At 57.5% G+C, this 56,453-nt stretch carries 56 protein-coding genes and 1 riboswitch (1 of these 57 running past the window's edge); of the genes, 21 read left to right on the top strand and 35 right to left on the bottom strand.

Translation table 11 applies throughout. The features are described from left to right. The 6 genes in view from ADS46_RS09180 to ADS46_RS09155 are tightly spaced (at most 32 nt apart) and all read left to right on the top strand, a layout consistent with a single transcriptional unit that may run on beyond the window. A protein-coding gene (locus tag ADS46_RS09180) for a LacI family DNA-binding transcriptional regulator (RefSeq protein WP_066319175.1) crosses the window boundary here: on the top strand, positions 1–365 show its end. The gene continues 637 nt to the left of window position 1, outside the view; the window shows 365 of its 1,002 coding nt (coding positions 638–1,002); its start codon lies off the left edge, out of view; its stop codon occupies positions 363–365. A 32-nt stretch (positions 366–397) separates the two neighbouring features. After that, a complete protein-coding gene (locus tag ADS46_RS09175) occupies positions 398–1,414 on the top strand; it encodes an ABC transporter substrate-binding protein (protein ID WP_066319173.1) in 1,017 nt (338 codons plus the stop codon). Positions 1,415–1,416: 2 nt separating this feature from the next. Continuing rightward, entirely contained in the window at positions 1,417–2,313 is an 897-nt protein-coding gene (locus ADS46_RS09170) for an ABC transporter permease (RefSeq protein ID WP_066319171.1), read from the top strand. Beyond that, positions 2,310–3,098: an ABC transporter permease gene (locus tag ADS46_RS09165; RefSeq protein WP_066319170.1), complete on the top strand. Its 789-nt coding sequence runs from the start codon at positions 2,310–2,312 to the stop codon at positions 3,096–3,098. Before ADS46_RS09170 ends, ADS46_RS09165 begins: the two co-directional genes overlap by 4 nt. A gap of 23 nt (positions 3,099–3,121) precedes the next feature. Beyond that, positions 3,122–4,204, top strand: a complete 1,083-nt coding sequence (locus tag ADS46_RS09160; RefSeq protein WP_066319168.1) for an ABC transporter ATP-binding protein — start codon at positions 3,122–3,124, stop codon at positions 4,202–4,204. Beyond that, positions 4,197–5,051 carry a phosphodiesterase gene (locus tag ADS46_RS09155; RefSeq protein ID WP_066319165.1) on the top strand — a complete coding sequence of 285 codons (855 nt, stop codon included), beginning with the start codon at positions 4,197–4,199 and terminating at the stop codon, positions 5,049–5,051. Before ADS46_RS09160 ends, ADS46_RS09155 begins: the two co-directional genes overlap by 8 nt. On the opposite strand, the gene ADS46_RS09150 is transcribed toward ADS46_RS09155, so the two are convergent. After that, a complete protein-coding gene (locus ADS46_RS09150) occupies positions 5,048–5,905 on the bottom strand; it encodes a bifunctional transcriptional activator/DNA repair enzyme AdaA (RefSeq protein ID WP_066319163.1) in 858 nt (285 codons plus the stop codon). The two genes, ADS46_RS09155 and ADS46_RS09150, sit on opposite strands and share 4 nt — an antisense overlap. A 156-nt stretch (positions 5,906–6,061) precedes the next feature. Here ADS46_RS09150 and ADS46_RS09145 point away from each other — a divergent pair, with 156 nt between their 5' ends. Next, positions 6,062–6,982, top strand: coding sequence for a glutaminase (locus tag ADS46_RS09145; protein WP_066319161.1), 921 nt, complete (start codon positions 6,062–6,064; stop codon positions 6,980–6,982). Between the two features lie 10 nt (positions 6,983–6,992). On the opposite strand, the gene ADS46_RS09140 is transcribed toward ADS46_RS09145, so the two are convergent. Further along, the gene (locus ADS46_RS09140; protein WP_066319158.1) at positions 6,993–7,697 is read right to left on the bottom strand and encodes an aspartate/glutamate racemase family protein; all 705 of its coding nucleotides are present in this window, start codon (positions 7,695–7,697) and stop codon (positions 6,993–6,995) included. Between the two features lie 144 nt (positions 7,698–7,841). Here ADS46_RS09140 and ADS46_RS09135 point away from each other — a divergent pair, with 144 nt between their 5' ends. Next, positions 7,842–8,450 carry a LysE family translocator gene (locus ADS46_RS09135; RefSeq protein WP_420706118.1) on the top strand — a complete coding sequence of 203 codons (609 nt, stop codon included), beginning with the start codon at positions 7,842–7,844 and terminating at the stop codon, positions 8,448–8,450. Here the strand turns inward: ADS46_RS09135 and ADS46_RS09130 are convergent. Then, positions 8,436–9,269, bottom strand: a complete 834-nt coding sequence (locus ADS46_RS09130) for an AraC family transcriptional regulator (RefSeq protein WP_066319152.1) — start codon at positions 9,267–9,269, stop codon at positions 8,436–8,438. The genes ADS46_RS09135 and ADS46_RS09130 overlap by 15 nt on opposite strands. Before the next feature lie 180 nt (positions 9,270–9,449). On the opposite strand from ADS46_RS09130, the gene ADS46_RS09125 reads away from it, so the two are divergent. Continuing rightward, positions 9,450–10,274 carry a DUF1206 domain-containing protein gene (locus ADS46_RS09125; RefSeq protein WP_066319150.1) on the top strand — a complete coding sequence of 275 codons (825 nt, stop codon included), beginning with the start codon at positions 9,450–9,452 and terminating at the stop codon, positions 10,272–10,274. A gap of 15 nt (positions 10,275–10,289) precedes the next feature. Here ADS46_RS09125 and ADS46_RS09120 read toward each other — a convergent pair whose 3' ends face one another. The 6 genes from ADS46_RS09120 to ADS46_RS09095 all read right to left on the bottom strand — a co-directional run bounded on the left by ADS46_RS09120 (position 10,290) and on the right by ADS46_RS09095 (position 15,360). Next, positions 10,290–11,078 carry a slipin family protein gene (locus ADS46_RS09120; protein WP_066319148.1) on the bottom strand — a complete coding sequence of 263 codons (789 nt, stop codon included), beginning with the start codon at positions 11,076–11,078 and terminating at the stop codon, positions 10,290–10,292. Positions 11,079–11,127: 49 nt separating this feature from the next. Further along, positions 11,128–12,525, bottom strand: a complete 1,398-nt coding sequence (locus tag ADS46_RS09115) for an NfeD family protein (RefSeq protein ID WP_066319146.1) — start codon at positions 12,523–12,525, stop codon at positions 11,128–11,130. 315 nt (positions 12,526–12,840) lie between these two features. Next, a complete protein-coding gene (locus ADS46_RS09110; RefSeq protein ID WP_066319143.1) occupies positions 12,841–13,257 on the bottom strand; it encodes a DUF4019 domain-containing protein in 417 nt (138 codons plus the stop codon). Between the two features lie 152 nt (positions 13,258–13,409). Continuing rightward, positions 13,410–14,339, bottom strand: coding sequence for an alpha/beta hydrolase (locus tag ADS46_RS09105; RefSeq protein WP_082926039.1), 930 nt, complete (start codon positions 14,337–14,339; stop codon positions 13,410–13,412). Between the two features lie 102 nt (positions 14,340–14,441). Beyond that, positions 14,442–14,927, bottom strand: coding sequence for a DUF1456 family protein (locus ADS46_RS09100; RefSeq protein WP_066319141.1), 486 nt, complete (start codon positions 14,925–14,927; stop codon positions 14,442–14,444). Further along, entirely contained in the window at positions 14,920–15,360 is a 441-nt protein-coding gene (locus tag ADS46_RS09095) for a Replicative DNA helicase (protein ID WP_066319137.1), read from the bottom strand. Before ADS46_RS09095 ends, ADS46_RS09100 begins: the two co-directional genes overlap by 8 nt. A gap of 117 nt (positions 15,361–15,477) precedes the next feature. Between ADS46_RS09095 and ADS46_RS09090 the strand changes: the two genes are divergently transcribed. Both ADS46_RS09090 and ADS46_RS09085 read left to right on the top strand, forming a co-directional pair. Further along, complete coding sequence (locus ADS46_RS09090) at positions 15,478–16,305, top strand: PAAR domain-containing protein (RefSeq protein ID WP_082926038.1); 828 nt, start codon at positions 15,478–15,480, stop codon at positions 16,303–16,305. A 1-nt stretch (position 16,306) separates the two neighbouring features. Beyond that, positions 16,307–16,921: a hypothetical protein gene (locus tag ADS46_RS09085; protein WP_066319127.1), complete on the top strand. Its 615-nt coding sequence runs from the start codon at positions 16,307–16,309 to the stop codon at positions 16,919–16,921. Positions 16,922–17,022: 101 nt separating this feature from the next. On the opposite strand, the gene ADS46_RS09080 is transcribed toward ADS46_RS09085, so the two are convergent. Then, complete coding sequence (locus ADS46_RS09080) at positions 17,023–17,418, bottom strand: GFA family protein (RefSeq protein ID WP_066319122.1); 396 nt, start codon at positions 17,416–17,418, stop codon at positions 17,023–17,025. Positions 17,419–17,517: 99 nt separating this feature from the next. Between ADS46_RS09080 and ADS46_RS09075 the strand changes: the two genes are divergently transcribed. After that, the gene (locus tag ADS46_RS09075; RefSeq protein WP_066319120.1) at positions 17,518–17,754 is read left to right on the top strand and encodes an addiction module protein; all 237 of its coding nucleotides are present in this window, start codon (positions 17,518–17,520) and stop codon (positions 17,752–17,754) included. Positions 17,755–17,756: 2 nt separating this feature from the next. After that, complete coding sequence (locus ADS46_RS18515; protein WP_082926037.1) at positions 17,757–18,071, top strand: hypothetical protein; 315 nt, start codon at positions 17,757–17,759, stop codon at positions 18,069–18,071. A gap of 220 nt (positions 18,072–18,291) precedes the next feature. Here the strand turns inward: ADS46_RS18515 and ADS46_RS09070 are convergent, their stop codons facing one another. Beyond that, positions 18,292–18,717, bottom strand: coding sequence for a VOC family protein (locus ADS46_RS09070; RefSeq protein WP_066319117.1), 426 nt, complete (start codon positions 18,715–18,717; stop codon positions 18,292–18,294). 103 nt (positions 18,718–18,820) lie between these two features. Here ADS46_RS09070 and soxR point away from each other — a divergent pair, with 103 nt between their 5' ends. Both soxR and ADS46_RS09060 read left to right on the top strand, forming a co-directional pair. Further along, complete coding sequence (soxR, locus tag ADS46_RS09065) at positions 18,821–19,285, top strand: redox-sensitive transcriptional activator SoxR (protein WP_066319114.1); 465 nt, start codon at positions 18,821–18,823, stop codon at positions 19,283–19,285. A 206-nt stretch (positions 19,286–19,491) separates the two neighbouring features. After that, positions 19,492–20,688, top strand: a complete 1,197-nt coding sequence (locus tag ADS46_RS09060; RefSeq protein ID WP_066319112.1) for a DEAD/DEAH box helicase — start codon at positions 19,492–19,494, stop codon at positions 20,686–20,688. Positions 20,689–20,740: 52 nt separating this feature from the next. Here ADS46_RS09060 and rho read toward each other — a convergent pair whose 3' ends face one another. The 8 genes from rho to ADS46_RS09020 form a co-directional block, all read right to left on the bottom strand. After that, positions 20,741–21,697, bottom strand: coding sequence for a transcription termination factor Rho (gene rho, locus ADS46_RS09055; RefSeq protein ID WP_066319110.1), 957 nt, complete (start codon positions 21,695–21,697; stop codon positions 20,741–20,743). Between the two features lie 653 nt (positions 21,698–22,350). Next, entirely contained in the window at positions 22,351–23,262 is a 912-nt protein-coding gene (locus tag ADS46_RS09050) for a DUF4435 domain-containing protein (RefSeq protein WP_066319103.1), read from the bottom strand. Beyond that, on the bottom strand, positions 23,262–24,635 hold the full coding sequence (locus ADS46_RS09045; protein ID WP_066319095.1) for an AAA family ATPase: 1,374 nt from the start codon (positions 24,633–24,635) through the stop codon (positions 23,262–23,264). Before ADS46_RS09045 ends, ADS46_RS09050 begins: the two co-directional genes overlap by 1 nt. A gap of 724 nt (positions 24,636–25,359) precedes the next feature. Further along, entirely contained in the window at positions 25,360–25,800 is a 441-nt protein-coding gene (locus ADS46_RS09040; protein WP_066319094.1) for a YtoQ family protein, read from the bottom strand. Between the two features lie 74 nt (positions 25,801–25,874). Next, positions 25,875–26,639, bottom strand: coding sequence for a precorrin-6A synthase (deacetylating) (gene cobF, locus ADS46_RS09035; RefSeq protein WP_066319092.1), 765 nt, complete (start codon positions 26,637–26,639; stop codon positions 25,875–25,877). Continuing rightward, the gene (gene cobM, locus ADS46_RS09030) at positions 26,636–27,439 is read right to left on the bottom strand and encodes a precorrin-4 C(11)-methyltransferase (protein ID WP_066319089.1); all 804 of its coding nucleotides are present in this window, start codon (positions 27,437–27,439) and stop codon (positions 26,636–26,638) included. The genes cobF and cobM overlap by 4 nt, the downstream gene beginning before the upstream one ends. After that, on the bottom strand, positions 27,436–27,816 hold the full coding sequence (locus ADS46_RS09025) for a cobalamin biosynthesis protein (RefSeq protein ID WP_066319256.1): 381 nt from the start codon (positions 27,814–27,816) through the stop codon (positions 27,436–27,438). The genes cobM and ADS46_RS09025 overlap by 4 nt, the downstream gene beginning before the upstream one ends. A gap of 152 nt (positions 27,817–27,968) precedes the next feature. Beyond that, on the bottom strand, positions 27,969–29,222 hold the full coding sequence (locus tag ADS46_RS09020) for a bifunctional cobalt-precorrin-7 (C(5))-methyltransferase/cobalt-precorrin-6B (C(15))-methyltransferase (RefSeq protein ID WP_066319086.1): 1,254 nt from the start codon (positions 29,220–29,222) through the stop codon (positions 27,969–27,971). Between ADS46_RS09020 and ADS46_RS09015 the strand changes: the two genes are divergently transcribed. After that, on the top strand, positions 29,215–29,961 hold the full coding sequence (locus tag ADS46_RS09015; RefSeq protein ID WP_066319084.1) for a cobalt-precorrin-6A reductase: 747 nt from the start codon (positions 29,215–29,217) through the stop codon (positions 29,959–29,961). The two genes, ADS46_RS09020 and ADS46_RS09015, sit on opposite strands and share 8 nt — an antisense overlap. On the opposite strand, the gene cobJ is transcribed toward ADS46_RS09015, so the two are convergent. Genes cobJ through ADS46_RS08970 form a run of 9 tightly spaced genes read right to left on the bottom strand, consistent with a single transcriptional unit; the run spans position 29,904 to position 41,787 of the window. Further along, complete coding sequence (gene cobJ, locus ADS46_RS09010) at positions 29,904–30,698, bottom strand: precorrin-3B C(17)-methyltransferase (RefSeq protein WP_066319081.1); 795 nt, start codon at positions 30,696–30,698, stop codon at positions 29,904–29,906. The two genes, ADS46_RS09015 and cobJ, sit on opposite strands and share 58 nt — an antisense overlap. Then, positions 30,695–31,420 carry a precorrin-2 C(20)-methyltransferase gene (cobI, locus tag ADS46_RS09005; RefSeq protein ID WP_066319079.1) on the bottom strand — a complete coding sequence of 242 codons (726 nt, stop codon included), beginning with the start codon at positions 31,418–31,420 and terminating at the stop codon, positions 30,695–30,697. Before cobI ends, cobJ begins: the two co-directional genes overlap by 4 nt. Continuing rightward, positions 31,417–32,046, bottom strand: a complete 630-nt coding sequence (locus tag ADS46_RS09000; protein ID WP_066319077.1) for a precorrin-8X methylmutase — start codon at positions 32,044–32,046, stop codon at positions 31,417–31,419. Before ADS46_RS09000 ends, cobI begins: the two co-directional genes overlap by 4 nt. Next, positions 32,030–33,181 (bottom strand): cobalamin biosynthesis protein CobG, encoded by a 1,152-nt coding sequence (locus tag ADS46_RS08995; RefSeq protein ID WP_066319071.1) that lies wholly within the window; start codon positions 33,179–33,181, stop codon positions 32,030–32,032. The genes ADS46_RS09000 and ADS46_RS08995 overlap by 17 nt, the downstream gene beginning before the upstream one ends. Next, the gene (gene cobN, locus ADS46_RS08990) at positions 33,171–37,022 is read right to left on the bottom strand and encodes a cobaltochelatase subunit CobN (protein ID WP_066319069.1); all 3,852 of its coding nucleotides are present in this window, start codon (positions 37,020–37,022) and stop codon (positions 33,171–33,173) included. Before cobN ends, ADS46_RS08995 begins: the two co-directional genes overlap by 11 nt. Further along, complete coding sequence (cobW, locus tag ADS46_RS08985; protein WP_066319067.1) at positions 37,022–38,119, bottom strand: cobalamin biosynthesis protein CobW; 1,098 nt, start codon at positions 38,117–38,119, stop codon at positions 37,022–37,024. The genes cobN and cobW overlap by 1 nt, the downstream gene beginning before the upstream one ends. Continuing rightward, complete coding sequence (locus tag ADS46_RS08980; protein WP_066319066.1) at positions 38,106–39,479, bottom strand: cobyrinate a,c-diamide synthase; 1,374 nt, start codon at positions 39,477–39,479, stop codon at positions 38,106–38,108. The genes cobW and ADS46_RS08980 overlap by 14 nt, the downstream gene beginning before the upstream one ends. Then, positions 39,479–40,072 carry a cob(I)yrinic acid a,c-diamide adenosyltransferase gene (gene cobO, locus ADS46_RS08975; protein ID WP_066319064.1) on the bottom strand — a complete coding sequence of 198 codons (594 nt, stop codon included), beginning with the start codon at positions 40,070–40,072 and terminating at the stop codon, positions 39,479–39,481. The genes ADS46_RS08980 and cobO overlap by 1 nt, the downstream gene beginning before the upstream one ends. Next, on the bottom strand, positions 40,069–41,787 hold the full coding sequence (locus ADS46_RS08970; protein WP_066319063.1) for an AAA family ATPase: 1,719 nt from the start codon (positions 41,785–41,787) through the stop codon (positions 40,069–40,071). The genes cobO and ADS46_RS08970 overlap by 4 nt, the downstream gene beginning before the upstream one ends. 334 nt (positions 41,788–42,121) lie before the next feature. Next, a riboswitch (cobalamin riboswitch) is annotated at positions 42,122–42,314 on the top strand. Between the two features lie 63 nt (positions 42,315–42,377). Between ADS46_RS08970 and ADS46_RS08965 the strand changes: the two genes are divergently transcribed. From ADS46_RS08965 to ADS46_RS08945, 5 genes are all read left to right on the top strand, one after another. Further along, positions 42,378–43,394, top strand: a complete 1,017-nt coding sequence (locus ADS46_RS08965) for an ABC transporter substrate-binding protein (RefSeq protein WP_066319062.1) — start codon at positions 42,378–42,380, stop codon at positions 43,392–43,394. Next, on the top strand, positions 43,391–44,455 hold the full coding sequence (locus ADS46_RS08960; RefSeq protein ID WP_066319060.1) for a FecCD family ABC transporter permease: 1,065 nt from the start codon (positions 43,391–43,393) through the stop codon (positions 44,453–44,455). Before ADS46_RS08965 ends, ADS46_RS08960 begins: the two co-directional genes overlap by 4 nt. Next, a complete protein-coding gene (locus ADS46_RS08955; RefSeq protein ID WP_066319057.1) occupies positions 44,455–45,219 on the top strand; it encodes an ABC transporter ATP-binding protein in 765 nt (254 codons plus the stop codon). Before ADS46_RS08960 ends, ADS46_RS08955 begins: the two co-directional genes overlap by 1 nt. Before the next feature lie 90 nt (positions 45,220–45,309). Next, positions 45,310–46,200 carry an NAD-dependent epimerase/dehydratase family protein gene (locus tag ADS46_RS08950; protein WP_066319054.1) on the top strand — a complete coding sequence of 297 codons (891 nt, stop codon included), beginning with the start codon at positions 45,310–45,312 and terminating at the stop codon, positions 46,198–46,200. Between the two features lie 51 nt (positions 46,201–46,251). Next, positions 46,252–46,866: a hypothetical protein gene (locus ADS46_RS08945; protein ID WP_066319052.1), complete on the top strand. Its 615-nt coding sequence runs from the start codon at positions 46,252–46,254 to the stop codon at positions 46,864–46,866. A 37-nt stretch (positions 46,867–46,903) separates the two neighbouring features. On the opposite strand, the gene ADS46_RS08940 is transcribed toward ADS46_RS08945, so the two are convergent. The 7 genes from ADS46_RS08940 to ADS46_RS08910 all read right to left on the bottom strand — a co-directional run. Continuing rightward, positions 46,904–47,329 (bottom strand): hypothetical protein, encoded by a 426-nt coding sequence (locus ADS46_RS08940; protein ID WP_066319050.1) that lies wholly within the window; start codon positions 47,327–47,329, stop codon positions 46,904–46,906. A 314-nt stretch (positions 47,330–47,643) separates the two neighbouring features. Continuing rightward, on the bottom strand, positions 47,644–47,799 hold the full coding sequence (locus tag ADS46_RS08935) for a hypothetical protein (RefSeq protein WP_156524491.1): 156 nt from the start codon (positions 47,797–47,799) through the stop codon (positions 47,644–47,646). Positions 47,800–47,956: 157 nt separating this feature from the next. Next, positions 47,957–49,117 (bottom strand): hypothetical protein, encoded by a 1,161-nt coding sequence (locus tag ADS46_RS08930; RefSeq protein WP_066319046.1) that lies wholly within the window; start codon positions 49,115–49,117, stop codon positions 47,957–47,959. 106 nt (positions 49,118–49,223) lie between these two features. Next, positions 49,224–50,432 (bottom strand): hypothetical protein, encoded by a 1,209-nt coding sequence (locus ADS46_RS08925; protein ID WP_066319044.1) that lies wholly within the window; start codon positions 50,430–50,432, stop codon positions 49,224–49,226. Further along, positions 50,429–54,028 (bottom strand): hypothetical protein, encoded by a 3,600-nt coding sequence (locus ADS46_RS08920; protein WP_066319039.1) that lies wholly within the window; start codon positions 54,026–54,028, stop codon positions 50,429–50,431. The genes ADS46_RS08925 and ADS46_RS08920 overlap by 4 nt, the downstream gene beginning before the upstream one ends. A 14-nt stretch (positions 54,029–54,042) precedes the next feature. Beyond that, positions 54,043–54,849 carry a DUF4123 domain-containing protein gene (locus ADS46_RS08915; RefSeq protein ID WP_066319036.1) on the bottom strand — a complete coding sequence of 269 codons (807 nt, stop codon included), beginning with the start codon at positions 54,847–54,849 and terminating at the stop codon, positions 54,043–54,045. Then, positions 54,849–56,453: type VI secretion system Vgr family protein (locus ADS46_RS08910; RefSeq protein WP_066319034.1), on the bottom strand; the 1,605-nt coding region annotated here is incomplete at its 5' end. The genes ADS46_RS08915 and ADS46_RS08910, both read right to left, overlap by 1 nt.

Raw genomic sequence — 56,453 nt, 5'->3', positions numbered from 1 at the left:
CGCTGGTAGAAATGGCCCACCATACCCAAGCAGATCTGACCCGCCTCACCTCAGCGTTACAAGGCGCTGATGCTCTCACGGGAGTGATCTGCACCAACGACCTGCTCGCCATCAGCCTGATGGGCGAACTTCAGCGCGCCGGATTTAGGGTACCTGATGACCTTTCCGTCATGGGCTTTGATGGGATCGCCCTGGGCAAGCACCTCTACCCGTCGCTATGCACCATTGAGCAGCCTCGCGCCGAGATCGGGCGCTGTGCTGTTCACACCCTGTTAGCCATGATTCGGGGAGAGCGCTGCGCGCCCGCCCCCCTGCCCCACGCACTGCGTAAGGGCGAAAGTGCCGGAACCCCGGCATCCCGCTAGTCCACGTTCGGTACGTTAGAGAGGAGCACAGCATGAACCTTAAGCGTCTTTATCAAGCGGTATTGGCCACGGCAGTCATCAGCACATCGGGGAGCGTTTTGGCGCAATCAAGCGACAACGCGATCTGCTACAACTGCCCGCCAGAGTGGGCAGACTGGGGCACTCAGCTGCGTTTGATTGAGCAGGAGACCGGCATTCGCGTGCCCCAAGACAACAAAAACTCCGGCCAGTCATTAGCCCAACTGGTCGCCGAAGCGGATAGCCCGGTGGCGGATGTCGTCTACTACGGGGTGACCTTCGGTATTCAGGCCATGGAAGAAGATGTGGTAACGCCCTACCAGCCTGCCCACTGGGACGAGATTCCCGACGGCTTGAAAGATCCCGAAGGCAACTGGTTTGCCATTCACTCCGGCACCCTCGGTTTTATGGTCAATGCCGATGCCTTGGATGGCGCCCCGGTGCCCACCTCCTGGGAAGACCTGCTCAAGCCCGAGTATCGCGGCATGGTGGGCTACCTTGACCCGGCCAGCGCCTTTGTCGGCTACGTCGGTGCTGTGGCAGTCAACCAAGCCATGGGCGGCGATCTAAACGATTTCACCCCGGCGATCGACTACTTCAATCAGCTGGCCGAAAACGACCCTATCGTGCCCAAGCAGACCAGCTATGCACGGGTGCTTTCCGGCGAGATCCCGATTCTGCTTGATTACGACTTCAACGCTTACCGCGCACGCCACAGCGATGGCGCCAACGTGGAGTTCGTAATTCCCGAAGAGGGCAGCGTGGTGGTGCCTTACGTCATGAGCCTGGTAAAGGATGGCCCCAACCCCGAGAACGGCAAACAGGTGCTTGATTTCGTGCTCTCGGATCAAGGCCAGGCGGTATGGGCAGATGCCTACCTGCGCCCCGTGCGCGCCAGCGCCATCTCCCCTGAAGCACGCGAAGTCTTTCTGCCCGACAGCGAGTATGCCCGCGCCGAAGCACTCGACTACAACGCCATGGCGGCTGCCCAGCGAAGCTTCTCCGAGCGGTATCTGTCGGAGGTGCGTTAATCATGACAGTGGCAACCAAGCAGCCTTCCGGGGCTGCTTCTTATCTCAGTCGACCGCCTGCGATGGCAGGGCCAGCCCAGCGTAAACGCCTGATCGTGCTGTTCGCCCTGCTGCCTGCGCTGGTGATTTTCTGCGCCTTTTGGTTACTGCCTTTTTCACGTCTGATCATGATGGGTGCCGGAGCAGACCCAAGCAGTGGCATCAGTGCTTATCTGACCATTCTCACCCATCGGCAGTACTTGATCAGTCTGGCGACCACCGTTGGTCTCTCGCTGGTAGTGTCACTGGTAGCGGTGGCCATTGCCGGTGTTGCCGGTTTTTTTCTCGCCCGGCAGCGTTTTTTTGGCAAGTCCATACTCGTGGCTATCCTCACCTTTCCGCTGGCCTTTCCTGGCGTCGTGGTGGGCTTTCTGGTCATTATGCTGGGCGGCCGCCAGGGTGCCCTGGCGCAAACCAGCCTATTGCTGTTTGGCGAGCGCTGGATGTTTGCCTACTCGCTGGCCGGGCTCTTTATTGGCTACCTCTACTTCTCCATTCCTCGTGTGATCACCACGGTAATGGCTGCCTGCGACAACCTGGATCAAAGCCTTGAAGAAGCCGCCCGCTCGTTAGGGGCTAACACCTGGCAGGTCACCAAAGACGTGATTATTCCAGGCATTGCCCCTGCACTGCTATCAACCGGTGCCATCTGCTTTGCGACCAGCATGGGCGCCTTTGGCACGGCGTTTACCCTGGGTACGCGGCTAAGCATCCTGCCACTCAATATCTACGGCGAATTCACCAACTACGCCAACTTCGCCATGGCGGCTGCGCTTTCGGTGGTGCTGGGTGCGATCACCTGGATGGCGTTAAGCCTTGCCCGTCGGTTGGCAGGCGGCAATCTGGGAGCTTCCGTATGAAATCGCGCCTACGCTTTGTTCTGCAACTCAGTTTCACCCTACTGGTGTGCTTATTCATGATCGTGCCCGTGGCCATGTCGGTGATGGCGGGGCTGACCGAGAACTACTTTGTCGGCCTTGAAAGCGGGCTGACTCTGCGCTGGGTCGATGAAGTGTGGCACCTCTACGCCGACACCATCTGGCTATCGATTAAACTGGCGCTCGCCTGCTTATTGATCACTATCCTGATTGGCGTACCCGCCGCCTATGGCCTGCTGCGCAGCCGTCGCCGCTGGGCCAATGCGCTTGAAGAACTCCTACTGCTACCAGTTGCCGTGCCTGGGCTGGCCACCGCGCTTGCCCTACTGCTTGCCTATGGCAGCTACCGTGAATTTCGTGGCAGCTGGCTATTTATTCTTGTTGGCCATGTGCTGTTTACCTTGCCCTTTATGGTGCGCGCGGTGCTCTCCGTGATGCAAACCGCCAAGCTTCCCCAACTGGAAGAAGCCGCCGCCAGCTTAGGCGCCAGTTTTCGGCAACGCTTTTTCGGGGTGGTCATCCCCAACTGTATGAGCGGTATTTTGGCGGGGGCGCTGATGGTGGTCACCCTATCGATCGGTGAATTCAACATTACCTGGATGCTGCATACCCCATTAACCAAAACGCTACCGGTCGGCTTAGCCGACAGCTATGCCTCGATGCGCCTTGAAATCGGCTCAGCCTACACGCTGATATTTCTGGTGATGGTGGTGCCCTTGCTAGTGGCGATTCAGTGGGCAGGCCGACTCACCGAGCAGCGCCGCTAAGTTTTATTATTTGAGAATCCGTTATGAGTTCATCTGTCAGCATTACGCTACACCAATGCAGCCGCACCTTCGCTGGCGGCAACACAGCGCTACAGCCGCTTGATTTACAGGTTAACGCGGGCGAAACCCTGGTACTGCTGGGCCCTTCCGGCTGCGGCAAAACCACCACCTTGCGTATTATCAGCGGCCTGGAAAGCCCCGACAAAGGTGGGCAAGTACTGTTTGGCGAGCGCGATGTCACTGCCCTGCCGATTGAGAAGCGCGATGTAGGAATGGTGTTTCAAAACTATGCGCTGTTTCCCAATATGAGCGTTGCCGACAACATTGCCTACGGGCTAAAAATACAGCGTTTGCCACGGGCAGAGATTGCCCAAAGGCTTGACGAAGTGATGCGCATGGTCGACTTGCAAGGCTTTGGTGATCGGCGTATCGACGCCCTCTCCGGCGGGCAAAAACAGCGCGTCGCCCTCGCCCGTGCGATTGCCGTGCGCCCCAAGGTACTGCTGTTTGACGAGCCATTGGCAGCCCTTGATGCCAAACTGCGCGACCGCCTGCGCATCGAAATTGGCCAGCTGCTGCGTGAATTGGGCACCACGGCAGTCTACGTCACCCACGACCAGAATGAGGCAATGGCTCTGGGTGACCGCATCGCGGTAATGCAAGCCGGACGCATTGCCCAATTAGGCACGCCCCAAGAGATTTACCACCAGCCAGCCAATGCCTTTGTGGCCGATTTTATTGGTGCAGTTAACTGCCTGGACGTGATCAGCACACGTGCCGATGGGGGATTGGCCGTCCATGGCGGTGAACTCCGAGCCTCACATTTGCAGGGAGTATCCACTGTCTACTGCCGACCAGAAGATATTCAGGTAGTGCCCCTTGACCACGCCGATATAAAAGGCACGGTAGTGCAAAGCATTTTCCTGGGTCAGAGCCAGCGCCTGATGGTCGATACCGGCAATGCCTCACCACTCCAGATTGAGGCACCTTCCCGCCAGCAGTGGCCAAACGGTAGCGCGATTGGCCTGGCACTCCCCTCCCATGTGGTTTTTCACCCGGATAAGCCCACTGCCCCGGTTGATGCCAAGGAGGCGACCAATGACTGACATTCAGAAAGACCCTCATACCCAGCCATGCCTTATCGCCCAGATTAGCGATCCGCATATCAAGGCGGGCGGGAAACTCTCTTACCGCCAGGTAGATACCGCCAATGCGCTGCGGCAAGCAATCAGCACGCTAAATCAGCTAGCGCCGCGGCCCGACCTGGTGCTAATTAGCGGCGACCTGGTTGATTTTGGCCACCCTAGCGAGTACGCCACCTTTAAGCAGATTCTGGCTGAGTTAATGCTGCCCGTGTACTTGATCCCTGGCAATCATGATGACCGCGAGCATCTACGCGCCGCCTTTCCCGAGCACCGTTATCTGTTTCAGCACCGCGACTATTTACACTGGGTCGTGGATGACTATCCGGTACGCATTGTAGGGCTCGACTCATCGGTACCGGGCAACCCCCACGGGGAGCTAAGCGATGAGAGCCTGCAGTGGCTGGATACAACGCTGGCGGAGCAGCCCGGTAAACCGACGCTGGTCATGGTGCATCACCACCCGTTCGTGAGTGGCATCGACCATATGGATCGCCAGCCGCTGAAGCGACCGTCGGCGCTCGCCGACGTCATCGCCAAACATGCCCAGGTCGAGCGCCTGCTCTGCGGGCATCTGCACCGGAGCATTCAAGCCCACTTTGCTAACACCCTGGCGATGAGCTGCCCCGGGGTCTCCCACCAGGTGAGTTTGGATCTCTCTCCAGACGGCCCCGCCCACTTCCAGCTTGAGCCTCCCGGTTACCTGCTGCACCAGTGGTCGGCAACTAACGGCATGGTGACGCACCAAGGGTTTATCGAGCACTACCCAGGCCCTTTCCCGTTTTATGATGCCAGTGGGTTAATTGATTAAGACGTGGCCATGGGAGAAAGCGATTCGTTGTTGACCGTTGCCAACTCCCAGGCTTGCACCATCTGCTTTTTCGTGGGGCCCCAGCGGTAGCCGCCTAGCGCGCCACTTTGTTGGATTACCCGGTGACAGGGAATCCATAGCGCGATGGGGTTGGCACCTACCGCATTGCCCACCGCGCGCGAGGACTTGGGCGTGCCCAGTGCCTGGGCAATGTGCGAATAGCTGGCCAGCTGGCCTTCTGGAATGGTCAGCAGCGCCCGCCATACGGCGATTTGGAAGTTGGTGCCGGTCACATGCAGCGACAAAGTGGCAGAGGCATCGCCTGACCTGTTGAAAAGCGCTTCCACCGCAAAACGCGTGGCGTCAGGATCGTGATGAAGCGTGGAAAGTGGCCACTCTTTGCCAAGCCGTGCCAGTAACTCGTCGGCACTGGTGGCATCGACAAACCCCATGCGGCAGATACCCCGAGGCGTGACCGCCACGAACAAGCTGCCCAGCAGCGTGGCATGAACGCCGTAAGCAATCTCGACGCCCTGCCCCTGGCGCTTGTGCTCTCCCGGTGTGACCGCGTCCAGCTGCACAAAGTGATCATAAAGCCGCGAACCACCGCTAAGCCCCAGCGTATGGGCGATATCCAGCAGTGAGCTAGAGGATGCCATCAACTGCTTGCCACGCTCCAGGGTCAGCGCCTGCAAAAAACGCTTGGGGCTGATCCCGACATAACGGCAGAACAAACGCTGAAAGTGAAAGGCACTCAAATGAACGTGAGCGGCCACCGCTTCCAGCTTGGGCTGCGCGGCCGCATGGGCCACCATGTAATCCATGGCTTTCTCGATACGCTCATAGTCGTTCATTGTCGTCTCTCACATCGTCGTATTAACCGTTACCTTCACAGCCTATGCGCTCACAGGCGAGTTGCCGACCCGAATCTTGCTGACTGCAATAGCAGACAGTGCCCGGATTTTTCGCTAGGGTTATTGCCCGCCTCAACTGACGGTCACGATACGCCCATGCAAGCCTTGATCGACGACATTGCCGCCACCATGGCGAGCACAGACGAACGTGGCAAAGTAGCGGACTATATCCCCGAGCTCGGCCACGTTGACCCAAAACAGTTTGCCATTTCCCTGGCCACCGTGGATGGCAAGGTGTACTCGGCGGGCTGCGCGACCACGCCCTTCTCCATCCAGAGTATCTCCAAGGTATTCACGCTGACCATAGCGCTTGGGCAAGTGGGTGATTCGCTGTGGTCGAAAGTGGGCCGCGAGCCCTCGGGCGATCCGTTCAACTCCATCGTTCAGCTGGAGCATGAAAGCGGCAAGCCGCGTAATCCGTTCATCAATGCCGGGGCCATTGCGGTAGTCGATGCGATCATGATGGGCCACGAACCCAAAGAGACCCTGGGCGAGATTCTCAGCTTTGTGCGCTATATCGCCGACGACGACAGCATCTACTTCGACCATGCGGTGGCTGCCTCAGAGATGGCCCACCGTGACCGCAACGCCTCACTGGCGCATTTCATGAAAGCCTTCGGGCATCTACGTCACGATGTCGATAAGGTGCTGGGCACCTACTTTCACCAGTGCGCCATTGCCATGAGCTGTGAACAGCTCGCTCATGCGGGGCTATTTCTGGCGTCCGATGGTATCAACAAGCCCAGCGGCATTCGGGTGGTGGCTTCCCAGCGGGCCCGACGAATCAACTCGTTGATGATGATGTGCGGCCACTACGACGCCTCCGGCGAATTTGCCTTTCGTGTCGGCTTACCGGCTAAAAGCGGCGTGGGCGGCGGCATACTGGCGATCGCGCCGGGCCACGGGGCGATCGCCGTCTGGTCACCGGGGCTCGATGCCTACGGCAATAGCCTGCTAGGCACCCAGGCGCTCGAAATGTTTGTCCAGAAAACTGGCTGGTCGGTGTTTGGCCATTAATGGCAAGCGTTCAGGCGGCCACGCCATCACCCAACGCCCAGGCCACCGCACGCTGGGCGTGGATCTCGGTAGTGTCAAAAAGCGCGACCGGCGTATCGCTCTGGTTAATCAGCAAACCAATCTCGGTGCAGCCTAGAATCACGCCTTGCGCGCCCCGCGCTGAAAGCGTCGCCACCACGTCCAGATAAGCCTCTTTCGAGGCGGGGTTGATCGTCCCCCGGCATAGCTCCTGATAGATCACGCGATGAATGACCTCACGCTGCTCGGGCTCAGGCACGATGACCTCAATCCCCCGCGCCTCCAGTCGCTGCCGATAGAAGGGTTGCTCCATGGTGAACTGGGTACCTAGCAGGCCAACGCGGTCTATCCCCTGCTGGGCCAGAATATCGGCAGTCGCCTCGGCAATATGCAAAAGCGGCAGGCCTGATGCGGCCTCCACCTCGGCAGCTACTTTATGCATGGTATTCGTGCCGATCACCAGAAAATCCGCCCCCGCTGCCGCCAGCGAGCAGGCCGCATTCGCCAGGATGTCCGCCATCGCCTCCCAGTCGCCCTGGCGCTGAAGCGTTTCGATCTCGGCAAAATCCACGCTATAGAGCACTATTTTCGCCGAGTGAAAGCCCCCCAGTTTCTCCGCGACACCTTGATTGAGCATACGGTAATAGGTCTGCGTGGATTCCCAGCTCATGCCTCCGAGCAAGCCGATGGTTTTCATACCCCTTTGCCTCCTTTCGATAAATTCAAAGCGCCCTTGCCAGCTTTAAAGATACTTAACATTAGCTAAAAAGCTATTCGCAGATCAATTTTGTGCAATCTACTTGCCACACGCCACTGCACACTCCTTGCACGACCAAGGAGGATGACAATGAACGCTTCACTACTGCCCCTGCTTCTACCCATGTCCGCATTTGCCCTTGCCGCGTCCATTTCGCCAGGGCCAGTCAATATCGTTTGCTTGAGCAGCGGCACCCACTACCCCATTAGCCAGGGCCTTGTCTTTGTAACGGGCGCCACACTAGGTTTCATCGCCCTGTTTTTGGGGATTGGCGCAGGCCTTTATTCGCTGCTGCAAGTGGTGCCGCTACTGGAAGATATTTTACGCTGGGCGGGCATCCTGTTTTTGCTTTATCTCAGCTATCAACTTTTCCAGCACGATGGACGCCTGCACGAGCAAGGCGCCGAGAAAGCGCCAGGGTTTATGTCGGGCGCGATGATGCAGTGGCTTAATCCCAAGGCATGGCTGGCGTCTGCGGCTGGTATTGGTGCCTACACCAGCGGTGACGCCCCCTACCAGCTTTGGCTGTTCGCGGGGCTCTACCTGCCTATTTGCTGGCTATCGCTTGCCAGTTGGGTATACGCAGGGGCTTTTCTCAAACGCTATGTTCACCGCCCTTCCATTCTGCTAACGGTTAACCGCTTGTTGGCGGCATGTTTGGCCGCCAGTGCTATCTACTTATTGATTGAGTAGCGGGTAGCGGTACTGGTTGGGTGTTGCTGCCACCAGCCGCTTAAAGGTTCGCTGAAAGTGGGGTTGGTCATTAAAGCCAGCGTTCAACGCCGCCTCGACAATAGGTTGCCCTTGCTTTAGTGCCTCTTGCCCCATCTGGATGCGTTGATTAATCAAGTAGGCATGGGGCGTTAGCCCGTAATGCTGTTTGAACGCGCGGATTAGATGACCCGCACTGTAACCGGACTGCTGGCATAAGCTTTCAAGCGAAATGTCGGCGGTACAATTATTACGTAAATAGACGGCAACCTGCTCTAGCGTGCTGGACGCTTCCGGCAATGCCGCAGGAGGCGCGTGGGCAAGCGCCTGCATAAAGCTAGACAGGTAGTCAGTTAGTACTGCTTGCTTATCGTCAATCGCTTGTCGCTCATCCAGCAGGCAGGACGCCATATCGCAATACGCTGCATAAAGCTCAGGTTGGGTAAGCACAGCGGTGGCAATGTCTTGCCAGTCAGGCGCATCCAGCAGCCCCAACTGATAGCGCAAGCTACTCAGCCAGGCGGTATCGACGTAGAGCATCAGGTACGCCCAGGGCTGATTCTCGATGGGGTTACAGGCATGCACCCAATGCGGGTTCATCATCACCAAGTCACCCGCGCTAATCTGATAGGTCGTATCGCGGTAACGAAAGGTACTTCTGCCTGCGGTAACGGCACCCAGCGACCAGTGCACGTGACTGTGAGGCGCATAGCAGACTTGCCGCGCATCACTGATCTTACGCAACTCTACATGGGGCATGCGCTGATCGCGCCAGAAAAGCGGAGAAGACGATGGACTCATGCGCTACTCAAACAATTCAAATAATGGAAAAAGGAAAAGACAGCCCCGCCCCGCTCAACTCGTCAGCACGGCTTGCTTCGCCTAAGCTGGACAATAGCATGGCGCAGACACAGTATAGTCCCCGCTCATTCAAGTTGCTTATGGATAATTGGCAACAGCCTTATTGGTCAGGAGGACACCATGGCAAGCTCTACGGCCGCACCCGACCACCGCGATGCCATCAGCGCATTCGCCCGGATGGGCTATGCATCCCGCGGCGTGGTTTACGTTCTGGTGGGGGGATTGGCGGCGCTCACCGCCATAGATCAGGGCGGCCAGGCGGAAGGCAGCCGTGGCGCGCTGGAAGCCGTGCTGGGGGCGCCGTTCGGCAAGGTGATGCTGGGCATTATCGCCATGGGGCTGCTTGGGTACGCCATGTGGCGCTGCATACAGGCCTTCAAGGACCCCGACCGCCACGGCACCAGCGCCAAAGGGCTGGTGATTCGCGCAGGCTTGTTTGTCAGTGCGGTTACCCATACCTTGCTGGCATTTTTTGCCGCCAGCCTTGTCTTCCGCTTTCTTTCGTCCGGTTCTTCAGGCGGCTCAAGCGGTGGCTCGGAAGGTATGGCCACTTGGCTGATGCAGCAACCCTTTGGCCGCTGGTTGGTGGCTGCCGTCGGCATCGCCATCATCGGTGCGGGTATCGCCCATGCCGTCAAAGGCTACAAGGCCAAGTTTGACAAGCACTTTACCATGCCCACGCGCACCCAAACCTGGGCCTACCCGATATGCCGCTTCGGCCTGGTGGTTCGCGGGCTCGTCTTTGTGATCGTGGGTAGTTTGTTCATGATCGCCGCTTACCAGTTCGACCCCAACGAAGCTGGCGGCACGGCGGAAGCGTTTAACACCTTGCGGCGCCAGGCCTTCGGGCAATGGCTGTTTGGGTTTGTCGCCATTGGCCTGCTGGCGTTTGGATGCTATAGCGTGCTTACCGCCATTTACCGCCACGTTGACCCTTCGTTATAGCCCTATCAGGAGCGTTTAAGCGTCGTCTTTTGGCGAACCCGATGCGGGCGGCATGTGCTTGGCTTTCATGTCCTTGAAGGCTTCCATGATGTCCATGGGCAGCGGGAAGACGATCGTCGACGCGTTCTTGTTGCTCATATCGCTCATGGTCTGCAGGTAGCGCAGCTGCAGCGCAGCAGAGTTTTCCTGCATCACGTTGGCCGCCTCGACCAGTTTCTTCGAGGCCTGCAGTTCGCCTTCAGCATGGATGACCTTGGCACGCCGCTCGCGCTCTGCCTCGGCCTGGCGGGCTATAGCGCGGATCATGCTCTCGTCCAGATCCACGTGCTTGATCTCGACGTTCGCCACCTTGATGCCCCAGGAGTCTGTCTGAGCATCAATGATTTCCTGGATGTCGTCGTTGAGCTTGTCGCGCTCGGAGAGCATTTCATCCAGGTCATGCTTACCCAATACCGAACGCAGCGTGGTTTGCGCCAGCTGGCTGGTCGCCTGGGTGAAGTTCTCCACCTGAATAATCGCCTTTTCAGGGTCGATCACGCGAAAGTAAAGCACGGCGTTGACCTTCACCGTGACGTTGTCCTGGGAGATCACATCCTGCTCGGGCACGTCCATGGTGATAACACGCAGATCGACCACCTGCATCTTTTGAATGGCCGGGATCACGATAACCAGACCAGGCCCTTTTACCTTCTGATAACGGCCCAGAAAGAACACCACGCCACGTTTATATTCCGGCAGAATGCGAATGGAGGCGGCTATCAGCAACACCACCAGGACAACGGGCACTAAGTAAGATAGCAACATGGGACACCTCGTCTAGCGATTGATGTGTAACGCACTGGCGGCCAGGCGCTTACGGGGGTGATACGTAGACCGTCAAGCCCTCAAGGCGCTCCACTTTCACCTCGTCGCCCTGCTTGATCGGCACATTGGTCACCGCGTTCCAGCGCTCGCCGTGCAGTCGCACGTGGCCGCGCGTGTCAAAATCTTCCAGGGCAATAGCACTTGCGCCAATCAGCTGCTCCATCCCTGTGTGGGCCGGGCGTTTGCGCAGCGTTGCGAAGCGTGTCAGCGTCCATAGCATCAGCCCGCCGGATACCAGCGCCACACCGCCAATCAGTGGCAGCGAAATGGCGAGGTACTCGGCATCCATCAGCATGATCGACCCCAGCACAAAGGCAATAATCCCGCCCACTCCCAATACACCAAAGCTGGGCATTAAGGCCTCGCCCACCATCAGCGCCAATCCCACGATGATAAGCGCCAGGCCCGCATAATTGATCGGCAGCATCTGAAAGGCAAAGAGCGCCAACAACAGCGAGATAACCCCGATAGTGCCAGGGAACAGGCTGCCAGGGCTCGAAAGCTCGAAGATCAGCCCGTAAAAGCCGATGATCAGCAGGAAGTAGGCAATATTGGGGTTCGTAATCAGCGAAAGCAGCTCTGTGCGCCAATCTGGATCAAAGCGCTCGATGGCGAGGTCGGCTGTCTCAAGCGTCCGATCACCACCTTCCATGACCACCGTCGTACCGTCTATTTGTGAAAGTAAATCGTTCAGATCCTGCGCAATCACGTCGATGACGTTCTGCTCCAGTGCCTCATTGGCGGTGAGGTTGACCGCCTCGCGCACCGCCGCTTCGGCCCAATCGGCGTTCCGGTCGTGACGCTCGGCCAGGCTGCGGATGAAGCTTACCGCGTCTTCCATGACCTTGCGTTCCATGGCGCTGCTCTCGCCTCCAGATGCGCTTTCACTTTCTCTTTCACTCTCGCCTTCCGATTGGCCTTCGGCGTTGTCATCCGCTTCATCAGCGCTGCCGGGAAAGCCGGAACCGCCCATCTGCACGGGCGTGGCAGACCCCAGATGGGTCGCGGGCGCCATGGCAGCGACGTGGCTGCCATACAGCAGATAAGTGCCCGCACTGGCCGCTCGAGCGCCGCTGGGGGAGACATACATCGCCACGGGAATATCGGTATTCAGCATTTCACGGATCATGTCGCGGGTCGTGTCGACCAGGCCGCCTGGCGTATCCAGCTCAACGACAATCACCTCGCTGTTCTGCTCGCGGGCCTTGCGCAGCCCGCGCTCAAGATAATCCTTGGTGGCGGGGCCAATGGGCCCTTCAATGCTCATCACCAGGGCGCTACGCGAAGAAGTCTGTGCCGTGGCCTGCCAGGCAAACGACAGCGCCAGCATCAACAAACCTGCCAGCGATAACCAAAGCCAAGGGGATTTGTAAGAAAGGCTTCGCATATCAGCTCTCCCCGCGCCTAGCGTCCTGAAACCATTACCTGGCTGCTGGGTCAGCAGCCATTATATAAGCACGCCCACCATCGGAATCATCATATACAAAACTTACGCCCTGTATACTTTCTGAACAAGTAATATTGCCACATTGATATACTTTCAACATAGCACTTATGGTGGGTTGGGTAATGAGGCGAAGCGTAAACTTCCTTAGCGGGAAAAATTGTCGCCATTTCAGGCCAATCTGGCATATTTATCCCTATCGGGAAATACACCTGGGCAAGCTGATTCGCCAGGCATGCAGCCCTGGCAGCTGGCAAATCAGGGCGCTTCCACGTAATAGCTGCTCACCCGCCAGGTGCCGTTTTCAAGGTGGGGGGTAACGGTCTCGAGCCGACGTCCGCTGTTCTCGAAGCCGGTTTGGAAGGTAAAGACGATATAGTCGCCGCTCGGCGCACCCGGCATGGACGTCTGGTGGCTGGTACGAATGCGCTTGCGCGAGGCCACCTCGCCAAAGTCCCGGCGCACAAGCTCAATGGTGCGCGCCAACATACCCTGTGACAGCGGCGCTTTTAAGATTGGCGACGAGGTCTCCCAGGCTTGTTCATAATTACCGTTATCGATCGCTTTCAACCAGGCAAGCGCAGCGGCCTCTGCCTCATTGGCAGTATGGGCCATGGCATGCGCACTGAAAGACAGCAGTGCGGCCGTGATAATGCAACTGAGTATTTTGGGCATGGCTGACTCTCGATACATGGGGGACGGTCGAACAACGTTGTTCGATAGCGTTCATCCGATATAAAGAGATATCGGAAACTGGCGAGGTTTCTTTAGGGGATTTGAAAGATCAGCCAATATCCGTTTGCAGTGCCCGCACTTGTTGTTGCCCACTATAACCCCTGAAGCCACTGACGAACGGTCGCGATGCCCTCTTCACTGACCACTAGCCCCAGGTGCGATGCGCCTTCCACCGTGGTGATGTCCGCATGCGGCACAAGCGGACGCAGCACGGGTTCAAATTGATCCGCATACAACGCCTCGTCCTCAGCACCGGTGACCACTAGAACGGGCACCTGCACTGAGTCCAGCGCCTGACGAAAATCAGCCGGACTAAAACCGCTCATCAGCCGATATGAATAGGCGAGCGTCTCTGAGCCATCGCGGTATTCAGGTGGCAAGTTGAACCGCAATACATCCGCCCCGTTGAAATGCGTGATGCCAATCGCGTTGAGCATGGAGATCGCCACAATCCTGGCGACACCTGGCTCTGCCCAGCCGCCGGAGTTATCCCGCACAGTGGGCGCATCGTGCCCAAGGTAAGGCGCCAGCAGCAGATACGCCGAGGCAAGGTGACCATGCTGCCCACCGGCAAAGCGCACCGCGAGCCCGCCCCCGGATGAATGACCGCCAACGACCACCCTTGAGACATCGGTGTTGGTGTCTTTGATATGGGCAATGAGGTCCGCCAGGTCATCTTCAAGCTGCTCAATGTAGTCGATATCGCCACGGCGCACCGGCGAAGGACCATGCCCGCGGACATCCGGCGTATAGACACTGGCAGCGCCTGACGCGGCCAACTCATGGGCGAGCGTCGCCAGGTACCTGCTGTCGGTTCCAGAGCCATGCACGAGAACCAGCGCGGTACGGGCTTCACTTGGATAATGGCGGTAGGCGAGCGATGTTCCGCCCCGTGCTTCATACGTTTGCAGCGGGGGCAGCGGGCGTGATGCTTGTGCAGAGGCCAGCGCTTCAAAATCAAGGCTGTTCGCGTTTGCACTTGTCGACATCGCCAGCAATGCTCCCATAACGGCAATCATCATGCGTTGTATCACTAGTCCTCCCGAACGCCTCAGCACATCGGCTACCTTGATGCAGTGGCACACAGCCCAGTGTCCGGGTTGGCTCTTCACGCTACTTACCCTTTAGGCGTTTGAGCCTGAGCCTTCCTGGGTTGGCCGTAACTGGCGCTGAATGCCGAGCAGGAAATTGCGCAGCATCTGGTCCTTGCACTCACGGTAATTCTTGTGGCTCGGCTTGCGGAAAAAGGCGCTGAGTTCGTGGTGGCTCAACGGCAGCCCGACCAACTCAAAAACCTCCAGCACATCATCCGCTTTCATGTTCAGGGCAATGCGCAGTTTCTGGAACACCATGTTGTTGTTCAGTTGCGCTTCCGGCTCGGGTTGCGGGCCTTCACGCTTGCCACGCTTGAAGCTGATAAACCCGTTCAAGAATGCCGCCAGCTCCTTGTTCTTCATGGTGACAAAGGCATCATCCTCATCCTTTTTCAGCCATGCAGCGACCTGCTCCCGAGTCACGCTGACCTCTGCCAGGGCGAAGATATCCACGATGGTGCTGTCTTTTAAATCGAAGGTGTAGCGGATGCGGCGAAAAATATCGTTATTAGTCAAAATGGGGTTCCTGGCCGGTAGTTAGTTTTTCAAGCAGTTCATCGATGTCGGCTTTCAGTTCATCATCTTCAGTGCCCTGCGCACTGGTTTTGGCCTGTCGTAGACTGGCAATAGCCGCGTCGGTCTTGCCTGCCTCAGCTTGCAACATCGCCATGGAAAAACCAATGGATGCCCGATGGTCATTGGAATCAATGGCGTTGGCTTTTTCCAGGGCCTTTTCGTAGCCCGCCAGCGCGTCTTCCAACTCTTCGGTAAAGTCCGCCAGGGTTTCCCATTGTTCCGGGTGGTCTTTATCGGTGTTCTCGTTATCGATGCAGATTGCCCGCAACTCGGCATACAGCGCATCAAATGTTGCTCTGTCATCCTTGGCGGCTGCCTTCATCAGCTTTTCCGCCAGTTCGTAAACCGCCTTGTATATCTTGGTGTTGATCACTGTGCATTACCTTTTCTATTACCCGGATTAATAGAGTTTCAGCTCTCCCCGATAAGTAGCATGACCGATCATATGAGTGCTAATCTTCCATGATGCACTATATATAAGGAACGTTCGATGGATCTTGCCAAGGTAGGCGACAGAGTCATCTGTCAGTGTAAAGGGAGCCCACACAACATTGTTTCCGGCGCATCCGCCACTATGGTCGATGGCATACCGGTTGCCAGGATAGGAGACAAGAGCTCTTGTAGCGCAGTCATTTCATCAGGTGCCAGTTGGTATTCGGTGGAGGGCTCTCCAGCTGCCATTCATGGTAGTGCGACCTCATGTGGTGGCTATATCGTGGCAGCTTCTTCTGCGATAACTGGCTCACCCACCACAGGAGGCATGCAGACATCCTCCCATCAAGCAAGCGCAGCCGCTGATGATGCACCAAACCAGGAGGGCATCCCCTCATCTGAGCTTTCTCCTACCGAAATCAACGAAGAATCTATATACGAATTTGTCGCCGAAACAGCCGAAGTCACCATGAATCAACCCGCCTATCTACTCGTGGAGGGCGTGGGCATGAATGGCGGCTATTCATTTCGGAACAATATCGTTATTAGAGGAAATGCCCTCCATATTTCTTCGCTGGGCTGGGCTCCTTCTGCACTATCGCCAGGGTCAGGCTCCGCCGTGCTTAATATGCGTGCTGAACTCAAGGATGGCAACCAACTTATTCAGGCAGTAGTTCTTGAGAATAGTGGTATCAATGCTTGGCCAGACGACCCCCAGTATACGCCGGTAGGCCACGCCACCATCCGATTACCTGAACCACAACCTGACACAACGCTTTCGCTTCACTTCCAGGGCACTTTCATTTACCAGACAAGCTCAGGTTCAGTGACGCCAATGCCGCCAAGCACTAGCAAGATGATTTCTATCCAAGTAGTGGCAAAATGACATGATTAAAAAATTACTCCTTATTCTGCCAATTTTCCTTTTAATGTCAGCTTGCCAGGAAAGCTCGGGCAATAGCATTGATGACGAGTCTATCGATCTCCAAAGGCAAGCCAACGAAGAAGTTACCTTCGGCATAGCGGAAGAAAATAGCGAAAGACTGGACAGAGCGAAGGAACTGATCGAGCAATCACTAAATGCAGACCCCAACAACCATGCAGCGTTGATCAATAGAGCTCAGATTGCCGTCTACCAACAGAACTACGAACGCGCCCTAAGCGATGTGGAAAGCGCTTACGACATTGCGCCGAGCAATGATTCACTCCCACTTTTTCGCTGCATTCTGATAGAAGAAGTGAAAGGTAATGATAGAGGCAAAGCGTGCTACTCATCTGTCGAAGAACGTTACGCCGAGCGACATAATTCTGATGGTAAAATCCCCGCCAATTGGGTAGGCGCGGCCATACTGGCTGATACTCAAGACGCACCAAGACTGGTCGAGGCATATCTTGAGCAGGCAAGGAGTAAGGGTGAGATGGAAGCTGAAATGGCCGAAATGACGATTGAAAGCCTCCAGGATGGAAGCTACGTGGACCAAGTATTGATGCGGCATAAATGAGTGTCAGCTCTACTAAACTCTTGGGCAGCGTAAGCCCCACTTAATTAGCGCTACACCCATTGGTTGAATGACCCGCCTGCTTTTTTGCCGACTGAATTAACCTACAAATCAGCTTCATGATTGATACCGTCACTAACGGGAAGATCAGGTAAGTCATGCGGGTTAACACCTTCCAAACACCCGACATTGAATCCGTATATATCGGGATTTGAGCGCGTTTGATGGTGCGTGTAGATGCCACAATTGGAACAGAAATAGTGCTTTGCGACCCCCGAATTGAACTGATAGAGCCTTAGCTGCTCAGCGCCGCTGATAACACGTAGACCACTCAATGGCACATAGGCCATCACCGCGCCTTTGCGCCTGCACATCGAGCAATTACACTTTTTGGGGTCGACAAGGCCGTCAGGCAGATCAAGCTCAAGCACCACCGTGCCGCAGTGGCACGTCGCCCTATGCGTAGGCTGAATTTCTACACCGCCGACTTGTTTGAGCATTGCATGTTCCCCTTGAGCTGTAGCTGACGTCCTGTTGATCGGCTTGTTAGGGCCATTGAATCGGGATAGCATAGCTAAATAAGCACTCGTGGAGGCACCATGACGGCGGAAACTTTAGACCACCTACGCTCTCAGATTTCGTCTCTCTCCGAGTCGGAACGTGCAGCGCTGGCTCGCGAACTCATAATGAGCCTCGACGGCCCCCGTGACGACTCTGTCGAGCAAGCCTGGAACGATGAAATTGTTCGCCGTGTGTCCAAGGTCAAAAAAGGAAAGGCCAAGCTGCTTAGCCGCGAAGAATTTCGATCCAAGATGCGAGCGAGATTAGGCCAATAACAGTGCGAACGGTAAGGATACTGGAAGAAGCATCACAGGAAGCGATTGAGGCTGCAGCATGGTATGAACATGAGCAACCTGGGCTCGGAGCTGAGTTTTTCGCTGCTATTGACGCCGCTATCGACGTTATTGAAGAAAACTTTATTCCCCTACCACCTCTTCCTGAAAAAGCTGGAGATACCGGCGCAAAACGCCTTATTCTGGAACGCTTCCCGTACGATTTAGTCTTGATTGAGTTGCCAGCAGAAACAGTTGTCATCGCCATTGCTCATCACTCGCGAAAGCCTGGCTATTGGCTGGAACGAGCTAAGCCATAGCTTATTGACTCAGCCGCCAGTTTGGAGCGGCAGAGGAAACCAGTCAGTTGGAACACCTACGTATTCCATATTGATACAAAACCATCCATTTCCTTTACCGCAAATATTCCTCCGAAAGTTCGCCGCTTTTTTCTCAAGCTCAGCCGAAGGGGCGCGACATCAGAAGCGCCCCTTATCGCTTCTGTGTTTACCAAGTATTGACGTATTATCTAAAGGCTCCCTACTGAGCATCGCGGTTTAAATTCCGCTCGGATGGAATGTCACTCAGATACTCGACAAACTCTACTTCAAAACCCGCCGGATCGACAAAATAGACATTCTTACGAAACGGCTCTGGGGCACCGGGTTTGGCAACGTCATAACCGGCTTCATTTAATCGAGTGACAACGGCGTCGAGGTTATCGGTCACATAGGCAAAATGGGCCAGCCCAACGCTGTGGCCTTTCAGATCACGGTTCTCCCCTTCCCCATGATCGCTTAGCGCCAGGTAGTGATCATCGTCTCCAAAGTGGATCCATTTGCGTGGCTTGCCATACCACTCGCCATGACCCTCATCGCGTATCCGCCAGTGCGGGAAGACGGCGCGGTAAAATTTCAGCATGGCATCCATATCAGCAACCACCAGATTAACGTGTTCCAAGTACATGAGATTCTCCTTGCGTTAAGTGAGATGGCAGGATAAAACCTCAACTTAACTTGAGGCAAAGCGATTTTTGCGGAAAAATGGCAAAAAAATTTAGGGGATAGTCATGGCAGAAACTGTCTGGAGTGTTGGCAAGGTCGCCAAGCGTTGCGGGATTAACGTCAGTACCCTGCACTTTTACGAGCAGCAGGGGCTAATTCATAGCTGGCGCAATGCGGGCAATCAGCGCCGCTATAAACCAGAAGTGCTAAGGCGGATTTCGGTGATCAAAGCCGCGCAGAAAGTCGGTGTCAGCCTGGAAGAGATAAAGCAGGCCTTTGAATCTTTACCCAATAACCGCACACCGACGGTTGAAGACTGGCAGCAGCTCTCAAAAAACTGGCAGCAGATGCTTGATGGTCGGATTGCCTACCTACAGAAGCTGCGCGATAACCTGGCGGGCTGCATCGGCTGTGGCTGCCTGAGCATGACCCGGTGCCCGCTCTATAACCCAGACGACATACTGGCCGAATCGGGTAGCGGCCCGGTGCTTCTGGATCAGGCTGAGCAGCGGGCTCGGGTGGATCGATAGATCGGTTAACGTGCATAACTCGGACTTGTGCCGATTAATGTCAGAATCGTGACGCCAAAGATGGGCCTCTAACGCCGCAAGCAAGGGGTTAGGTCGCAACACTATGACGCTGATTGGATAATTCGAGAAACGAACGGCGGCTCTCGCGCTATACTGCACCACTTTTTATTTTCGACACCCCTCACGACTATCTGTCAGAGCGCCTTATGCCATTTGCAAAACTAGGATTATCCAGTCCTCTTGTTCAAGCGATTACCGAGCTCGGTTATAAAACGCCAACGCCCATCCAGGAACAAGCCATTCCTGCCATTCTGTCGGGTAACGACTTGATCGCCACCGCACAAACCGGCACAGGCAAAACCGCTGCTTTTGTGCTGCCTCTGCTGGAACGCTTCAGTAACGCGGAAACCTTGCGCGGCAAACGCATACGTGCGCTGATTCTCGTGCCGACCCGTGAGTTAGCGGTTCAGGTCGAAGCCAGTGTGGCGCAATACGCTAAACACACGCCCTTAACCTCGATGGCCGCATATGGCGGTGTGGATACCGCGCCTCAAAAAGAGAGCTTGATCGAAGGCGTGGATATTCTGGTTGCTACACCGGGCAGGCTGCTGGATTTAGCGCATCAGCGAGCACTGCACTTTGATGAGCTGCAAGTGATGGTGTTGGACGAAGCAGACAGAATGGTCGACATGGGCTTTGTCGATGATATCCATAAAATCATCGTGCGCCTGCCGGAGAACCGTCAGAACCTGCTGTTCACGGCCACCATGACCAACGACGTTCGCGCCATCGCCCACGCGTTTTCAGACAGCAAGATGACCGACGTGGCGGCTAACATCTCGATTACGCCCAACGTCCGCGCCGCCGCCACTATCAACCAATGGCTGATCACAGTAGACAAAGACACCAAGTCCGCCCTATTGAGCCATTTGATCAACGAACAAGCGTGGGATCAGGCGCTTATTTTTGTCGAGAAAAAACACAGTGCGGCCAAGCTGGTTGCCCAACTGGAAAAACGCGGTATTACAGCAGATTCCATTCATGGCGGCAGAAGCCAGGCCATGCGTGAAAAGGTGTTGGATCAGTTCAAAGCGGGCGAACTCAAGTACCTGGTCGCCACGGGGGTGGCCGCTCGAGGGTTGGATATCGGTGAACTCAGCCGTGTGGTGAATTACGATTTACCTTTCCAGCCCGAAGAGTACATCCACCGCATTGGCCGAACGGGCCGTGCTGGTGCCTCCGGTGAAGCCATCTCGCTTGTCGATATCAGCGACTTTAAAAACCTGTGTGCGATTGAAAAGCGGCTGAAAAACACGATTGAGCGCAAAGAAGTTGAGGGCTTTCCGGTTAAAAAAGCCGTACCCGCTTCTAACCTGGACCATGTCAAAAAAAGCAGTCGTTAAGCCTTAACAAAGAAGCTCGCCTCTTGTACGAATATATAGGTGAGCTTCACCTCTACTCAGCGGGCGAGAAAGCATCCAGCAGCTCGGCATTCGTGGGGTATTTCTCCAACAGCGCAAGCAGCTTCTGCGCACCTTCTACTGGCTTAAGATGCGTTAGCGCTCTGCGCAGTGTGCGTACTTTCTCAATATCCTTTGCATCAATCAAAAGCTCTTCTCGACGGGTACTGCTTTTGGCAATATCAATCGCCGGAAAAATCCATTGATTGGCCACGTCGCGTGATAGCACCAGTTCCATATTGCCCGTGCCCTTGAACTCCTCGAAAATCACCTGATCCATACGGCTTCCCGTATCCACCAGTACGGTGGCCAGGATGGTCAGCGATCCGCCGTTTTCGATCTTTCGCGCAGCGCCAAACAGTTTTCGCGGTATTTCCATCGCGCGGGAATCCAGCCCACCCGACATAGTACGACCATTGCCCCGCTGCTCGGCATTGTGAACGCGTGATAGTCGGGTAAGCGAATCGATCACAATCATCACATCATGCCCATCGCCTGCTTGCTTACGCGCCGTCTCAAGAAGCTTATCGGCCATATTTACGTGATGTGTGTAGGTTTCGTCTGACGACGAGGCATGTACCTCTGCCGTCACACTGCGCTTAAAATCGGTCACTTCTTCAGGGCGCTCATCAATCAGCAAGGCATACAGCTTTATATCAGGATGAGCCTCGGCCACGGCCTGACAGATATGTTTTAACATCGTCGTTTTGCCAGAGCCTGGCGGCGCAACAATCAACCCGCGTTGCCCCATCCCAATGGGCGTAATCAAATCCATCGCCCGCACCGTACGCTGCTGAGAACCAGGCGCTAAAACAATACGTGGGGAGGGATGAATAGCGACGCCATTTAAAAAACGTTTTTCGGGGTCGTTGGGGAATTGATCTTCAACGTCGTCGGCGGGCTTGGCATCTATCTGTTTTTTCGCCTTCAGACCTAGTGTTTTTCTCGTCATATTATCGATGTATCGCCTTGAATAGACTGGATTTAGAGAGTAACTACAGGTAGTTGGGTATGGTTTTGGACTTTGAGGATTGTATTGGTCATGCAGCAACACTGGATATTGCGGTAAGATATGCTGTCATTTTAGTAAGCAAAAAGAATAGCTTGATCACTCCTCCACTAACCGGTTCCGCTGTTGCGGCACTTGTTACGGAAAGCCACAACTTGAGCTTTTGTACGAGTAGGTAGTCAACTGCATACTTAAAAGTGTCGGCATAGTGTATGCCATATGCAACTTAATCACTATCATGGCATTTTTTACGCGGTAGTAAAATTTGCAGTGGCCTGTTTTAACTCATAACATTGATTCCCTTTGAAGCCTAACATCCGCCATCATGAGAAATAACTTTTTGAACATTTAACTCTGTTACAATCTCTGTTGTAGTAATAGTGTTCGCCTCTAGGAATTCAATAAGACGATCGGTTTCAATATGACAGCCATTTCAGGTTTAATAGCGCTTTGAATTAATCATTAATGGCAATCCTTTCAGCACTAAGCCTTACACTAACTTTCTATTCTAAATTAACGAAATACTAAGTTCACTAATTTGGTTGGCTATGCTGCAAAGCGAAGCCAACCATTTTATATTCAAACTTAATGCCTTATTAGGCTACTCTCCCTACGGGTGAAAAAATATTTAAATTTTGACTTTTTTGCCATACATAAAGCTTTTTGAAAAGCTCAGTAGAAGAAAAATATTCTCTACCATATGATAAACGAAGCATAGATTCAACACTTGAAGCCCCTTTCAAGTCATCATTGCTACTTCCTAGCCCTTTCTTACAAATAATGAAAAGTATTTCTGCTAAATCATGGCCATTTACTAACTCACATACCGGCAACTTTAAATCAAGAACATCAAGCAGACTTTTGAGTATGATCTCTCTATCTTTTATATTAGAGCCACGATTTTTTGAGTACTCAACTACTGTATTTATTAATTTATCATGGCCTAGATACTCTAATTTTTTATCGCATATAATTTTCTTAAATTTTAACTTATTACCATCCGGATTAGCTGGCTTAAACGCCAAGCCTAAATCGAATTTTTTATTTGCAAATCTTAAACACGCTAACGGGTAGCTTAATTCATATAAAAATTCTCTAAGACAGCCATGCTTTTTATAGAACGCACTAACTCTATCTTCTTTTGAAATTTCCAACAAAAAATCATCAAAAGCTTGGCTTTTAATAATCATACTTTCTGAATCATGATTATCAGTCAAAAATATATTTGCATCATAGTTTGGATCGAATTTTTGATTACCTTTTAATCTTATAAAATCAGCATCTCTTATACCTATTACACGCGCCCCACCCCTATTACTCAGTATTCCATAGGTTTCTCGCATTTTCTTCTTGCCAAAAGTGACTTTAATCCTGCTCGAATCTTCGCAAGATAATTTTCTATATAATTTAATGTCTTTTTCACCCTCTACGAGTATATTGACACCCGTAAAATTTGAATCCTGCAGTATAGAATTTGCAATTCTAGCTGGTGTTATTGAGTCCTCCATTACTCAACCCCCTTTAACTCAACTTTTAAATCCCAGTTTTCGTCAATAATATCAGGTGAGTGAGTTGCGATTACAATTGACACATCATTAATTGAGGTTACTTCTTTGAGATCTTTGATAAACTTATTTTGCCACGAAATATGTAGCGAAAGCTCAGGCTCATCGATTAAAATCATATCATTTACGTTAGAATTGAAAATTAATTTATAAAATAAAATTAATTCGTTTTGTTCACCTGAAGATAGCTTTGAAGATGGTATAAGATCATATTCACCATCTCTATTAGTTATTACTGTAGAGCGAAAAACAAAACCTTCTTCATGTCTTATCTCCAGCACTTTATGCTTAAATCTCTTATTAATTATACCTTTAAAAAGCTTTATTTTCTTAGATAAGCCTTCCAATGGATCTAGTTTTTTATGGCTGTCATCAATATATAGTTTTAGTACGTTAACTAAATCCTTTTGTTTTTCATCGATTTGCAGCAGATCTGAATCGCTGATTTTAACCGCTAAACCCGATGATGAAAAAAGTTTCCGCCTCTCATCTAGTTTAGCTAATGCTTCATTTAATTCTTCAAATGAGTCTCTTGAACCTTGTCGTAATTTTTTTACCAATCGATTTGGATAAGTACTATCCAGCTCAGAAGAAACAAGAGAAGATTTTCTAGCTGCTATCGAAATCATTTCTTTAAGTTCTTGAGAACATTTATTTAGATTATTAACATAAGAATCGCTGCCAGTTTCTTTAGCAGTAATAATTCTTTGCGTCTCAATTAATTTAACCCTGACATTACTTATACCATCACTAAACCACTTAGGAGGGTTTACTTCAGAAATCTCACCATTTCTCATTCGCTTATGGTGACGCATTGCCATCATTTTTCTATATTCATATTCGCGCTCAAAGTCATATCTCTCATCGTAAAACCCGCTTTCCTTATGGGAAAAATAATTACGATCCATCTTTCTTTTCAGTTCTATCTCTGCTTCCAAACGATACATATTTTGTCTTTCTTTCATCATTCTTGTATTAAAATTATAAGATGCTTGATATAATTTATGTTGTTTTCTTTTTAGAATAGGTTTTATAGAAGAGTCTCGAGAAATATACAATAAGAAATCTTCTTCTTTAACTTCTTTTGCTAATCTCCAGATTTCCCCATCATCAAAGTAAAACTCAAACTCTTTAAACTCCAAGTATCTAAAGAAAATGTAGTCTTCATTAAATAGTGCATTGATAGCTTCTAGTATTATTGTTTTTCCTAAGCCATTCTCGCCTATAATAATTGTTATTCCACTGTCCTCATTTAGAGGAATATCGTGTTCAAAAATACCAAACAACGACGTAACCCTTACTCTATTAATTTTCAACTATGCATCTCCCTAAAGTTGTGATTTTTTAAAAAAATTAGCCTAAGGCTTCATATAAACGGTGCAAAAAACTAGCGTCTGTCAAGACTACAGGAACAAATTTAGTGCGCAGGTTGCCAACCAATATGATTGTCAAAACCGAAATAACCAATGAAGATATCGAAGTCTAGTTCGAGGCTTCACTTAGTTTGTCCATTCACATTATCTCATTTGCTCACAATTTCGTATAACAGTAATTAGACTACAAGTTCGGATATTGAATGAACGCACGGCTCTATTCCACATTCTTATCGAGCGCGCCGAAACATCCCTAACCATCTGATATTTAAAATAATTTGGCAGTATATCTAAGATTCAAATACGCGCTAGTTTTGCTAGTCCAATAACACTTTATTCATAAAACTGGCTTAGGTCACGTGACTTTGCAGAAAAATTAAGCTGGAGCTGGCTTTGGGCAGCTGCGCTGACTTCGCGCCGGGCCGCCGCTGCGGGTGCCTTTTGGCTCGTTCCTCGCCAAGCGTTACGCCGCGCTACAAGCATGCAGTTATTTGATTTTAAAGGATTATAATAGTTTTATGAGCGCAACACACTCGCAATAGTGGCCTGGAACTCTATTGGGCTGGATTATTTATGGGGAGGGATCTTCGCGCTCTGAAGCGCCCTCCCACAACACCGGATCAACACCACTAATGCTGTGGTTGGGTTTGTGGGAGGCGTCTTGGGTTTAAGCTTTTAGAACGTAACGGAGGGTTTCGACCACTTGATCCGTTGTGGTACACCAGGCTTGGGCACCGGCGTCGACTTCTTTGAGCGGGTGGACGATGTCTTCGCTGTGCAGGGTGATGTAGGGCTTGGCGAGGGCGGCGCAGTAGCCTGCATCGAAGGCGGCGTTCCATTGCTTGTATTTGTCGCCGAAGCGTACGACGACCAGGTCGGCCTGTTCGATCATGGTGCGGGTGCGGATGGCGTTGACCTTGGAGGACTGGTGGTCGCGCCAGAAGCCATTTTCGGGTTTGCCGAGGTGGTCACCGGCGGCGTCCGAGGCGTCGTGATCGGTCACTGGGGCGGTGAAGACGATATCCAGGCCTGCCGCGCCGGCGCCGCGCTGGATTTCGTCGCGCCAGTCGGTGTGGATCTCGCCGGATAGATAAACGTAAAAGCTCATTGTCGCTCCTGATAACGCAGTCATTTAGTCGATACAGTTATTTTATGGAAAAACATTCCATATTGATACCGGCGTCATATCAGCGGCTGTTTAACCAGCAGGTAGATATCCATAATCCAGCCGTGCTGTTCGCGCAGGCTCGCGCGATGCTGGATGATCTCGTCACTGACCTCGCTTAGCCAGCCTTTGATCAGGCACTGTTTTTCCATGCCCAGGTAGGCGCCCCACCAGATGTAGGTATCGTCGGCGGGCAATGCGGTAAAGGCCCCGCCGCTGTCAAGCATCACGGCGACCGTGGCGGCGTCGCTTGGCCAGCCGCGTTCGCGCAGGCGGCGGCCGGTGGTTATCTGGATGGGCTCGGCCAGGGCGTTCAGCGGTATGCGGTGTTCGGCGGTGAGTACCTGCAGGCTGGTGATGCCGGGCACCACCTCGACGTCTACCTGCCGCCCGGCCGCACCCAAGCGTTCAGCGATGCGCAGGCTGCTGTCGTAAAGCGAGGGGTCGCCCCAGATCAGCATGCCGACCCGCCCGCCTTCGGGCAGGTGGCGCGCCATCAATGATGCCCACACCTCGGCAATGGCGTGGTGCCATTCATCGACGGCGCCCAGGTAATCGCCCCGCTCGCCTCGCTTAGGCAGGTCGAATTCGACGATCCGGGCCTGCTCGGGCTCGCGCAGCAGGGTTTGGCACAGCAGGCGGCGCAGGTCGACCAGGTCGCTTTTGGCTTCGCCTTTGCGCGGTAGCAGGATCAGGTCGGCGTCGTTAAGGGCGCGCACGGCGGCTAGCGTGACGTGGTCAGGGTTGCCCGTGCCGATACCGATCAGCGAAAGCGTGGTCATCCGTCTGGGCCCTCCTCGTCTGGCAGGTTGGCAAACGGCGAGTCCGCGAACTGTGGCCGAAAACGGCGATCGTAGCCCACGGCGTACAGCGCGCTCTCCTGGAAGTCCTCGCTCTCGAGCACCGGCCCAACCAGAATCAGCGCCGTGCGCTGCAGCGTGTTGGCGGCCAACGCCTCAATGGTGGATAGGCGCCCTCTGATGATTTTTTCATCGGGCCAGCTGGCTCGCCATACAATCGCCACGGGGCAGTCACTGCCATAGTACGGCGTCAGCGACGCCACCACGTTTTCGAGGTTATGAACCGACAGGTGAATCGCCAGCGTCGCGCCGGTTTGGGCAAAGTTGGCCAGGGTTTCGTTGTCCGGCATGGCACTGGCACGACCGGAGGTACGCGTCAGCACCACCGATTGCGCCACGCCCGGCAGGGTCAGCTCCTGTCCCAAGCTGGCCGCAGCGGCGGCAAAGGCGGGCACGCCGGGGGTGGTGGTGTAGGGAATCTCCAACGCGCGCAGGCGCCGGGTCTGCTCCCCCACCGCCGACCATACCGATAGATCCCCCGAGTGCAGCCGCACGACATCCTGCCCAGCCGCGTGGGCGGCCTGGATTTCCTGGACGATCTCGTCCAGCGACAACGGCGCGGTGTTGACGATGCGCGCGCCTGGCGGGCAATGTTCAAGCAGTTCTTGCGGCACCAGCGAACCTGCGTAGAGGCACACCGGACTCGCGGCAATCAGGTCGCGGCCGCGCAGCGTAATCAGGTCAGGGGCGCCTGGCCCGGCGCCGATGAAATGTACGGTCATAATGATGTTCCTATGGCGATGGCCGCCGTTGCCTGCCGGTCAGCGGCAATGTGCCGTGGGCCGAGCAGCTCTGCCCCAGGCCCGGCGGCCAACAACGCCACCGCTTCGGCCACGCTGCCTGTGCCCCGCGCCTGCAGGCTTTGCGCGGATTGTGTGAGAGTGGTGACGCTTGGCAGGCGCGCATCGGCGACCAGAATGACATTCAGGCAGCGCGCCTGGCCCAGGCTTTGCACCAGCGGGCGCATGGATTGCGTGCCCGCCAGGGCGTCGATGGCCCCAAAGCGCTGGGTCAGCGTATCGAGCAACCCTGCCAGCGAGGCGAGCGACGCACCGCGACGAAAACCAAAGCCCACGACTTTTATCTCCTGCCCGCTCATCGAACGCCCCGCCACTGCACGATGGGGTAGCTGGCCTTCCAGCCCCGGCGGGTGCCCAGCGGCGCGGCGCTGGCAAGCTCCAGGCGCAGCAGCTCGCCGCCCGCCTGCTGGTGCCAGTGGGCCANAGCCCATGACTTTTATCTCCTGCCCGCTCATCGAACGCCCCGCCACTGCACGATGGGGTAGCTGGCCTTCCAGCCCCGGCGGGTGCCCAGCGGCGCGGCGCTGGCAAGCTCCAGGCGCAGCAGCTCGCCGCCCGCCTGCTGGTGCCAGTGGGCCAGCAGCGCTTCGGACTCCAGCGTCACCGCATTAGCGACAATGCGCACGCCGCTTGGCAGAAGCTGCCATAACGCGCCTAAAAGCGCCTGGGAGAGCCCACCGCCGATAAACACCGCGTCCGGCGGTGGTGCATCGTTTAAGCGCTCAACCGCGCTGCCCTCATTTACTTCAAGCCAGTCGACGCCCAGTTGCCGAGCGTTATGGGCAGCGCGGGCCGCACGGCTGGCGTTCTGTTCAAAGCCTACCGCCTGATTGTCGGGGTGGGCCAGCAGCCACTCGATTGCAATCGAGCCCGAGCCGGTGCCGATATCCCACAGCCGTTCGCCGGGCTTGGGGGCCAACGCGGCCAGGGTCATGGCACGAATGGGTTGTTTGGTGATCTGGCCATCGTGTTCAAAAAAGCCATCGGCAAGCCCAGGCGTCAGCGGCAATGCGGGCCCTTCGCCTGCAACCTCAAGCGCTACCGCCACCGGATGCGTGATGTCATCGGGAAGCGTCGCCGCTGCCGAAAAGGCACGCACTCGCTCGAGCTCGCCATCCAGGGCTTCCAGCACCGTCAGTTTTGAATCCGCAAAACCGAACTGGCAAACCCACTGGGCAAGCTCCGCTACCGCGTCGCCGTCGCGTACCAACACCAGCACGCACCTGCCGGGATGCAGGTAGGGGCGAACGCGGGTTAACGGCTTGGCGTGCAGGCCCAGGCAGGTGCAGTCCTGAAGCGGCCAGCCCAGGCGGGAAGCCGTCAGGCTGAACGTGGAGGGCGACGGCAGCGCCTGCCATTCCTGGGGCTCAAGGTGGCTGACGATGGAGGTGCCCGCACCAAACCAGAAGGGGTCGCCGGAGGCCAGCATGACCACGCGGCGGCCGCGCTCGGCGAGCAGTTGGGGAATGCCGTCGGCAAACGGCACCGGCCATTCACGCAGCTTGGTTTTCAAGTCGGCTTTCAGGTCGGCGCTTTGGTCAATGCTCAAGGGTACAAGCAGGCGCAGGTGTCGGCGGGCGCCAAACACCACCTCGGCACGCGCGAGGGCCTCGCGGCTTGCCGCCGTGAGACCCTGTGTGCCACTCTCCCCCCAGCCTATTATCGTCAGCCAGGGAACCTCGTTACCGTTAACCACTATGAACATCCTGATTCTTGGCGGAACCTCAGAGGCCAGCGCCCTGGCCAGCCTGCTGGCCGAGCGTTCGATCCCGGCCATCTATAGTTATGCGGGGCGGGTCAGCACCCCCAAGCCGCAACCCTTGCCGACGCGTGTTGGCGGTTTTGGCGGCGTGGCTGGCCTGGTCGCGTACCTTCAGCAAGCGGGCATTACCCACCTGATTGACGCGACCCACCCTTTCGCCGAGCAGATGAGCCGCCACGCGCTGGCCGCTGCCGCGCAATGCGATATTCCCCTGATGGCATTCACCCGCCCGGCCTGGCAACCCCAGCCTGGCGATCACTGGACGCACGCTGCCAGCATCGACGAGGCAGTGGACCAGTTGGACGGCCCGCCCCAGCGCATCATGCTGGCCATCGGGCGCCAGCACCTGGAAGCCTTTGCCGCCATGCCCCAGCATCACTATGTACTGCGGCTGGTCGATCACCCAGAGCAGCCGATACCGCTGCCCCACCAGACTATCACCGTCGCGCGCGGCCCGTTTACCACGGCGGGCGATCTGGCCTTGCTCAAGGACCACGCCGTTGAGCGTCTGGTGTGCAAAAACGCCGGTGGCGACGGCGCAGTCTCCAAACTCACCGCCGCCCGCACGCTCGGCCTGCCGGTCGTCATGATCGAGCGGCCTGGGCTGCCCTCACGCCGGGAATGTCACACCGCGGATGACGTGCTGGCCTGGCTTTTGGCGCCTACCGAGCGAGGGGTATAAACCCACGGCTCGCTCGGTTCATGGCCTTGTCTTTCAATGCGCCGCGTCTGGCTGGAACCCACGATGACCAGGGTGCGCATGTCTGCCATCTCCGGCGTCCCCTCGCCCAGGGTGGTCACGCGAATCGACTCATCTGGAGTCGAGACAGCGCGGGCGAAAATGATCAGCCTATCCGGCCCGCAGGCTTCCCGCAGCACCTCAAGCGTACGCGCAAAGCCCTCCGGCCGCGCCCTGGAGCGGGGGTTGTAGAACGCCATGGCAAAGTCGCCCTCGGCGGCCAGGCGCAGGCGCTTTTCAATCAGCGCCCAGGGCTTGAGGTTGTCGGATAGATTAATGCAGCAGAAGTCGTGCCCCAGCGGCGCGCCGACGCTGGCACTGGCGGCCAGCATGGCGGAAATCCCCGGCAGCACCTGAACGTCCAGCGAGCGCCACTGGGCATCGCCTGCTTCCAAGGCTTCAAACACCGCCGAGGCCATGGCAAACACGCCCGGGTCGCCGGAGGATACTACCGCCACGCGACGGCCGTCAGCGGCCATCGTCAGCGCCTGCTCGGCCCGCTGGATTTCTTCGCGGTTGTCCGAGCCGTGGCGCACAAGCCCGGCCCTGGGCGCGACGCGTTCAACGTAGGGCACATAGCCCACCACATCGGTGGCCTCGGCGAGCACCGCCGACACCTCGGGCGTCACCAGTTGGTCGCTGCCTGGCCCCAAGCCGACGATTTTCAGCCAGCCGCTCATGGGCGTCTCCCGTGGCCGTGAATCAGCACAATCGAGAAGTAGGGCACGCTCTCGCCCACGTCCTTGAAGGGCTGGACTCGTTCCTGGCGCATGGCGGCGTATTCGATCAGCCAGGCGTCATCCTCGCGCCCGGCCTGGGCAAGCGCCCGGCGCAGCTTGTCCAGGTTGCGGCCGATTTTCATCACCACCAGGGCATCGGTCTCGGCGATGCGCTCGGCCAGGGAGGCCTCCGGCAGCGTGGCCATGACCACCGTGAGGATATCGTCGCCCCAGGTGATCGGCTGGCCGGTGGCGGTCCAGGCCGCCGACATCCCGGTGATACCCGGCACCACGGAGACCGGCACGTGGTCCAGTAGCCGGGTATAGAGATGCATGAAGGAACCGTAGAAGAACGGGTCGCCTTCGCAAAGCACCACCACATCGCGCCCCGCCTCGGCCAGTTCGATCAACAGCGCCACGCTCCGCTCATAAAAGTTGGCCAACAGCGCGTTGTATCGCGGGTCATCAAAGGGGATTTCCGTGGTGACCGGGTATTCCATGGCGAGCTCGGTGACCTCGGGGGCCAGCATGCCCTCGACGATGCTGCGCGCATGCCCGGTACGCCCTTTCTTGCGAAAATAGGCCACGTGCGAGGCGCCACGAATCAAGCGATCGGCGCGCACGCTCATCAAGTCCTGGCTTCCCGGGCCAAGGCCAACCCCGTAGATGATTCCCTGGGTCATTCTGTTCGGTCCGCAATGGCATTGAGGGCGGCGACGGTCACGGCGCTGCCGCCCAGGCGCCCCTGCACCGTGCAGCAGGGGCTCACCTGGCTCTCCCAGAGCGCCTGTTTGGATTCCGCCGCGCCGACAAAGCCCACCGGGCAGCCGATAATCGCGGCGGGCCGCGGGCAGTCAGGGTCTTCGAGCATATTGAGCAGATGAAATAGCGCCGTGGGCGCGTTGCCAATCGCCACCACTGCGCCTTCCAGATGCGGGCGCCAGAGTTCAAGCGCCGCCGCCGAGCGGGTGTTGGCCATCTCTTTGGCCAGTGCGGGCGTGCGCTCGTCATTCAGCGTGCAGATAATCGGGTTATCCGCGGGCAGGCGTTTACGTGTGATGCCTTCTGACACCATGCGGGCATCACATAAAATCGGTGCGCCGGCTTCGAGCGCTTTGCGGGCGTGGCTGACCACATCGCCTGCAAAATATATCGAGGCGGCAAGCTCTACCAGACCGGCGGCATGAATCATGCGCACGGCAATCGGCTCTTCATCGCGAGAAAACCGCCCCAGGTCTGCTTCACGGCGAATAGTGGCAAAGGACTCCCGGTAAATCGCCGGGCCGTCGGTTTCATAAATGTGGGGCACCTAAACTCTCCAAATAAGCGATTACCTCAGTCTCCGTGAGGTTTGTCTTGACCGGCGTGCTATCGGCACGGCCGTTAATTATAAGGTCAAATCTACCGGCCTGGCCGACCAAACACACGTCGGCCGGTGAGCGCCGGGCGCAGCCCTTGGCGCAGCCGGATACATGCACCGAGCCTTGGGTAACCCCACGCAGGCGCTCGGCAAGCGGCTGGGTGGCCACGCTGGCCTGCTCGCAATAGGGCGCGCCGGGGCAGGCATCAATCCGCAGGCGGGCGTCCTGTTCGTCGCTGATCAACCCGTCGATGGCCTCGGCGCTGGCACCTGCGACCCAGACACGCCGCCAGGGCGTCACCTGCAGGGCGTTAACGTCGGCAGGCGTCACCGCAGCCCTCAGCACCCTGGCAGGCACCCGCCCAAACGGCAGGCCATACACCGCGCCGTTTTCGTGCTTGCCCAGAGGCAATTGGCTGCCGGTTGCAGCGGGCCGTGCGTTGGCCGGGGCCCAGTCAGGCAGCGGCACATGATGGCGCCGCATGCGTTTGCTGTCCCAACCGCCACTGTCGACAAACCATGCCACCAAGCGGATAAGCTGTGCCACGGCGGCGTCAATCGAGCGCACTGCGGTGCCCAACGAATAACCGTCGGCGCGCACCAGCAGGCCGCCCGAATCGGCGCGTTCGATACGAAAGTCCGCCGAGGCATCGCCCAGCACCGGCGCCTTGCCTGCATCAATGGCGATCCCGACCTTGGCGGGCACCACCGGCAACTCGGGCCAACGGTCGTTAAGCGCGCTGGCGATTTTATGGGTATCGTCCCCCGCTTGCCAGCCGGGGGCCAATAGAATTTGCGGGCGACGCTCCGCTTCCGGGTCGGCATCAGTCAATTCGTGGGCGACCAGGGTCTCCATCAGGGCTGGCCAGCTCGCCTCGGTGACGCCGCGCAATTGCAGATTGGCGCGGCTGGTCAGTTCGATCAAGCCGCTGCCGTAGGCCTCCGCCGCGTCGCACAGCGCCAGTACCTGACCACGCTCAAGCTGGCCCAGCCGTGGGCGCACACGCACCAGTAAACCATCGCCGGTTGCCATCGGTTGCCAGGCACCGGGGCACCAGCCCTTGATGCGAGGCTCAGCCGACATCCGCCGCGACCTCCTTGGCCTCGTCCATTTCCAGCAGCAGGTCTTTCAACGCGTCGCCCTGCTCACCGGGCGCCTGCCACATGCCGCGCTGGGCGGCTTCGAGCAGGCGTTCGGCCATTTCTTCCAGCGCCGAGGGGTTATGCTCGCGCAGGAACTGCTGATTGGCGTCATCCAGCACCAGCGCATCGGTGACCTGGGCGTACTGATAGTCAGCGACCAGGTCGGTGGTGGCATCGTAGGCGAATAGATAGTCGACCGTGGCCGCCATCTCGAAGCCGCCTTTATAGCCGTGCTCGCGCATGGCGTTGATCCACTTGGGATTGAGTACCCTCGAGCGAATCACCTTGGCAAGCTCCTCTTTCAGCGTGCGAACCTTGGGCTGGGCCGGGTTGGCGTGGTCGGCGTGGTAGATCGCCGGGGTTTGCCCGCTCAGCGAGCGGCTGGCATTGGCCATGCCGCCCTGGAAGGCGTAGTAGCTGTTGGAATCGAGGATATCGTGCTCGCGGTTATCCTGGTTCTGCATCACCGCTTCCAGGCCTTTAAGCTGCTGCTCGAAGGCATCCGGGGCGGCGGTGCCAGACTCGGCAAACTGCCCGTAGGCGTAGGCGCCATTATCCAGGTAGGCCTGTGCCAGGTCATCGGCATTTTCCCAGGCGCCGTTGTCGATCAGCCGGTTAAGGCCGGTACCGTACTCCCCTGGCTTGCTGCCAAAGATCCGATAGCCTGCCTGCTGGGCGGCCATTTCGGGGCTCAGCCCCTGGTTTTCCAGCACCTGCTGGCGGGCCATCACCGCATCACGAATGGTGTTGCTGTTGCCCGGTTCGGCGTAGCTGGCCACCGCCTGTACCGCCGCATCGAACAGCCGGATCACGTTGGGAAAGGCATCGCGGAAGAAGCCAGAAACCCGCAGAGTAACGTCCACCCGCGGACGGTTGAGCAGCATCGAGGGAATCACCTCGATATCGATCACCCGCTGGGAGCCCAGCGACCAGATGGGGCGTACGCCCATCAGCGCAAAGGCCTGGGCAATGTCATCGCCACCGGTGCGCATGGTGGCGGTCCCCCAGATGGAGAGCCCCAGGCGGCGGGGGTAGTCGCCGTTATCCTGCAGATAGCGCTCGACAAACGCCTGGGCAGATTTTTCGCCCAGCGTCCAGGCGGCGGGCGATGGAATCGAGCGGTTGTCCACGCTGAAAAAATTGCGCCCGGTGGGCAGCGTATCCAGCCGGCCGCGGCTGGGGGCGCCGCTGGGCCCCGGGGGGACAAACAGGCCGCTAAGCCCATCAAGCAGTGAGCTGATTTCAAGCTCGGCGCTCTGCTGAAGCGCGACCCATAGCTGGTCCCGGGCGTAGCGCAGCTGCTCGGCGGTCGCGGGATAGTGGGCGGCCAACGCCTCCAGACTGCCCGGCGCGACCACGTACGCCTCGACGAGCTGGTGGGCCAGCGCCTCCAGCCGCTCGCGGGTGTCGTTGCCGCTGCGCCAGGCGGCGCTATCCAGCTCGCGCAGCACGTTTGGCCGCGGCCCCGTCCAGGGCTCGGCGTCGGCCTTCAGCGGGTCAAAGGGCGCTTGGCCTGCTGCGTGCAAGGCCAGGTCATCGGCCAGGTTATGCAACAGGCCGCGCTGGGCAATGCTTTCACCTCTCGGCAAGCGCAGCAGCGCCACCAGGGTGCCGACCACTTTATCCTGGGGCGGCAGCGTGCCGAGAATGTGCAAGCCGTGACGAATCTGCGATTCCTTGATGTCGCATAGGAAGGTATCCAGCTCGTTCAGGATCAGCGCTTCGTCCTGGCTGTCGACCGCCTTGGTCAACTCCTGGTCGATGCCGGTCTCGCGCAGGTGCTCAAGAATCTGCTCGCGGATTAACGCCTCGCGCCGGGGGTCCATATCCAGCGCCTGGTAATATTCGTCGGTGAGCGCTTCCAGCCGGGCCATATCGCCATACAGCTCGGCGCGGGCCAGGGGTGGCATCAGGTGGTCGATAATCACCGCCTGGCTGCGCCGCTTGGCCTGGGCGCCCTCGCCCGGGTCATTGACGATAAACGGGTAGAAATGCGGCACCGGCCCGAGCGCAATATCCGGCCAGCAATCAGCGCTAAGCGCACTGCTTTTACCCGGCAGCCACTCAAGGTTGCCGTGCTTGCCCACGTGAATCACCGCTTCCACCTGGTAGTGCTCGCGCAGCCAAAAGTAGAACGCCAGATAGCTATGCGGCGGCGCCAGCTGCATATCGTGGTAGGACTGGGTCAGGTCGTCGATAAAGTCGCGTTCGGGCTGGATACCCACGAAGGTGTCGCCCAGCCGGATACCCGAGATCATCAGCCGCCCCTGGCGGCATTTGGGGTCATCATCGGGCGCCCCCCAGCGCGTCCATACCGTTTCCTGCAGCTCGGCGGGCAGGGTTTGAAACCAGGCCAGGTAGTCGTCAACGCTAATGCTTTGCCAGCACATGCGCTGGTCGATGACATTGCGGTCATTGGTCACCGCCCCCTGCAGCAGGCGGATCAGGTCATCGCCACTGTCGGGCAGGTCGCTGACCGGGTAACCCGCGGATTGCAGCGCGGTTAATATCTGCAACGTCGAGGCGGGCGTATCCAGCCCGACGCCATTGCCAATCCGGCCATCGCGGTTGGGGTAATTCGCCAGCACCAGCGCCAGCCGTTTGGCGTGATTGGGGGTGGTGCGCAAGTGGCAGAACCGGCGCGCCAGTTTGGCGACAAACTCAGCGCGCTCCGGGTGCAGGGCGTGGTGGGTCACCGATAGCTGGCTGCGTTCGTTATACAGCGCTTCCGCCTTGAAGCCCACGGCACGGGTGATCACCCGGCCATCCATTTCTGGCAGTACAATCTGCATCGCCACATCCCGGCTTCTCAGCCCGGCGGCCGAGGCCTGCCAATCCTCCATGGTGCTGCTGGAAAGAATCGCCTGCAGGATCACCGGCTGGCCGACGAACACGCTCTCGGGAATCGCCCCGCCCAGCGGGTAGGTGTCATCGGAATTGCGGTTGATCGAGAAGCTGGTGGTGTTGACCACCAGCATGGCGCCGGTCTGCTCGATCAGGTGATTGATAAAGGCAATGCAGTCGGCCTCTTTCAACGAGGCAACGGCGATGGCGAGTGGCTCGAGTCCCTGCCCTTTAAGCGCTTCGATCATGCCATCGACGACCAGGGTATTGGCGCCCTGCAGGTGGCTGCGGTAGAACAGCAGCAGGCACACCGGCCGTTCCGGCTGCTGGTTGGCCCGCCATTCGCTCAGGCTCATCACCTGGCGCCCCGTCTGGCTTGCGGCATCGCTTGGCGCATAGATCACCGCCGCGGGCACCACCTTGGGTTCCTTCCAGGTGGTGGGCAACGCCAGGCACTCGCTGCCCAGGTAGCGCAGCAGCTGCTCGGCGTTATCCACGCCGCCTTCGCGCAGGTAGCGCCATACCCGATAGGCGCTGTCATAGTCGACGCTCGAAGCTTCCAGCAGCGCGTCGTCCGGGGCATCGCAGCCGGGCACCAGGATCAACTGGCGGCCGGGCTTGGCGTTCAGCCAGGCCAGCAGGCGTTCGTAGCCGTATTGCCAGTAGGCCTGCCCGCCCAGCATCGACACGACCACCAACTGCGCCTTTTCCAGCACCCGATCCTCGTAGAGGTCGTAGGCGGCGGGCTTGACCAGGTTCATCCAGTTGGCCAGACGCACCGACGGATAGCGCTCGCCCAGGCGATCGATCGCCTGGGCCAGGGCCGAGAGGTTGCTGTCGGCGGCCGAGAGAATCACGACATCCGCGGGGCTTTGTTGAAGATCGACAATGCCTTCATCATCAACAAAGCCACCGGGTTTGGCGGCAAAAAGGTGCATTAGGCGGCTGTTGTTACCTCTGCTTCGGCAAGCGCTTCACGCAGCGCATCGCTGTCCAGCGACTTGCCAATGATGACCAGTTGGGTTTGACGCGTTTCACCTTCCGCCCAGAGACGGTCGAAGTAGCCATCCAGACGTTCACCCACGGCCTGGATCACCCGGCGCATCGGCTTGCCGGGAATCGCCGCAAAGCCTTTGGCACGGTAGATTTCCTGGGTTTTGACAATGTGCTGCAGCTTGGCCGCCAGCAGGTCGCCGTCGACTTCGCCCAGGCTGATTACGCAGGAATCAAAGTTGTCGTGGGCATGGTCGTGATGCGCGCCCTCAGCGTGATGCTTGTCGTGGTGATTGGTGATCAGGTCGATGCTCGCTTCGCTGGCCGCCCCGATGCCCATCAGGGCTTCCAGTTGAACGGTATTGGTGGCCAGGGTTTGATCGACAAACAGGTACTTCACCGATTCCGGCACACGCGCCTGAATCAACGCCTCGACCCGCGCCTTGTCGTCCGGGCTGAGCAGGTCCGTCTTGCTGACCAGCACCAGATCGGCCGCGCTTAGCTGGTCGTCGAGCAGTTCCTGCAGGCTGGGGTCGTGATCCAGGCTTTCATCGGCCTGGCGCTGGGCTTCTACCTTGGCAACATCGCTGGCATAGCGGCCAGAGGCCACGGCGGGGCCGTCAATTACGGTAATGATGGCATCGACAGTGCAGTGCTGGCGCACCTCCGGCCAGTTAAACGCCTGCACCAGCGGCTTGGGCAGCGCCAGGCCGCTGGTTTCGATCAGAATGTGATCGATATCGTCGCGGCGGGCGACCAGCTTTTTCATCACCGGTAGAAATTCCTCTTCTACCGTGCAGCAGATACAGCCGTTGGCCAGCTCAAAGATGCCGCTGTCGTCGCCTTCCACCGCCTGACCGTCTTCGCAGTCGAGGGCACAGCCGCGCAGCAGGCTTGAGTCGATGTCCTGCTCGCCGAATTCATTGACGATCACGGCAATTCGCTTGCCGGTCACCTGGCGCAGAATGCTTGCCAGCAGGGTGGTTTTACCGCTGCCCAAAAAGCCGGTGACCACGGTGGCGGGTATCTTATTTAACTGCATGGGTCTCGTCCTCAGGTTCGATAGGCTGACGCGCTGGCGACGCTTTGCCGCTAAACAGCAGCGCGATCGCGGCAGGGTTGTTGGCAAAAAACAGGTGCAAGTAGGTGGCCGTCAATCCACGCTCACGAAAAATGGCCTCCCCGGGCGCAGGGTGGCGCTGGCGGCGGCCGTGGGCGATGGGCTCAGGCGTTCCTTCGGCCATCGACCGATGGTGGGCATGGCCGCGCACCGGGCCTTCGGGCAACGCGGCGGTTTGCATCCCCTGGCAGCCCCGACGCCCGCGCATGGCACCGTGCCCCGGCAGCAGGCCCAGCATGGTGTGGGTGGTGTCGTCGTAGTCGGTCAGGGTTTCCAGGCAGTAAAGCAGCCCACCACACTCGGCCAGAATCGGCTTGTCGTCGGCAAAAAACTGCCTGATCGCCGCGTGCATGGCCGAATTGGCCGCCAGGGTCGCGGCGTGGATTTCCGGGTAGCCCCCGGGTAGCCACAGCGCATCGCAGCTGGGCAAGGCGCTGTCGGTGAGCGGCGAGAAAAAGCGCAGCTGCGCGCCCATCTGCTCGAGCAGGTCCAGGTTGGCCTGGTAAATGAAGCTGAACGCGGCGTCTTGGGCCACGCCGATGGTGCACCCGGCAAGCGACGGCAAGTCGGCGGTCACGACGTCTGCCGGGGCAGTAAAGGTCACCGGCGGCAGCGCAAGCAGCGTCTGGGGCAGGTTTTCCGCCTCGATAACGCTTGCGCCCTTTTCAAAGCGCACTTCCAGGTCATCCCGAATTTCGTCGGCCTGCACCAGGCCTAGATGGCGCTCGGGCAGCGACAGCTCCGGGTTGCGCGCGATGGCAGCGAGCAGTGGGATACCCTGCGGCAGGGTGGTCTCGATCAGCTCGCGGTGGCGCTCGGAGCCGCAACTGTTGGCGATAAGCCCGACAATGCGGATATCGTCGCGAAAGCCCGCCAGCCCCGCCAGGAGTGCGCCCGCGGTTTGCGCCATGCCTTTGACGTCCATCACCACCACCATGGGCAAGCCAAACCGGGCGGCCAGGTCGGCACTGGAAGGCTCGCCGTCAAACAGGCCCATGGCGCCTTCGACTAATATCATGTCCGCCGTCTGGGCGGCTTCGTAAAAGCGCTGGCGGCAGTAGGCATCGCCCGCCATCCACAGGTCCAGTTGATCCACTGGCTGACCGGCGGCTTGCGCCAGCACCTGGGGGTCCAGGTAGTCGGGGCCGGTTTTAAACACGCGCACCACCTTGCCCTGGTTGCGCAGCGCCCTGGCCAGCGCGGCGGTAAAGGTGGTCTTGCCCTGCCCCGAAGAAGGCGCGGCAATAAACAGCGCCGGGCAGCTTGCAGTGGGTGTGCTCATCAGTATTCGATCCCCGCCTGGGCTTTAACACCGCCACGAAAGGCGTGACGCTCGTCCTTCACCGTGCTGATGGTGTCGGCGATTTCCTGAAGCGGCGTCGCCATGGTGCGCCCTGTGATGATCACGTTTTGATGCGCGGGGCGTTGGTTAAGCGCTTCGACCACCGGCAGCGGGTCGAGGTAGCCGTACTTGAACATGTAGCTCATTTCATCGAGGACGATGAGGTGGTAGTCAGGGTTCTCGAGCAGCCCCTTGGCCACCGCCCAGGCCGACTGGGCAGCTTCAATATCGCGCTCGCGGTCCTGGGTTTCCCAGGTAAACCCCTGACCCATGATGTGCCAGTCAAGGTTGGGCTGGTCGCGGAAAAACAGGTATTCGCCGGTTTCACGGCGGCCCTTGATAAACTGGATCACCGCGCAGCGTTGCCCGTGACCCAGCGCCCGCGCCAGGGTGCCCAGCGCCGAGCTGCTTTTGCCCTTGCCGTTGCCTTTCAGCAGGATCAACACCCCGCGCTCTTCCGTGGCGCGGCTGATGCGCTCGTCGACCACGTCCTTTTTGCGCTGCATGCGGTGGGTATGGCGATCGTCAGTCATGGCGTTTCCTGTCCAGAAAAAGGTGTCGCGTAGCGCGCCCCCAGTTGCTGGGCGATGCGTGCGCCCTGGCCGCGCTTGATTTTCGATGACTCGGTATCCAGCAGGACACAGTCGCCCAGCGGGCCGAGGTCGGCGACGGATTCGCGGGTACGGCCGTCGGTAATCAGATAGGTGCGGATGTGCAGACCAGGTTCACGGCGCTGCCACTGATGGATCAGGCGCTTCGCCTCGATCACCGCCTCGCGCAGCGGCGTGCCGCCGCCGCCGGTGGCGGCCTCCAGCGCCGCCTCTACACGCTTGGGCGCACGTTGCCGGGAGAGCAGAGGCACCACGCCGCCGTTGCCGAACCCGACGACGGCGACCTGTTCGCGTGCCGCGTAGGCCTGGCGCACCAGCGATTCTACGAGCCCCTTTGCCTGGCCCAGCAGGCGCTGCCCCAGGGTGGAGCCAGAGGTATCCAGCAACACCAGATGCGCCCTTGGCTGCCCGGCCTGTGTCTTGCGCATTTTAAGCGTTCGCCAGGGCCACTGGCCGCGGTTGGCGATCAGGGTGCCAAAGCCGTCCAGACGAGACGTTTCAGTCCGCGAGCGTCCCTTGCCTGATACCTGCCCTTTTTCACCGGACGCCGGAGTCGCCGCCGTTTTCGCCTGACCAACACCGTTTGGCGTATCCGCCAGTTCAGGCGCTGCCTGCTGAATGGTTGACTGAGCCTGGGGCGGCATGGCACCCCACTGCCCCTGTTCGCCGCGCTGCTCGGATGATCCGCCGGTCGACGCACCAGTCGTTGATGACGAACCGCCCTCGCCTCCCGAAGGCGGTGTCTTCGGCGGCGAAGAAGGCGGGGTTTGCTCGGGCGATTGGGTACGCCGATGGTCCAGCACCCACGGCTCGACGGTATCGATATCCTGCTGCGCCACTTCGCTTGCACCGCGCCAGGCGGCGTGGGCGCGGGCGGCGCGATGCCAGGTCACGTCGGCTCGCAACCCTTCCACACCGGCGGTTTCACAGCGCGAGGCGATGGTGTGATACACCCATGACGGGGTAATGACATCCACCAGTTGGCGCTGGGCCTGATGAATCTGCTCGGTCAGTGCGGCCTGGGCCTCCTCGAAGCCACGGGCCGCCCCCGCAGGGTCGCGGTCAAAGGCTTCGCGCTGCTGGACGATGGCGATACGTTCTTCCACGCTGATGCTCGCGGCCTGGTCGATACACAGCCCAAAACGATCCAGCAACTGCGGGCGTAGCTCGCCTTCATCCGGGTTCATGGTGCCAATCAGGCTGAAGCGCGCCGGGTGGGAGTGGCTGATACCGTCACGCTCGACGATGTTCGTTCCGCTGGCGGCCACATCCAGCAGCAAATCGACCAGGGTATCCGGCAGCAGATTGACCTCGTCCACATACAGCACGCCGCCATCGGCTTTAGCGAGCAGCCCGGCATGAAAGGTGGCTTCGCCATTGGCCAGCACCTTTTGCAGATCCAGACTGCCGACCAGCCTGTCTTCACTGGCGCCCAGGGGCAGAGTCACAAAAGGAGCACGCTGCCCGTCGCTATCGCCAGGTAAAATAGCGGCCAGAGCCCTTGCCAAGGTCGACTTGGCGCTACCTCTTGGCCCACTAACCAGCACCCCACCGATACGCGGATTAATGGCATTAAGGATCAGCGCGGTTTTCAGCGCTTCCTGGCCAACCACCGCCGCAAAGGGAAACTCACTCACCGGCACCTCCCGTGCTGGCCAAGCCGGTCAGCCGGTCAACATCCGCCAGCTGATTTGATGGCTGCGAGACTTGAATATGATTCATGGCGATTAGCTGAGGGATAATAAAACCATTCATAAAGAAGTGGGAATATAAAAGGTGTTCAGTATAGAGGAAGGCATGGCGGCGAGGCCAATTTGTTACAAGCTATTAACTTTGCGAAGGCATATATCAGCTGACGCTAAGAATGCCGTCGGATTTTTACACGCCTTCGGAATAAATGTTATAACATTGCTTTTATGGTAGGGTTTCATAAGATCCTTAGGCTTTGTGTTGTTCGCTATCCCCCTGCCACCTAGAATAGCCAGTGTCGGTGTTCCCCACGGAACTTAATAGAGAATCCGCCGCGGCTTGCCGCGAAACGGAACTGCCCCCGCAACTGTAGGCGGCGAGCGATGCTTTTTGATGCCACTGGACACATTGTCTGGGAAGGCGAGCTAGCCATGACCCGTCAGTCAGGAGAACTGCCGATATATTGCTTACATCGAGCGAAGTGGCTCGGCCAGTGTTTTCTGGCCGAATGCGGAGCTCATCATGCACGGGAGTGTACATGATGTTGAGATTGACCACGGCCATCGCCGCGAGCGCTGTTGGCCTTGCCCAGGCAGCTTACGCCTCCACCGACTACCCGCTTACGCTAACCAATTGCGGTGTAGAGATCAGCGTGGCGTCGCCCCCGGAGCGAACGGTGACGGTAGGCCAGTCAGCCACGGAGATCCTCTATTCGCTGGGGCTCGCTGATCGAGTGAATGGCACCTCGGTGTGGTTCACCCCGGTCCTTCCCCAGTTTGCTGAAGTCAATGAAGCGATCGAGCGGATCGCCAACGACGACCCAAGCTTTGAGGCCGTGGTCAATAAACGGCCTGACCTGGTGGCGGTACAATACGAGTGGCACGTGGGCCCCACCGGCAGCGTCGCCACCCGGGAACAGTTTCATGAGCTGGGTATTAACACCTATATTATGCCTGCCGACTGCGACACCAAGGATAACTCTACTGGCGGCGATGGCACCCGCACCGCCGCCTTCTCGACGGACTCCATCTATAAAGGGATCACCGAGTTAGCCAAGATCTACGACGTTCAAGACGCTGGCGAGGCGTTAGTAGCAGAGCTGAACGACCGCGAACAGCGCGCTATCGACTTGGCGAGCAGCCTTGATTTACCGGAAGACTTGTCAGCGGCATTCTGGTTCTCATCGACAGACCTGGGGGTTAGCCCCTTTGTTGCGGGTCAGTTGGGCGCACCGGGCTATATGATGGATAAGCTCGGTATGCGCAATGTGATCGAGTCCGATGAGGAGTGGCCCACGGTGGGCTGGGAGAGCATCGCCAGGGCTGACCCCGATGTGCTTGTTATCGCTCGCATGGATCGCCGTCGCTTTCCTGCCGACGACATTGAAGCCAAGCGTGAGTTTCTGCACAGTGACCCGGTTACCCGTGAAATGACGGCGGTTAAAAACAACCACATCATAGAGATGGATGCCCACGCCATGAGCGCCACGATGCGCACTATTTACGGCCTTGAAACACTGGCCGAGGCGCTAGCGACAATGGCATTTGACGAATGAGCATTGCGTTAACGCGGCTATCTACGGCAGGTTTTGCACTGCGCTGGTTATGGATCACGCCGCTGGTGCTCGTAGTGGCGCTAATCGCGGGTACCGCCATCGGCGAGACACCGATTCCCGTTGATACCATTCTCAAAGTGCTCGCCAATCAGCTACTGGGCGCGGATTATGCGGTTGACCGGATCGATGCAGGCATTATCTGGAACTACCGGCTTAGCCGCGCCGTGGTCGCTGCCTGTTGTGGTACCAGCCTGGCGCTGGCAGGGGTCGTGCTTCAGGCGCTGCTGCGCAATCCCTTGGCCGACCCCTACTTGATGGGCATTTCCGCTGGGGCCTCTACCGGCGCGGTGGCCGTTGCCGTCGCTGGCCTTGGCGCGGGGGCGCTTTCGCTCTCCCTGGGTGCCTTTGTGGGCGCCCTCCTCGCCTTTGGTATCGTGGTGATGCTCGCCCATGCGGCCAACAGCGGCGTGGGGGGTGGCCGCGGCGTTCAGGCAGCGGGAGCGATTATTCTGGCAGGCATCGCCGGCTCGCAGCTGTTCAATGCGCTGACCGCTTTTATCATTACCAAGTCGGCGAGCGCCGAGCAGGCCCGGGGCATCATGTTCTGGCTGATGGGTAATCTTTCTGGTGTGCGCTGGGCCGATGTGACCTTGGCGGTGCCTGCCGCGCTGTTTGGGGTACTGGTTTGCCTATGGCACCGCCGCTCCCTGGATGCCTTTACCTTCGGTGCCGACAGCGCCGCCTCCATGGGCATCGCGGTGCGCCCGGTGCGTGGCATGCTGATTATCGCCATGGCGCTGGTCACGGCGGTGATGGTGTCTATTGTGGGGGCGATTGGCTTTGTTGGGCTGGTGATTCCCCATGCCATGCGTTTTATCGTAGGCAGCCAACACACGCGATTGGTTCCAGCCACGGCGCTTGCTGGGGCGGTCTTTTTGATTGGCTCAGATATTCTTTCGCGCACTCTGATCCCCGGCCAAGTGCTACCGATCGGGGTGATTACTTCGCTGATTGGCGCACCTGCCTTTGCGCTCATTCTCGTGCGCGGCAAGAGGTCGTAATGCAGTTAACCGCTCAAAAACTCGATTGGTCAGTGCATGGCACGCCTCTACTGATTGACATTAACCTTACCGTCGAGCCCGGCCAAACCTTTGGCCTGGTGGGGCCGAACGGCTCGGGCAAGACGTCGCTACTTCGCCTGTTGGCAGGCTTGAACAAACCCAAAGCAGGACAGGTGCTAATGGAAAGCCAGCCCCTGCACAACCTCAAGCAACGGGCGATTGCTCAGTCTATTGCCTTAGTCGAGCAGCAGGCCGATACCACCGATAGAATTAGCGTGCGTGACGTAGTGGCGCTGGGCCGGACGCCCTTTCTTACCGCATTGCGCCCCTGGTCAACTGAAGATGATGCCATCGTGGTTCAGGCGCTGGTCGATGTCGATATGGCGCATATGGCCGACCGGCTTTGGCACACGCTTTCCGGCGGTGAGCGCCAGCGCGTGCATATTGCCCGCGCACTGGCGCAGCAACCCAAGATTCTACTGCTCGATGAGCCCACCAACCATCTGGATATCCGCCACCAGCTGTCGATCCTTGAGCTGGTAAGGCAGCTTCCGGTTACGGTGATTATCTCGCTGCACGACCTGAACCACGCCATGGAGTGTGACCGCATCGGTGTAATGGACGGCGGCCGCCTGGTGGATAGCGGCCCGCCTAAAGAGGTACTCACGGCATTCCGGCTACGCCAGACCTTTGGTGTCTACGCCGATATCTTCGCCGACCCCATCGACGGCAGCCAGATGATGCGTTTTCGCAATGCTATTTAGTCATGACGCGCACAGCCAGGTGATCAATCAGCGGGGTTAGCCGTTGTTTGCTAAGGTGATGTGGTGCTTACCATTAACCAGGGGATACCTATGCGACTTCTATTCACCGGTGGCAGTGGCAAGGCGGGCCGCCATGCGACCGCCTATCTTCGCGACCAGGGTCACCGCGTCACCAACCTGGACTGGGCAACATCCGACGTGCCCGGCATTTCCACTCTGAAGACAGACCTCACCGATGCTGGCCAGGTGTTCAACGCCTGCCACGCCTACGCCGGAATGGACGAGCTGGAACCGGGCACCGGCGTGCCACGCTACGATGCCATTGTCCACTTTGCGGCGATACCCGCCATCCTGCACCGGCCGGACAACGAGACGTATCGCATCAACACCTTGAGCACTTACAACGTACTGGATGCCGCCACCAAGCTGGGTATTCCCAAGGTAATTTTTGCCTCCAGCGAGACGACCTACGGCGTGTGTTTTGCCGACGGCGAGGTGCAACCGGATTACCTGCCGGTCGATGAAGAGCATCCCACCGTGCCTCAGGACAGCTACGCCATGAGCAAGGTGGTCAACGAAGTCACCGCGCGCTCCTTCCAGGCACGCTCGGGTATCGATATCTACGGCCTGCGCATCAATAACGTTATCGAGCCCCACGAGTACCGCCAGCATTTCCCGACCTACATGGACAACCCGGCGCTGCGCCGTCGCAACATCTTCGCCTACATCGACGCCCGCGACCTGGGCCAGATGGTCGATTGCTGCCTGAAGACGGACGGCCTGGGCTACCAGGTGTTCAACGTCGCCAATGACGATCTATCGGTGGGGCTAACAAACGCCCAGGTGATTGAACGCTTCTACTCAGGGGTACCGACCAAGCGGGAAATGGGCGAGCACGAGACCTTCTATAGCATTGAGAAAGCGCGTCGTCTGGTCGGTTTCGCACCGCGCCATTCCTGGCGGGATGAGCTGGAGAAGTAAGGGTGCCGTGAACTAGCGACGTTGATTTGTCTAGCCAACAAGGAGACGACCATGGCCGATTCCCCGGTAGCGGGTGTGCCTCGATGGCTGAAGCTGGCCTTTTCGTTGTGGGTCCTGATCTGGGCGCCGAGCTATGCAGTGCTGCTGGGCCCCCAGAATTTCTTCTGGCTGTGCAACGTGGCAAACTTCCTGTTGCTGGTGGCGCTTTGGACGGAGCATCGTACCCTGATGTCGATGCAGTGGCTGGCGGTGGCGCTGGTCGGTAGCCTGTGGACGCTTGACGTCGCGACGGCGGCGTTCACCGGCGTCCACCCCATCGGTGGCACCGAGTACATGTTCAACCCCGAGCACCCACCCATGACGCGGGCCATGTCGCTTTATCACGTTGTACTCCCGCTGGTGGCAGGCATCGGCGTGGCGAAACTGGGCTACGCGCGCCGCGCCCTGCTGTGGCAGACCCTGCTGACCTGGATCGTGGTGCCGTTGTCCTACCTGCTCACTGACGCCGAGCGTAATATCAACTGGGTACACGGCCCTTTTGGCCAACCTCAAGACAGCCTCGACCCTTGGTTGTATCTGCTCCTGCTAACCTTGATATGGCCGGTAGCCGTCTACCTGCCACTGCACCTGGTGATGGTTGGCGGGCAGCGCTGGCGGAGTCGCTAAGAATGAGACACATCAGAAAGCTATCAACGTTAAAATCTCAGCCTTTACTTGGCAGAACTGGGGTTCGAGCAGTTAATTGTTCTATTAATTTATCGCGGTCATCTTTACTTAGCATACCGATGTAGAGTGTTCGCCTTTTAATTTCGCCACTATGCATATAAAGAACCTTCAGCTTACTACCACCAACCTTCTCAAAGCTTTCTACACTACTATAATAAATCTTTAACGACGGCGAAATAGGTGTTTTCTTGAACTCAAAATGATCTTCATAAACCTTAAAAACCTTATGAAAATGATAAAGTATACCGAAAGCTATCGCGACAGCACCCACCGCCACTAGGAAAAAGCGCATCTCCATTGAAAGTGCTGTCATCATCAGAGAGTAGGCAATAATGATGATCCCACCAATTGGTTGAACTAACCTATCGATCGGCTTAGCCCTAAATGCACTAGAAAACTCCATTGCAACCGCCCCTTTTACCATTGAATTGATTTTACTTAGTTACTTCACTGTACAACCTAATGACAGCAGCCTTTCCACCAGGCTGTGAAGACTGGCGCTTACCTGATTTTATTTTCGACCTTTCCTTAAAAATAGAACTAGTCCAAAAGCTATTGCAACATAAAGAGCTCTGGTTAGCGCTGTGTAATGAGGAGGTATAATAACCTTTTCATCATAGCGCACCTTCATTTCTTTTAATATTTTATCGTCTTCATTTTTTTTGACACGCTGATTCTCCCAGTTCTAGGAGATGGCGATATTATATAGCCATACTCTTAGTTTGTCCCGTTGTCCTGGATCCGGCGGCTCCATAATAGCCGCGACTCAATGATGGTGTCCCGCTCAGGGTTCGCCTCTTCCCGCTGCTGACGCTTGGTGGGGGTATAGACCGTGTCGGCGTAGTAATCGCCAAAGTTCTCTTTAACGGACATTAAGCCTTTACTTGATCCAGTAGTCATCAGCGGTTTTCCCACGCAGAGGAAAGTCCTTCGGGCTCATGCTCCTTGTGTGTTCCATGCCCGTTACCGCCAGGGAAGGCCGCCAGCGGCCTTCCGAAAGAACGTATTGATAATGCTTGCTGTGGTGTCGTTAATCGCCGTCGCGTTTATTCTGCGGGGATGCATCTTTTGCTTCACCGCGCTCGACAAAGCGGTCCGACTTGTTGGGGAAGCGGCCGTAGGCGTTGACGTCTTCGGGCTCAGCGGTATAGCTGTCGCCATAACCCGGTACCGACTGGGCCATCAGATCCGGGCGGCTGCCCCAGGGGGCGGCGTCCACGATCTGGCGGTGCTCTTCGCGTAGCTGCTTGAGTTCTTTCTCGCTGGCCTTGGCGTAGAGATCACGCCAGTAGGTCGCCGGGCGACCGCGCTTACCCGCCTCATCAAAGGCCTTGGTGGTAGGGTCGAGATGACGAAACGGCTCCAGGCGGGGAATGTCCGGCAGCGGCTGGCTGACATCCATATAACGGCCCAGCATGTCCCACATGGCATATAACTGGGCAATACTCCCGTCGGCCGGGAAATCGAAGTCAAGCGGTAGACCGTTGCGCTCGTCTTTGCTGTGCTGTGGATAGCGATGACGCACCTTGAGGCTATGGAACTGATTACCCTTCATATCCGCGCGCATTTCGATAAAGGCATCGAACTCATAAAAAGGGAACTCCCCACGGAAGGTCTTCACCATACCCGTGCGCCGACAAAAAGCGATATCGTCAGACCAGTTTTTATTGCTTTTGTAAAAGCGGATGCTGTATTTCGCGTAAAGTTTTCGCAGTATGGTAGCGGCTCCACATACTGACACCACAATGATTAGTGGAGTTAGCGCATCGATAATGTTATCCGCTGCGAATAAAAATAGAATTGTACATAGTGCTACTACACCGGTAATAAAGTATCCCCCCCCACCTATAAAACTAAACCCGTGGGAGATGACCACAAACCAAAATCGCAAGAAACGATAAAGCAAGCTGATATTTTCATCGACAAACTTTGACCAGCGCGCTTCATTAATCATGGCATAGGCAAGATAATCCTCCTTCATGTATTGGTAGTCTTCAAACCACTCATTGTCGTACTCATAGAGGGTAGGATTAACCCCAACATAATTCCCCCAGGGTAGCCGGGCCACGTCCAAGTTACTGCCCAGTTTTTTCCAAGTGCTTTTTTCTGGCGGTGGTGCCTGGCGGGGAATGGCGTCGGCCCGGAACGCGGTCTCGGCATAGTGATCTTGTGGTTGATCCGTCTGGCTCATACTCCAGCTCCTTGTTTGTTCCATACCCGCTTAGCCACGTTACCGCCAGGGAAGGCCGCCAACAGCCTTCCGAAAGAAAATATTGATCATGCTTGCTGTGGTGTCGTTAATGACCGTCGCGTTTATTCTGCGGGGATGCGTCTTTTGCTTCAGCGCGCTCGACAAAGCGGTCCGCCTTGTTGGGAAAGCGGCCGTAGGCGTTAACGTCTTCGGGCTCAGCGGTATAGCTGCCGCCATAGCCGGGCACGGATTGGGCCATCAAGTCCGGGCGGCTGCCCCAGGGCGCGGCGTCGACCACCTTTCGGTGCTCCTCGCGCCATTGTTTCAGTTCCTGCTCGCTGGCCTTGGCGTAGAGATCACGCCAGTAGGTGGCTGGACGACCACGCTTACCCGCCTCATCGAAGGCCTTGGTGGTGGGGTCAAGATGCCGGAACGGCTCCAGGCGAGGAATGTCTGGCAGCGGCTGGCTGACATCCATGTAGCGGCCCAGCATGTCCCACATGGCATAGCGCTCGGCGATACTGCCGGTATCGGTGGGGAAGGTGAACTCTAACGGCAAGCCGCTGTGTTTGTCCTTGCTGAATTGCGGATAGCGATGACGCACCTTGAGGGTATGATACTGATTACCCTTCATGTCCGCGCTCATTTCGATAAAGGCATCGAACTCGTAGAAGGGAAAATTCCCCTGAAAGCTCTTGACCAGGCCCGAACGACGACAGAAAGCAACATCATCCGACCAGTTCTGGTTACTCTTGTAGAAACGAATACTATGTTTCTCAAACAGAGTTTTAAATACAGTAGCCACACCACAGACTAAAAAAAATGACAGCGGAACCAAAAGCCCATCATATGGAAATGGCTCATCTGGATTTACCAAAAAGGCAGAAATTAATAATAGCAGTAAAACAAATACACCTATTGCCGAAACAAACCACCCTCCCCCCTTGCCGCCTCCTGGACCAATAAAACTAAGAAGATGCGTCCAAAAAACAAACCAGAAGCGAAAAAAGCGGTAGACCAGGCCGATATCTTCATCGACGAACTTTGACCAACGCAACTCGTTAAGATGATTGAAGTCATGGAAATCCTGCGCTCCCATATACTCGTAGTCACGATACCATCCTCCGGAATATTCATATTCAAATTCCGATGGATTAACGCCTACATAATGTCCCCAAGGCAGGCGGGCAATATCGAAGTTACTGCCCAGCTTCCCCCATACACTCTTCTCTGGGGGCGGGGCCTGACGGGGAATAGCATCGGCCCGGAACGCGGTCTCGGCATAGTGATCTTGTGGTTGTTCCGTCTGGCTCATACTCCAGCTCCTTGTTTGTTCCACACCCAAGTCAGCGTCGAGGGTTGCGCTGCAAAGGCAACGCTATCTTCCAGCTTACGATGTTGTCTTGCGACTGGATCCCAGTATTCCACGCTGCCCTGCCCTTCAAGATCCCCCAGGGTTATGCGTACCAGGTAACTGCCCTGGTGGTATTCGCGTTGATAATCCGGCTCATGGCGGAAGCTGTGATGACTGGCCGCCAGCCATTTGGCGGGCACATCGCCAAGCCCTGTGGTGGGAACCCCCAGACGACGCCACTCCCGAGGAAGGCGAATGCCCAAATAACGCACCGTTGGGTCCTCTGGATCTTGTTTCGAAAGATCCACCAGTATGCGGCGGCTATCCATGGGGGCGTATTGATAGGTGTGACGCCTATCCGGCACGGGGGCCGAGTAGTCTACTTCTACCTGCGTGATGGGCACTTGAAACTCGCCGTAGCGCAGCCCCGGGCAGGTCATGCGAATGGCGATATCGCAGTCAACGAAATCAGAATCGAGATCGACTAGCCCTTGGGGCGCCACCAGCTCGAAGCGTGCCTGGAACAGTCCTTGCAGTAACTGGAAATACGCGTTTTCAGGAGAAGCTGACTGAAGGACTTTGAGGTAATCGTGCTTGTCCACCTGCCGAGCATCCTCCTCGGTGTCCTCCGCCAAGGCCTGAAGCTTCCCTGCCAGTTCATCTTGATGATTCCCGAAGGGTCCATAGCGTACCCAGAGGGAGAGGCGATCATCGCGAGCTTTGGTAGCCATGTATTGACATACCAACGCCACCCCGAGGCTGACCAGCATCACCGGTACCGGGCGAGGCGTACCCACCAAGCCCAAAAGGCCATGCAAAAATCGATTGCGCACGAGGTTCATCCTGGCGGCGTTCGACAACCCTTGGCCATAGCCAGCCCCGACATAGGAACCCACTCCGATGGCACCACTGGCACCCGCTGTCCAGCCAGCCGAGTCCTTCAGCCCTCGCTGGTAGAGTTGGTAGGCATCATTAGCCACCAGGGAAGCGGTAAAAAGTCCTGCTGCGAATGCAAAAGCCCCGCGAATCTGGCCAGCCTCGCCCATGGCTTCTTGCCACCCAGGCTTTTTGATCCACCGTTGATCAAGAAACTCATTGGCCTTAACGGCCCAACCCCAGCGGACATTGGACAGCTTAAGGCCCTGTAATGTCAGCAGGGAGGCATCAATAGTCGAACTAGCAGCTTTTAGAAGGTTTTTAATACTTCCTTTCTGCAAAGCGTCATCAATAGCCGACACCAGATTGAACGCCTCCAACACCACCAATCCCGACCAAAGCCCAATATACCCCGTCTGGGTCCATCGAAAGGCCTGCTCGCTGGTCACCTGGCCGGTCACCTGTGCACGGCCCGTGGCCGCTGGTGACGAGGCGACGTCGCCGCCCAAGACGTTGCGGGCGGAGGCGGCCTGGAGGGCGATGCCGCCCTGCGCCATCTCCTCGGTCAAAGGTTTGAACTGGCTGGGCAATAGCCAGTGAACGGCGCCATCGGCGTCGGCCACCTCGATGGGGAGGCCACCCATTAAAGCGCCCTTGAGGTCGGCTATATCGGAGGCCAGGGTGATGGTCATGGTCTCACCCAGCTTCAGGCCCGCCACCGCGTTGAGCAGGGTCGGTACGATGCTGCTGGCCACGGCGTCCGCGCCGTTGAGCGCCGTGCGGGCGCGGCTCATGGCCGGCCCCAGATCACCGACTTCTTCATCCAGGCGCTGCTGCCAGGCAATCAGTTGTTCCCCGGTCGGGGTAGCGACCTGATCCTGCTGGTCCATGACGTTTTGGGCGGCCGCCTGCAGCACGTCCAGATTCCTGGCATAAGGGCTGCCCCAAACGTTCGTGCTGCAGTTCTCATCGGCGAACAGCAACGGCGAGCAGGCATGCCCCGCGCGCTGCTGTGTCGCCGCGAATAGCGTCTCGAGGGTTTGCCGACACTTTGCAGGAGCCTGGAGCGTCTTGGCTTCTTCAGGCGTTGCCTTGAGGTCGAGGCAGTTCAAGCCGGCTTGCAGGGTCTCAATACACCTTGCCAGCAGCGCGTAAGGCTCCAGGTGGTTAAGATCATCAAACAGCATGGCGTCGCGCAGGGTATGGCAAAAGCCCCCCGGCGATGTGTCATTAAACAGCGTCACCAGCGCCGACAGCCGCTCGTCGATCCGCAGGCGGGCCAGGCGGCGCTCTTCTTCCTTGATCAAGCGAGCGAACAGGCTCTCCCGGGAGCGTTCGAGACGCGTGTCATACCAGGTGTCGAGGTAGAGCGGGTTTTCTTCACCATCCGGGCCATACGGCATGAAACAGTTGGCCTGGATCAGTTCAGCCGACTTGCCGTGGGGATGATATTTCATGCCTTCAGAGAGTAACCAAAGCAGTTCCTGACCCGACTGGATATCCTCAATCAGGTGGTCAATCGTCTGTTTGGGGTCGCGCAAGAAAACAGCGCAGAGCTGCTGGTCGCGAAGCGCCGCCAGGCAATCGTCGGTTCCCTCTGGCGCTGGAAGCATGGCAAGCGAAGCGTCATCTGCACGCTCATCATCCGCACGGCAGGCATTGTTCCATTGCTGCACCAGGCAGCTACGCAGCGCGGGGGAGAAGTGCCGTTGGCGCGTCTGTGTATCAATGTCTGGCGCTACGGCCTGTTGGTCGTCGGACTCGAAGAACTCACGCTCGGCCTGTAACTGCTCGACAAGGGTGTTCCAGCCCACCGCTGTGGTATCTTCCAGATAGTCCCTGGCGCTGCCCCAGGCTTGCTCATATACCGCATCGCGTGGGCGCATGGACGGCAGCCAGTCCAGGGCGGCCTTGCCAGCGCACTCGTCACGGCCGACCTCCACGCTATGGGTGTACATGTTGCGCATGTCGCCCTGCAGCATGGCACTCACTGACGATTCATTGAGGGCAAGCGGTTGGCAGCGCTGGTTGATCAACGTTGGGTTGGCTTCCAACTGTTCGATATGCGCCCAGGGCCAAGGATGGTCGGAGAAAGCCAGGCGCACATTGGCTGTTTTACCGTTGAGCTTGAGGGGCAAATGGAGGTGTGCCAGAGCGGGACCGGTGAACTCGCGAACGGTGGGAACGTCACCCTGTTGCCGGTACGTCGCGATGTCGCTATCGGTGAACCGCGGCGCTTGATTCGGCTCGCCGGATATTACCAACTCCCTGATCAGTCGGTTGTCGAGAAACACGTAGATGAAGCCGCCACGGCATGGCCCTGCCGCCAGCTCCTGATGATCGATGTACAGCATGGGCAAGGTCGAGACCATCAGGTTGTGCTGGAAGTCGCGTTGCTTGGGAATCAGGCCGCATTGAGATACATCTTCCACCTGCAGTAGCGGCACTTCAATATCGCCTATCTTTTGTACCAAGCGATAGTTTGCCAACTCTTCTTCTAAGTACGTTTGCTGGGTCTCGACAATCGGCCCGTAACGGCCTTCCGAAGCATCTCCCTCTGCCAGGCATTCTTCAGCGGCGTCACCCTGATAAAGCCAGTATTCATTCTGGTCGTTATCCGTATGACGACCGGTAATTTCCACGTAGATCGCCTTGGGGCTGCACGCATGGTTCTGTGACATTCCCGTGTCCTTTGTCATGTCATTGCACCGAGAGAAAGGGCCTCGATGAAGTGTTCAAATGCGTCACTCGTTATCAGCTTGCCTTGCGCGTTTTCCACCGCTTGCTTGCGTGACAGATTGAGTTGCCAGGTGTCGTGCCAGTAGTGCTCCAGCGCCTGCCAAAGGGAGGTGATGCAGTCGTCTTCTGTTTGCAGCAGGTCGAAACAATGGATGGCGTCGCCCAGTAAGGGCATCAGCCGGGAAAACTGCCTCAAGCCTTGCAGCCGCTGCTGAGTCTCCGGCGCCAATCGTAGCGGCTTACCGTCTGGCAGGTTGTTACAGTCCGCCGAGAAATAGCGTTCATGGACGATGTTTTCCTGACTCAGGCAAAGCGGCCACGACCAGCAAGTGTCCTCACCCATCAGGATAAGGCGGTCTGTCTGATCGAGTTGTTCCTCACCCAGCAAGAGGTGCAAGACGGCTGGCTCGTGAAAGCGCAGCAGCCCCATCCCGCTGCCAGGCGTGTCGATGGTCAGACAGGCGGCCAGGCGCTGTTGCAGGTCATCCAGAGAGGCAGGCGTGTCGATGACCACCGATGCGGCATACGGCATCCAGTCTGCACTGCATTGCTGCCACACCTTGGCATTGTGTGTGATATCCAGCAGCACGGGGCCGCTTTCTCGCACGGCGTGATAGGCCGTGCCGTCGTAAAGCCAGCGAAACATGGGCTGGTCCACCACGCTATAGAAGCGACGCAACACCTCACCTTCGGGAAGGCTGGCCGTATCGATCAACCAGTAGCGCCGTTCGCTTTGCTCTGGAAGATTCACTGCATAACGCATTAACTCGCCCTACCCCGGCATGGACAGTCAGACAGTGGGCAACTGCCATCGGTCTGCTTTTGGCATAGTTGGACGATGCTAGCCTCCTGTGCTGAAGCTTCCAGCAGCGCCTCATGGGTGACGGGCGGTATGACCTCATGCGCTTCCGCCACCGCATGTCCAGGCAACAACGGACCTTCCACCGCTTGCCCGCTGCCATTGCCGGGGCTGCCGCCTGCGTTGACGCGCACCTTGGGGCCCACCACGGTGACGCCGCTGCCATCCAGCTTGAGAAAGCTGCCGCCAGCGTTCAGGCTTAATTCGTCACCCGCCTCAAGCACCACTTTGTGACCTGCCTTGATATGCAGTTCCCGGCCGCTTTCACTCAGCCAGGCCTGGCCTGCGTTGATATGCAGGGTGCCTTGTACCGTGAAGTGCTGCTGGCCTTCGGTATGCTCGAAACGGTTGCCGTGCACCGTGTGGTGATCGTCGTTGTCGACCTCGCTGATGCGGTCGTGATTGACCTTCAAGAAGCTGTCGTTGTGGGTCTCTTCAATACGGTCGTTGAGCGTCAGCAGCTCCAGGTCTTTCTGGGCGTGGAGCCAGATCTGCTCTTCGCCGGCCTGGTCTTCGAAGCGCAGTTCGTTGAAGCCCTCGGCCTTGTGGCTTTGGGTGCGCAGTACCGTGCGGGTCTTGTGTTCGGGCAACGGGTACGGCGCGGTATTCACCGCATGGTAGGTACGCCCGGTGACCAAGGGCTGGTCGGGGTCGCCTTCCAGGAAGGAAACAATCACTTCGTGGCCGATGCGCGGAATGGCGATGCTGCCATAGCCACCGCCCGCCCAGCCTTGGGCGACGCGCACCCAGCAACTCGCCGTTTCATTCGGCTCGGCGTAGCGATCCCAGGGGAACTGGACCTTGACCCGGCCGTGCTCGTCGCAGTGGATCTCTTCGCCCTCAGGGCCGACCACAAAGGCGACCTGGGGGCCGTCGACACGGGGCTTGGGATTCGGGGTGGCACGCCAGGGGGCATCACCGGGGATCAGCGTGACCTGATTGTGGTAGCGGGTCATCCCGTTGGCATCGCCCTGAGACTCTTTACCGACAATCATGCCATCCTCTTCCAGCGCCTGGGGCTGTTCGCCGTGGTGAAGAACACTGATGGCCTGCCAGTCGCGGTTCAGGCTGTCGGTGTCATGGTCGGTCAGCGTAAAGCGCAGACCGGGGGCAAGTTCGGGCAGGTCGCTTTCGGCGCTGGCGGTGATCGCTTCCCGGCGCAGCTGTTCCAGGCGGATACGGGTAAAGGGCTCGCCGGAAGCGTCCTGCTTGTAGCGGCCGGGATAGTCGTAGTGTTCGTAGTCCGCTTGCTGGCCGTGCGCTTCGACGTCGCGGCCCAGATGGTCGTGCAGCTGCGCGTAGGCCGGGTTCTTGAAGCTGTAGTCTTTTAGCGTGGCGGACGAAGTCGCCACCCGGGCGGTGTGGCTGAGCTTGCGTACATGACGTGTGGATGCGGTGCCGCCAGCGCGGCTGTGGTAGGTGCGCTCGCCGAGATGGGTCAGTACCTGGGGGTCGTCGGCAAACACCAGCCGGTGAGCGCCTGCGTCACTGTCCTCAAATTCATGGAA

The sequence above is a fragment of the Halomonas sp. G11 genome (assembly GCF_001663515.1).
Classification (GTDB): domain Bacteria; phylum Pseudomonadota; class Gammaproteobacteria; order Pseudomonadales; family Halomonadaceae; genus Vreelandella.
This window is presented reverse-complemented; position numbering and strand designations above follow the sequence as displayed.

Excerpts from the sequence above, each read along its gene's own strand:
- ADS46_RS08925 (WP_066319044.1), bottom strand. The coding sequence starts at position 50,432 with ATGAGCCAGACGGAACAACCACAAGATCACTATGCCGAGACCGCGTTC.
- ADS46_RS08965 (WP_066319062.1), top strand. The coding sequence starts at position 42,378 with ATGATGTTGAGATTGACCACGGCCATCGCCGCGAGCGCTGTTGGCCTT.
- ADS46_RS09165 (WP_066319170.1), top strand. The coding sequence starts at position 2,310 with ATGAAATCGCGCCTACGCTTTGTTCTGCAACTCAGTTTCACCCTACTG.
- ADS46_RS09175 (WP_066319173.1), top strand. The coding sequence starts at position 398 with ATGAACCTTAAGCGTCTTTATCAAGCGGTATTGGCCACGGCAGTCATC.
- cobM (WP_066319089.1), bottom strand. The coding sequence starts at position 27,439 with ATGACCGTACATTTCATCGGCGCCGGGCCAGGCGCCCCTGACCTGATT.
- cobJ (WP_066319081.1), bottom strand. The coding sequence starts at position 30,698 with ATGAGCGGCTGGCTGAAAATCGTCGGCTTGGGGCCAGGCAGCGACCAA.
- ADS46_RS09070 (WP_066319117.1), bottom strand. The coding sequence starts at position 18,717 with ATGTACTTGGAACACGTTAATCTGGTGGTTGCTGATATGGATGCCATG.
- ADS46_RS09130 (WP_066319152.1), bottom strand. The coding sequence starts at position 9,269 with ATGAGTCCATCGTCTTCTCCGCTTTTCTGGCGCGATCAGCGCATGCCC.
- ADS46_RS09145 (WP_066319161.1), top strand. The coding sequence starts at position 6,062 with ATGCAAGCCTTGATCGACGACATTGCCGCCACCATGGCGAGCACAGAC.
- ADS46_RS09115 (WP_066319146.1), bottom strand. The coding sequence starts at position 12,525 with ATGCGAAGCCTTTCTTACAAATCCCCTTGGCTTTGGTTATCGCTGGCA.
- ADS46_RS08995 (WP_066319071.1), bottom strand. The coding sequence starts at position 33,181 with ATGTCGGCTGAGCCTCGCATCAAGGGCTGGTGCCCCGGTGCCTGGCAA.
- cobO (WP_066319064.1), bottom strand. The coding sequence starts at position 40,072 with ATGACTGACGATCGCCATACCCACCGCATGCAGCGCAAAAAGGACGTG.
- cobF (WP_066319092.1), bottom strand. The coding sequence starts at position 26,639 with ATGACCACGCTTTCGCTGATCGGTATCGGCACGGGCAACCCTGACCAC.
- ADS46_RS09150 (WP_066319163.1), bottom strand. The coding sequence starts at position 5,905 with ATGAACGACTATGAGCGTATCGAGAAAGCCATGGATTACATGGTGGCC.
- ADS46_RS09025 (WP_066319256.1), bottom strand. The coding sequence starts at position 27,816 with ATGAGCGGGCAGGAGATAAAAGTCGTGGGCTTTGGTTTTCGTCGCGGT.
- ADS46_RS08935 (WP_156524491.1), bottom strand. The coding sequence starts at position 47,799 with ATGTCCGTTAAAGAGAACTTTGGCGATTACTACGCCGACACGGTCTAT.
- ADS46_RS09090 (WP_082926038.1), top strand. The coding sequence starts at position 15,478 with ATGGATCTTGCCAAGGTAGGCGACAGAGTCATCTGTCAGTGTAAAGGG.
- ADS46_RS08960 (WP_066319060.1), top strand. The coding sequence starts at position 43,391 with ATGAGCATTGCGTTAACGCGGCTATCTACGGCAGGTTTTGCACTGCGC.
- ADS46_RS08915 (WP_066319036.1), bottom strand. The coding sequence starts at position 54,849 with ATGCGTTATGCAGTGAATCTTCCAGAGCAAAGCGAACGGCGCTACTGG.
- cobN (WP_066319069.1), bottom strand. The coding sequence starts at position 37,022 with ATGCACCTTTTTGCCGCCAAACCCGGTGGCTTTGTTGATGATGAAGGC.
- ADS46_RS09170 (WP_066319171.1), top strand. The coding sequence starts at position 1,417 with ATGACAGTGGCAACCAAGCAGCCTTCCGGGGCTGCTTCTTATCTCAGT.
- ADS46_RS08945 (WP_066319052.1), top strand. The coding sequence starts at position 46,252 with ATGGCCGATTCCCCGGTAGCGGGTGTGCCTCGATGGCTGAAGCTGGCC.
- ADS46_RS09140 (WP_066319158.1), bottom strand. The coding sequence starts at position 7,697 with ATGAAAACCATCGGCTTGCTCGGAGGCATGAGCTGGGAATCCACGCAG.
- ADS46_RS09125 (WP_066319150.1), top strand. The coding sequence starts at position 9,450 with ATGGCAAGCTCTACGGCCGCACCCGACCACCGCGATGCCATCAGCGCA.
- ADS46_RS09085 (WP_066319127.1), top strand. The coding sequence starts at position 16,307 with ATGATTAAAAAATTACTCCTTATTCTGCCAATTTTCCTTTTAATGTCA.
- ADS46_RS09050 (WP_066319103.1), bottom strand. The coding sequence starts at position 23,262 with ATGGAGGACTCAATAACACCAGCTAGAATTGCAAATTCTATACTGCAG.
- ADS46_RS08955 (WP_066319057.1), top strand. The coding sequence starts at position 44,455 with ATGCAGTTAACCGCTCAAAAACTCGATTGGTCAGTGCATGGCACGCCT.
- ADS46_RS09060 (WP_066319112.1), top strand. The coding sequence starts at position 19,492 with ATGCCATTTGCAAAACTAGGATTATCCAGTCCTCTTGTTCAAGCGATT.
- cobW (WP_066319067.1), bottom strand. The coding sequence starts at position 38,119 with ATGCAGTTAAATAAGATACCCGCCACCGTGGTCACCGGCTTTTTGGGC.
- ADS46_RS09040 (WP_066319094.1), bottom strand. The coding sequence starts at position 25,800 with ATGAGCTTTTACGTTTATCTATCCGGCGAGATCCACACCGACTGGCGC.
- soxR (WP_066319114.1), top strand. The coding sequence starts at position 18,821 with ATGGCAGAAACTGTCTGGAGTGTTGGCAAGGTCGCCAAGCGTTGCGGG.
- ADS46_RS09160 (WP_066319168.1), top strand. The coding sequence starts at position 3,122 with ATGAGTTCATCTGTCAGCATTACGCTACACCAATGCAGCCGCACCTTC.
- ADS46_RS09110 (WP_066319143.1), bottom strand. The coding sequence starts at position 13,257 with ATGCCCAAAATACTCAGTTGCATTATCACGGCCGCACTGCTGTCTTTC.
- ADS46_RS09080 (WP_066319122.1), bottom strand. The coding sequence starts at position 17,418 with ATGCTCAAACAAGTCGGCGGTGTAGAAATTCAGCCTACGCATAGGGCG.
- ADS46_RS08950 (WP_066319054.1), top strand. The coding sequence starts at position 45,310 with ATGCGACTTCTATTCACCGGTGGCAGTGGCAAGGCGGGCCGCCATGCG.
- ADS46_RS09120 (WP_066319148.1), bottom strand. The coding sequence starts at position 11,078 with ATGTTGCTATCTTACTTAGTGCCCGTTGTCCTGGTGGTGTTGCTGATA.
- ADS46_RS08940 (WP_066319050.1), bottom strand. The coding sequence starts at position 47,329 with ATGGAGTTTTCTAGTGCATTTAGGGCTAAGCCGATCGATAGGTTAGTT.
- rho (WP_066319110.1), bottom strand. The coding sequence starts at position 21,697 with ATGACGAGAAAAACACTAGGTCTGAAGGCGAAAAAACAGATAGATGCC.
- ADS46_RS09135 (WP_420706118.1), top strand. The coding sequence starts at position 7,842 with ATGACAATGAACGCTTCACTACTGCCCCTGCTTCTACCCATGTCCGCA.
- ADS46_RS09155 (WP_066319165.1), top strand. The coding sequence starts at position 4,197 with ATGACTGACATTCAGAAAGACCCTCATACCCAGCCATGCCTTATCGCC.
- ADS46_RS09020 (WP_066319086.1), bottom strand. The coding sequence starts at position 29,222 with ATGTTCATAGTGGTTAACGGTAACGAGGTTCCCTGGCTGACGATAATA.
- ADS46_RS08980 (WP_066319066.1), bottom strand. The coding sequence starts at position 39,479 with ATGAGCACACCCACTGCAAGCTGCCCGGCGCTGTTTATTGCCGCGCCT.
- ADS46_RS08920 (WP_066319039.1), bottom strand. The coding sequence starts at position 54,028 with ATGTCACAGAACCATGCGTGCAGCCCCAAGGCGATCTACGTGGAAATT.
- ADS46_RS08930 (WP_066319046.1), bottom strand. The coding sequence starts at position 49,117 with ATGAGCCAGACGGATCAACCACAAGATCACTATGCCGAGACCGCGTTC.
- ADS46_RS09015 (WP_066319084.1), top strand. The coding sequence starts at position 29,215 with ATGAACATCCTGATTCTTGGCGGAACCTCAGAGGCCAGCGCCCTGGCC.
- ADS46_RS09105 (WP_082926039.1), bottom strand. The coding sequence starts at position 14,339 with ATGATGATTGCCGTTATGGGAGCATTGCTGGCGATGTCGACAAGTGCA.
- ADS46_RS09075 (WP_066319120.1), top strand. The coding sequence starts at position 17,518 with ATGACGGCGGAAACTTTAGACCACCTACGCTCTCAGATTTCGTCTCTC.
- cobI (WP_066319079.1), bottom strand. The coding sequence starts at position 31,420 with ATGACCCAGGGAATCATCTACGGGGTTGGCCTTGGCCCGGGAAGCCAG.